Source organism: Sphingomonas sp. GW821-FHT09E03 (genome assembly GCF_059416225.1).
Window position 1 is genome coordinate 1 of sequence record NZ_JBWKOS010000013.1, and the last position, 57,008, is coordinate 57,008.

The following is a 57,008-nucleotide window of genomic DNA, read 5'->3' on the forward strand; positions in this document are numbered from 1 at the left end:
ATCATCTACGTCGGACAGGATTGCGCCGGACACTGGCTGGTCCAGGACAGCAACAAGTGCCTCGAAGGCCGGTTCGTGTCACGAGCCGCGGCGATGAGCTTCGCCCGCGCGGAGCGGCAGATCTACCATGGCTCGGTAATCATCGCGGCAGAACCGCTCGCGCCGCTGGTATCCTTCGCTCCGGTCGCTGCGCATGAGCATGCTTCGAGGCGGGTGGGGCAGGGAGCGGGACGATGAAGACCATCGCCGTTCGCCGGCCACCCACGCCGGCATCGATACGCGGAGCGTCCACCATGGTGCCGGGCGGCAGGCGGGCGCTGCACGATCCCCGCTGGCCGGCGTTGAACCAGGCACTCGTCAATCTCCGGCTGCGGCATCGTCATGCGTTACGCATCGTCGATGCCGATTGTGGGGCGGGATCGTTGCTGCTGCGTGCCTGCAGGCGGGCGCGCGAACTCGGTTTCACGGCCATCGAGGGACGCGGCATCGACGGGTCGCCGGCGCTGATCGGCCAAGCCCGCGCAGCGGCGCTGAAGCTGAGCGATCCAGCAATCGGCGTTGCGTTCGAGCTAGCCGATGCGCAGACCGCGCTGCGCGACGAAGCCGACTTCCCTGCGGACATCGCCTTGTGGTCGGGCGCGCATCGGCCCGCCATCGACGACGCGCTGGCGCGTGCGGCTGCTTTCGTTATCTGCGATCCGGCATGCTCGGGCCAGGGCGCATGAAAAAGCGCGACCTGACATGGCGGGCGGCAGGCGCGGTGCTGAGCCTGGGCGCCTGTGCCGCAGCGATGACGATGGACGGCTCGCCGCTGATCCTCCTGCTCTTCCCGCTGGTGCTGTTCGGGCTGACGCTGATGATCAACGGTAAGCGGGTCGCCGTTGCCTGGCGCGCCGAACGCCGTGGTCACGTCAATACCGCGACAGTGATCCACGCCCAACGCATCCATCGCCATCGCCGCCGTGCCGACGAGGCGGACGCCTGACCCCCGATTGCAGGAAATCATGTCTTACTTTGTTCATCGCAAGGGCATCCTCCATGCCGAAGACGTCCCGCTAACCCGCATCGCCGATGAGGTGGGCACCGCCGTGCACGTCTATTCGGCGGCCGCGTTGCGCGCCTCCGCCAATGCCTTTTCGGGTGCGCTGGCGCGGATCGCCGGCGCCCGGCTGGCGTTCGCCGTCAAGGCAAACCCCAACTGCGCGCTGCTGCGCCTGATCGCCTCTCGCGGCTATGGCGCGGACATCGTGTCCGGCGGCGAGCTGAGTTGCGCCCTCGCCGCCGGGATGAGGCCGCAGGACATCGTGTTTTCGGGAGTGGGCAAGACCGATGCCGAGATGATCCAGGCGCTAGACGCGGGTGTTGGCCAGTTCAACCTCGAGCTGGAAGAGGAGGGCGCCGTGCTTTCGGCGCTGGCAGCGGCACGGGGGCTGCGCGCACCGGCGGTGCTGCGGATCAACCCGGACGTCGACGCCGGTACCCACGCCAAGATCTCGACCGGCGGGCGTGAGAACAAGTTCGGCGTGCCGATCGCCGATGCGGCGGCGATGTATGATCGGCTTGTCCGGCACGAGGGTCTCGACCTGCGCGGTGTCGCGATCCACATCGGCAGTCAGCTGCACGATCTCGGGCCACTGGAGCAGGCGTATCGCCGCATCGGCGACCTCGTTGCCCAGTTACGCAACCGCGGCCACGCCGTCAGCCACGTTGATCTCGGCGGCGGCCTTGGCATTCCCTATGCCGCGGACGAGATCACGCCCTCGCTCGCCGACTATGCGGCGATGGTCGCGCGCGTGACGGGCGGCTGGAACGTTGCGCTCACCTTTGAGCCCGGACGGGTGATCGTTGGCGCCGCGGGCGTGCTGCTCACTCGGGTGATCTGGGTCAAGCCGGGTGCTCGACATCCCTATGTGATCGTCGATGCGGCGATGAACGATTTGGCTCGGCCCGCCATGTATGGTGCCGTCCACCGGTTCGAAGCGGTGGTGCCCGACGGCCGGCGCATGATCGCCAATATCGCCGGACCCGTTTGCGAGACGGGCGATACCTTTGCGCTGGACTGCGAAATCGATCGGGTGGCCCGCGGCGATCTGGCGGTGTTCCACACCACCGGTGCCTATGGAGCATCGATGGCGTCCACCTACAATTGTCGCCCCGTCATCCCGCAGGTGCTGGTTGATGGCGCTCGGTACGATGTGGTGGGTGAACGATTGGAGCCGTTTGCTGATGCTGCTTGATCGTCGAGATCGGGTCTCGCTCAGCCGTGCCTCATGCGGCCAGCAATGCGCAACCGACCTCCCGGATTAGAGCGGCAGCGGCTCGGGATGCGGGTCAAGGAGGCATCTGCTCGTTCACGATCATTAAGGCGTTCGAGCAAGCGAGCCACGCCCGACCGGCCGGTGCGGGACGGATCGAGGCAGGCAGTGGCTCCCGTCAGACACCGCCGGGCTAAGCCTTAGGTGAACAAATGTCCGAGGTTGGTCAGCGGGAAGGCAGGCACAAACGTCCACTCCTGGGTCGACGCCGCTGCAGCATCATTCGACTCCAAGCATCTGACTGACGGTGCCGCTGGTGCCCAGGTGCGTCTGCGACAGGGCGTAGGGCATGCTTCTGATGGGCGTCGCAGGAACATTGCACCCGTAGACGATGGATCGACTGCGCTGCATCAAGGCTGCCCCTCGGCGTGCTCCTTGCCGCGTGTTGCAGGGCCTGAGCAACCTGGCTTTGCCCGCAATCGAAAACAAAGCTGATCCAATACCTCAGTCTGCGGTAGGAGTGCACGAGACGCGGCGTCAGACGAATATCGTAGGCCGTCTCTCCATGGGATGAGCCTTCAACGCCCAACGTGATCCCTAGTTTTTCTTTATTGCCTATCAACTTGATGGGAAATTAGACCTCTAGGTCAATGGTCTGACAAATAAGGGGGATCCATGCCACGAATTCGCTTGCCCGCGGTCGCGGCGCTGCTGCTGACGAGCACATCCGCTTATGCTCAACAGGTTACGTCTTCGCCCCAGCAGGGATCGCCTGAGCAGCCGCAAGCGGAGGCGAACGACGGGAAAGCGGACGACATCGTCATTACAGGTATTCGGCGCAGTCTCGCCGATGCGCTGGCCGCCAAGCGCGATTCGACCCAAGTGCTCGATGCGATCTCGGCGGAGGACGTCGGCAAATTCCCGGACAAAAACGTGGCCGAGGCATTGCAACGGGTGACGGGTGTTCAGCTCAGTCGCACGGGCGGCGAGGGATCAAGTATTACCATCCGCGGTGCGGACGCCTCGCTCAACCGCGTGGAGATCAACGGCCAGACCGCGCTGTCGACCAGCCTGGCGGCAGGCTCTAACGGCAATGGCAGTAACCGCCAGGTCGACTTTCGCGACCTTCCAGCCGAATTCGTGTCGCGGCTCGAGGTGGTCAAATCAGCGACCGCGGACATGACCGAAGGTGGGCTCGGCGGAACGGTACGGGTGATCACCCGACGGCCGTTCGACACCAAGGAAGGTTATCTCGCCGGCTCGGCGCAGGGGATCTACAATCAGCTCGCTGATAAGGTGGACCCGAAGTTTGCGCTGATCGGCAGCAAGCTGTTCGCGCATGACACGCTCGGCATCCTCCTGTCCGGCACTTACGAAGATCGTACGGTCCGCTACGACCAGGCGCGCACCACCGGGTGGCGCCAGGTGGAGACGGTACAGCCCGCCACGCCGGCCGCGCAGAACTGCCTCAGCGGGCGCAACCAGGCACGCTGCGTAGACAATGACAACAGCGGCTTTGGCGACTTCTATCCCGACATCCCGCGCTATCTGACCGCGACCGAGCCGACCAAGCGCTATGCCATCAACAGCATCGTCGAGTGGCGGCCCAGCTCCGATTTCAGGGCGTATTTGGAAGGCACCTACACCAAGAGCAATACGGAGCAGAACGACCAGTATCTGCAGCTCAGCACCACGCAGGCGGTGGCCAACGGCGGCATCGATCCTGCCAGTGTGACCATCGCCGACGAGACCGCGCAGAAGGTCACCTTCATCAACGGCCTTGCGGCACCCGCGGGCATGAGCGTCAATTACCGCAGCGTCCTCGGCACGGTTTCGCGCTACACCATCAATGGCATCGGAGGCGCCGAGTGGCAGGTCGGGCCGGTCAAGCTCTCGGCGCGTGGCACCTATGCCAAGTCGCGCGTGTTCAATGACGAGGTCGACGCCACCGCTGTGGTCTCGGGCAAGGCGGCGCTGCCCTATATCACGATCGACTATGACAACGCCCAGCACGCGCCCAATATCATCCTGCCCTTCGATACTACCTCCACCGCGGGCATCAACCAGCTGTCGGTAGAGTCGCGACCGCGCATGCTTCGCCAGCGTGAGATCGGCGGCAAGTTCGATGCTGAATACCGGCCGGAGACAGACAGCATTCTGACGTCGCTAAAGGCCGGCCTCGAACGCCGTAATCTTTACTCGAGCAGCGACTTCTGGGATTCGGTCTACACTCTCAACGGCGTAACCGGACAGACGACGCGCACCCAATCCGGAGTGACTGGGACGCAGATCGTGAGCACCACGACACCGGCGGCGCTGCTCAGCCAGATCCAATCGCTCGCTGGCAATTACGCCCATCCGACCGACGGCAGCTTTTTCAAGACCGGCGATCTCGGCATCAGCGGCGGGATCGATCGCTGGCTGGGGCTTGGCACCGACTTTGCCGATGCCGTCGGCGTTCCCGATCCTTACGGATCGAACTCTCCGCTCGACACCTACCGCGTCAAGGAGGAGAATCTCGCAGGTTACGTGCAGGCTGCGCTCCACGCTGATGTCGGTGTGGAGCTGTCCGGGGTGATCGGCGCGCGGCTGGTGCATACCCGGACGGTGTCTTCAGGAAGCCAGAGCCTAAACGGCGTGATCTCGCCGGTGACCTTCGTCGGCAGCTACACCACCGTGTTGCCATCTGCCAATCTGCGGGTCGGCGTGATCCCGGAAAAGCTGGTGGTGCGCGCCACCGCGACCGACGTGCTAGCGCGCCCCGCGCCGTCGCAGCAGGCGCCCAATCTCAAGCTCGATTCCGTCGCTTTCACCGGTTCGCGCGGCAATCCCGACCTCAAACCCTATCGCGCCTGGCAATATGATCTCGGTGCCGAATATTACCTCAGCCGCACCGACTATGTGTCCTTGACCGGCTTCCGCAAGGATATCCGTTCGTTCATCGACACCAAAACCCAGCAGGAAACCTACAACGGCATCGACTACACGATCAGCCTGCCGGTCAACGGTACCCAGCACGTCACGATCATGGGCGTTGAGGCCGGCGGCCAGTTCACCTTTGGCTTCCTGCCGGGCCTGTTGCACAACCTCGGCACCACCCTGAACTACACCTATATCCATGACGCCGGGTACGAAGGGCGCGACTATTTCACCGGCGCGAAGCTGCCGTTCCCAGGCGTGTCAAAGAACAGCTACAATGCCTCGGTCTTCTATGATGACGGGCACGTCTCCTTGCGCGGTTCCTATAATTGGCGGAGCGGCTTCCTGATCGCGGCGCAGGACCGCGGCAACAACCCGTCCTATGGTGAAGCGTTCGGCCAGTTCGACGCGTCATCGAGCTACATCCTCAATCGGCACTGGTCGCTGTTCCTGGAGGGGGTCAACCTCACCGATTCCACCCGGATCGAGAATGCCGCGAGTGTCGACCGCCGCAACGTGATCGAGGCCTACGGGCGCCGGGTGTACTTCGGTATCCGGGCCAAGCTGTGATCCAGACCCTGCATCGCCGCGAGCTGTTGGCCGGCTTGGCCGGGACGCTGGTGGCCACGGGCGTCCAGGCCCGGGCCGCACCGCCGCTCCATCGCGATGACTTTCGTCACGGCCTCGGGCAGTGGGTCGTCGAAGCCGAGCAGCCGAGTGAGGTGGTTGCGGCCAACGGCGTGCTAGACATCGTCGCGCCTGCCGGGCTGACGCTCTGGTTTCGGCCGCGGCTGAGCGGGCGGATCGCGATTGACTATGACGTGCAGGCGGTCAGCTGGGGTGGTCGCTTCGACCGGGTGAGCGACGTCAACTGCTTTTGGATGGCGCGCGATCCGGCCACGGCCGACGGTGACGTCCTCGCGCATCCGCGCTCAGGCAGGTTCGAAGACTATGACACGCTCGAGACCTATTATGTCGGCCTCGGCGGCAACACCAACACCACTACCCGGTTCCGGCGCTACGTAGGGCACGCCGGCGACCGCCCGCTGTTGCCGGAAAACGACCGACGCGGGGCCGACGACCTGCTCGTCGCAAATCGCTGGCAGCACCTGCGGCTGACGGCGGCCGGGCGCGCGATCGGCTTTGCCCGGGACGGCCGTGGGCTGTTCGCGTTCGACGATCCCATCCCCTACACCCAAGGCCGCTTCGGCCTCCGGACGACAGCCAGCCACCTGCGGGTGCGCAATTTCGCCGTCCACACGCTTGCCTGAAGACAGGATCAGATGATGACCGCATCCCGCCGGGACGTCCTGCAAACCGCACTCTTAGCGGGCGCCGCCACGCTGGTCCCATACCATGCAAGGGGGCAGCTTCGCTCTAGCAGAGTAGTGAATGCCGCGCGGTGGATCGACGGAGTTTCGCCCGTGCGCGACGAAGGGCAGTCCTTCGGACTGGCCTGGCCGCGCGGCACGATTTCCAACACGCATCGCTTCGGCGGACGCCGTACCGATGGCACCCCGGTCGCCGTTCAGAGCTGGCCGCTCGCCTACTGGCCCGACGGGTCAATCAAATGGAGCGGCCACGCGCTGGCGGCCGGCGCGGCGGCGGGTAGCGACGGCATCGAGATCATCCCTGGCATGCGCGTGCCGGCGACGGCCCAGCTGCGGGTCATCGATGAACCCGCGGCGGTGGCGGTGCGCGTTGGCGAGACGACGTGGCGGGTACCGCGGCGCGGCACGGCGCTGGTGTCGGCGGTGGATCGGGCAGGATCCACGATTGCGGAAAACCTCCAGCTGGTTGCCCGACGCCAGGATGCGGCGAGCAGCGAGGAAGCGGAAACGGTAGCGACCGCCAGCTTCGTCAGCCGGATCGACCAGGTGTCAGTCGAGCAGCGCGGGCCATTGCGCGCGGTGATCAAGATCGACGGCGTCCATACCGATGCCCATCGCGAATGGCTGCCGTTCAGCGTCCGCCTCTATTTCACCGCAGGCAGCGATGCGGTGCGGCTCGTCCACAGCTTCGTCTGGGATGGTGACAGCGATCACGATTTTCTGTCGGGACTGGGGGTGCAGGCGTCCGTTCCGCTGTCTGCGCCGTTGCACGATCGACATGTCCGCTTCGCGACAGAGCATGGCATCTGGGGAGAGGCGGTGCGGCCGCTGACCGGGCTGCGCCGCGATCCGGGCGAGGCGTTCCGTCAGGCACAGGTCGCGGGACAGGCGACGCCGCCTGTCGAGCAGATGGCGCCGGCCTTGCGCCCGCTGCTTGACCGCATTCCCGCCTGGGGTGATTTCCGGCTGTTCCAGCCCGATTCCGACGGCTTCAGAATCACCAAACGGACGCGGCGCGGTCGCGCTCTCATCCAGTCGCTGGAGGGAAGCCGGGCGAGAGGCCTGGCTTATGTCGGCGGTACCGGCGGCGGGGTGGCGATGGGCCTAGCCAATTTCTGGCAGCGCCACCCTGCGCAACTCGACATCGCCGATGCCGCTGGTGAAGCGGCGACGGTCACCGCCTGGCTGTGGGCGCCCGATGCGCCGGCAATGGATATGCGCTCCTACCGCGATACGCTCGGGATGAGCGACTATGCCAAGCAGAACCAGGGCCTCGACGTCACCTATGAGGATTACGAGCCCGGCTGGGATTCCGCTCGGGGGATCGCGCGCACCAGCGAACTCTGGCTGTGGGCGCTTCCCGCGACGCCCGACGAGGCACGGCTGGAGGCGATGGCTGGGCTCGTCTCGCAACCGCCGCGGCTGCTGGCGACGCCTGAGCAGGTCCATCGCGCCGGGGTATTGGGCGATTGGTCGCTGCCGGACCGCGGGACCGCGTTCGCTACCCGGGTGGAGGATCAGAATGATCTGCTGCTCGACCTCTACCATGGCGAGATCGAGCGACGCCGCTGGTACGGTTTCTGGAACCATGGCGACGTGATGCACACCTATGACGCCGATCGTCACGAGTGGCGCTACGACATCGGCGGCTATGCCTGGGATAATTCCGAGCTCTCCACGGACTTGTGGCTGTGGTACAGCTACCTTCGATCGGGGCGCGCCGATCTGTTCCGGATGGCGGAGGCGATGACCCGCCACACCGGTGAGGTCGATGTCTATCACCTTGGCCCATACGCAGGGCTCGGGACCCGGCATGGAGTGCAGCATTGGAGCGACAGTTCCAAGCAGCCCCGGGTCTCCAACGCCGCTTACCGCCGGATCTATTATTATCTCACGGGCGACGAGCGGGTCGGCGATCTGATGCACGCGTTGATCGGGTCGGACGCGACGCTGGCCACGGTCGACATCGGCCGCAAGGTCGAGGCGCGGGCACCGGAGTCGCTGCCTCCTGGAGGCACTGCCGGGATCGTCGGCCAACACGGGCTGCCCAAGGGCCAGATCCAGCTCGGCTTCGGCACCAGCTGGGGAGCGTTGGTGGCGGCCTGGTTCACCGAGTGGGAGCGGACCGGTGACTTTCGCTGGCGCGACCGGATCCTCGCGGGGATGAACAGCATCGCCGCGCTGCCGCGGCAATGGTGGGCGGGGGGCGCCAATTACGAGCTGGCGAGCGGTCGTTTCGTCTCGGGTGGCGAGGCGATCAGTGTCAGCCACCTGAATGCGGTGTTCGGGATCGTGGAGATCATGGCGGAGCTTCTGCCGCTGGTCCACGCGCCCGCTTACGAGCAGGCGTGGCTCGATTATTGTGCCTGGTACAATGCGCCGGCGGCGGCGTGGCAGGCACGCTTCGGCGAAGCACCGCGCGGGCACAATCTGGCGCAGGCGCACAGCAGACTGACCGCCTATGCCGCTGCGCGGCGGCGCGATCCGCAGCTTGGCGCGCGGGCATGGCACGAGTTCCTTGCCGGAGAACTGACGCTGGGCCTTGCCGCTCGCGCTGTGCGCTCCCAAGCGACGGGCGAGACCACTCCCGAGATCGCCGGGTTGTCCACCAACGGCGCCGCGCAATGGGGGCTGGCCGCGATCCAGAACCTCGCCTTGGCCAAGGCTTGGGCGCCTCAGCTGTGAAAGTCGCTGCTCAAGCCTTCGCTTCTCGAGGCAGCGGGCGTTCCGAGCAACATCGCGGACTGATCGATTGTGAGTAGCCGGATCCTTTTTCCGCTCCCGCTGTCGCGCCATTCTCAATCGCCGACGAGAGGTATCGATGCGTAGCCTGATCAAACGAAGCCTGTGCGCACTGGCGCTATCGACGACGATGCTGGCGAGCGCCGCGCAGCCCCGGCAGGTTCCTTCGCCGTCGCCGTCGCCGGCTCCCGCGTCGCGCTCGGCGGCACAGCGCCCAAACATTATCCTGATCCTGTCCGACGACAACAGCGTTCCGCACGACGGTTGCCACCCTAACGCTACTGCCAGGACCTACGGCATCACCCCCAATTTCGAGGCGTTCGCGCGCGAGGGGATGTGCTTCGATCGCGCCTATTCGTCGGCGTCGCAATGCGCGCCGTCGCGCGGGGCGATCTTCGCAGGGCGCAATCCGGTCGACCTGGGAATTACCCGGTTCGCCCAGCCGACGCGGCGGGACGTTCCCTTTTTCAGCGATCTGCTCCGTGCCTCGGGCTATTGGGTCGGGCTCGACGGCCGCAACCATCATCTCGGCGGGCGCGAGGACGACCCGCCGCACGTCAAGAAGCTGCTCGCGGAGACCGGGCAAAGCCGGCTGCAGGACCGGTTCGACTATGTGGACATCTACGGCACCAAGACGATGCCGGCGGCGACGCTCGCCGGCCAGGTCGGCGAGACCCTGGACAAGGTGCCGGCGAACAAGCCGTTCTTCCTCTATTTCGGGTTCAGCACGCCGCACCGCCCGTTCGTCACCCCGCATCAGGACATCGATCCCGCCAAGCTGACGATCCCGCCTGACTGGCCGGACCTGCCGGCGGTGCGGAGCGACTATGCCGACATGCTCGCCGACGTGCGGACGATGGACAGACAGTTCGGAGCGTTGCTTGCCGCGGTGAAGGCGCGCGGCTTGGACAAGAACACCATCATCGTCTTCATGGGCGACAATGGCGAGTCCATGTACCGCGGCAAGGGTACGCTGTACGAGCGTGGCAACCACGTGCCGCTGATCGTGCGCTGGCCGGGGGTGGTCAAACCCGGATCGCGCAACGACGCGCTGGTCAGCAACATTGATCTTGCCGAGACCTTCCTGGAGGCCGCGGGGCTCAAGCCCGACGCCAAGATGACCGGCATCAGTTTCGCGCCGCTGTTGCGCGGTGCATCGGACAATGGGCGCCACTATGTGTTCACCGAGCGCGGCTGGCACCCAGGCGGCCTTACCGTCTCGGAAGGCGTCGACTTCGGCCGGGCGATCACCGGTACCCGTTACAAGCTGATCTACAATGCTCAGCCGGACCAGCCCTATTCGCCGGTCGATCAGGGCGGCCGCTTCCTGGTCCGCAACCCGGCCGATCAGGAACACGGCACGCCCGAGGTGCAACCCGGTCGCTGGGCGAGCGACGAGGCGCGCGCGCTCGGCGCGTGGAAGGCGGTGGTTGTTGCCCACCAGGCCAAGGCGCTGCCGCAAGCGGTGGACCGGCTCTACTTCAAGCGGCCGCGGCCGATCTTCGAGCTCTACGACATCCAGGCGGATCCCTATGAGCTGAAGAACCTCGAAGGGCGGCCAGACTTGAAGGGGGTGGAGACCGAGTTGCGCCAGCAGCTCGACCTGTGGATGGTAAGCAGCGGGGATTATCTGCCGCTCGCCACCGACGCCTATCGCGAAACGCCGGACCCTACCCGCCCGTGACCGGCGGATCCTGCGCTGCGGCGGTGATGGACCGCCGCGCCGTCATCGGTCGCGGCACGCTGCTCGGCGCCGGCCTGTTCGGGCTTTCTGCCGCAGCATCGCCGATCGGCAAGAGCTGGCTATTCGACAATCTGGCAAGGATCGGTTCGCTGCCCGTGACCCTCACGGGCGCACCGGCGCTTGCGGCGAGCCCCTGGGGGCCGGCCGTGGCGTTTGACGGCGTGCGAGACGCTCTGTTCCTGCCCGAGCACCCGCTGGCCGGCGCCGCCACCTTCACCATTGAAGCCTTGTTCCGGCCCGATGGCGGCGCCGCCGCGCAACGCTGGCTGCACCTCGAAGCGGAGAGCCAGCCTCCTGTTCCCCTCGGCACATCGGACACGCGGATGATGTTCGAGCTGCGGATCGTCAATGAGCATTGGTATCTGGATGCCTTCGCCACCGGCCCGGGCTATCGCCGGCCTTTGATGGCGGCGGACAAGCGCTTTCCGCTCGGCCGCTGGTATCATGTCGCGCAAAGCTATGACGGCACCACCTATCGCTCGTTCGTCAACGGCGAGGTGCAGGCGGCGGCGGCCATTGCGTTCCGCCCGCAGGGGCCCGGGCGAACGTCGGTCGGCGTGCGCCTGAACCAGGTGGATTATTTCCACGGCGCCGTGCGACAGGCGGTATTCACCCCGCGCGCGCTGCCACCATCGGCTTTCGTGCTGCCGTGGGGCGAGCACCTGGCACAAGGATCCAGCCGGTAACATGGACGCTGACCTCGGACGAACTGGGCACCAACCCCCATGCTGGGAAACCGACATGGTCGCGCTGCCCGGCGGCACCTTCATCATGGGGTCGGACGCCTTCTACCCGGACGAAGCGCCACGGCGGCGGGCAACAGTGGCGGCATTCGCTATCGATCGCGGACCGGTCACCAATGCCCAGTTCGCCGCCTTCGTCGCGGCGACAGCCTATGTCACCCTGGCCGAGATCGCGCCGAATGCTGACGATTATCCCGGGCTCGATCCGGCCGACGCATTGCCGGGTTCGCTCGTCTTCCACCGCACGGCCACTCCGGTGCCGCTCGACGATCCCTCCCGCTGGTGGCAATTCATCATCGGTGCCGACTGGCGCCATCCACTCGGCCCGGATAGCGACCTTGCCGATCTGGAGGATCACCCTGTGGTCCACATCGCCTGGGCAGATGCCGACGCCTATGCCAGTTGGGCGGGCAAGTCGCTGCCGACCGAAGCCGAATGGGAATTTGCCGCGCGCGGCGGCGCGGACACCGAATATGCCTGGGGCGACGAGTTGGCGCCTGACGGCGCGATGAAGGCGAATTACTGGCAGGGGCTGTTCCCCTTTGCCAACCAGTTGCTTGACGGCTGGGAGCGGACCTCGCCGGTCGGTGCCTATGCACCCAATGGTTTCGGTCTGGCCGACATGATCGGAAACGTCTGGGAGTGGACGAGTGACTCTTACGCCATGCGCTCCACGCAGCAGGTCAGAAGCTGCTGCGGCGGCAGGCCGAATTCACGAGTCGCTACGCTTCGCGGAAGCGCCAGCAGCCCCCAAGATGGCGCTCAGATCGGCCGCAAGGTGATCAAGGGCGGTTCCCATCTGTGTGCGCCTAACTACTGCCAGCGGTATCGACCTGCAGCGCGACAAGCCCAACTGATCGACTCGTCGACCAGCCATATCGGCTTTCGTTGCGTTCGAAGGTCTGCCGGCCCGGCAGGCAACTTTCGACACCGGCTTGCCGCGGTGTCACAGCCACCGCTTTGATCGCGCCTGCTTCCCCGCACGTGCCGTTCCGGAGGAGAGCACGGACCGGGATAGGTCGGTGACCTGGCAAACGCCGACCAGTGAACGGAACTCAGCCGTGCTCCTCTTTCCAAGCTGGAGTCACACGGCAGCCGCCTGGACAACGCTGCCAGCCGGTACATCATCGCGGAGCCGGACGTCGGCGCCGATCCCCTCCTGGCGCAAATTAATAGGCCTAGCGTGCGCGCGGAGGTTCATGTTGCCTAAGCTCTTAGACACTCACTGCAGGGCGAGCTTTGCGCAGGAGTTGATCTAGGGCGAGAGATAGAAATTGCCAGCACGCGAGCGTCAGCGGTTAGGTGAAAAGGGCGCTGGCCTCGATCAACTTCACAGGCTGACTTTGGAGGACGTTATCTGACATACACGCGCTGCGCCTCGATGGCCGTGCTCGGCTGGATTGCTGCCGCGCCGGCGATATTTGCGGCGCGGATATGACCGTTGCGCTGAACCCACTCTACTCGCTCGCCGGCCTTCTGGTTGGCGCGCTGGTAGGCATGACAGGGGTCGGCGGCGGCTCGCTCATGACGCCGCTGCTGGTGCTTGCATTTGGCTTCCATGCGGCCACCGCCGTAGGAACCGATTTGCTCTATGCCTCCGCGACCAAGACGGTCGGTACCGCTGTCCACGGCGCCGGCGGGACGGTCGACTGGAAGGTAGTCCGCCGTCTCGCAATCGGCAGCATGCCCGCCACTGTCGCGACGCTGGTCCTTGTGAATCACTTTGCCAAACGACTGAATGGCCCTCAGCCCTTCATCACCCTTATTCTGGGTGCAGCGCTGATCGCAACCGCGGCAGCGATCGTCTTCCGCGACAGGATCGTCGGTTACTTCGGCCGGGGTATGGCGGCGCGGCCAGAGCGACAGATCGCCGCCATGACGATCACGCTTGGTGTGTTCCTCGGCATGCTCGTCTCGCTTACGTCGGTGGGAGCGGGCGCACTTGGAATGACGGTGCTGCTGATCCTGTATCCGACACTGCCGACTAAACAGCTGGTGGGATCTGACATCGCCCATGCGGTGCCGTTAACACTGATCGCGGGACTCGGGCACTGGCTGTTCGGCTCGATCGACCTAGGTCTGCTCTTCTCGCTGCTAATCGGATCGGTCCCTGGCATCGTTGCTGGCAGTCTCGTTGCCGGCCGGGTGCCGGATCGGGTTTTGCGTCCGATCTTGGCCGGAACGCTGTTTGTGGTTGGTGGCAAGCTCATCGGCGGATCATAAACCCGCTAGGGCAGGCCAATCCCAGATCCATGCAAGATGGTCAGCGTCCTTGGCCGCTTCTGACGTATGACCGCCCGTCCCAAGCCAATCCTTCGCGGCCTGGAACTCAGCCGCACGAGCTTAAAGCTGCCATGCCGGTCAGCGTGATCCAGAAGGACGTCAATAAGATGCGCGCAGCACTCATAGCGCACAGGTGAACAAGTGTCTGAAGTTGGGAAGCGGGGAAGGGGACGTGAATGGCTGACATTGGGTCGGAACGGCTTGTCATCGTGAGCCGGCATCGCAGTCAGCCCACTTTTACGCCCTTCCAAAAGGCTATGCGGCTGCGAATTTCTTCCGCCGCTTGTTTGGGTTCAGGATAATACCAAGCCGCGTCGGGGTTGTCGGCTCCCTCGACATGCAAGCTGTAATAGTGCGCAGTACCCTTCCATGGGCAGATCGTGGTCGTGCTGCTTGGCTGGAGAACCGCGGCGTCAACGCTGTCGGCAGGAAAATAGTGGTTGCCTTCAACGATCACGGTTTCGTCGCTCCTGGCGATCAATGAGCCATTCCAGCGCGCCTCGACCATGTCATGCTCCTCTTGCGATTGCGGTACGTTGAACCTCGGCTGTCTGCCGTCAAGTCGCATCAAGGCGGTGAACCAGCGTTCGCGTCCGGAAGGCGAGGGCGCTTCGAGTGGTCGCGTGAGTCATCGTGAGCTTGTCTTGGGGTAGAAGAGTGAGCGGTGCAGCTAGGGACCTGCGCCGCTCCTCAATTCTAATATAGTAAGTCGGTGATACGGCGGTTCAGGCGCGGTCGAGCTCCGGGACACCGCTCTGCCCGTCGGCATATGCGGCCAGGAAAGCCGGCCGCGTTTGCCACCGACGCCAGAACGCGTCGACATGCTCGAAGCGTTCGTCAAGCGGGGTGGCGTTGACCGGGTACTTAGAAAACGCGATCGCGGTGGCCAATGTAATGTCCGAGAAGGTTGGCTGGTCCCCGCCGAGCAGCCACGCCCGTCCGTCGGAGAGATGCCGGTCGACCAGCGCCGCATGCGCCAGCGCCACCTTACGCGAATGCTCGCCCCATGCGGGGTTGTGCGTCAGCTCCAGCTTGGGACCGAGCCCCTGGTGCAGCACGTGGAAGGCGGTGACGATCGGGTAGAGGATGTGGACCCAGACCCGATTGTCCCACATCTGGTCCAGGCCACGCTCGTGCGCCGTCTCGCCCATGATCTTGCGGCCCTCGAAGCTGTCGTCGAGGTAGCGCGCAATGGCGGACGTCTCGCTGAGGAACGACCCGTCCTCCAGCACCAGCGTCGGCGTTTCGCCCCAAGGGTTCATCTTCAGGTGCCGCCACCCGCGCTGCTCGCCAACGGGCGACATATCGTACACCGTCTCCGCGAACCGGTCGGCGATGCCCTTCTCGTGCATGAAGATGCGCAGTCGCTGCGGGTTGGGAAAGGCGGAGGGAGAGGTGAAGAGCGTCAGCTTATCGGCCATCGGAGATCTCGCTATCGTCAGTCGCGCCACCTGCCTGCCAGATGACAGGTGGCTATCTGCAGCCTAGAACTTGCCGCGTCAACCCCTGCCTGCCATATGGTAGGTGGAGGTAAGACGATGGCAGCTACGACGAAGGAGAATGCGCGGGAGGCGATCCTGCTGGCTGCGCGCGAGGCGGCTATGACGCGCGGCTATGGCGGCATCAACTTTCGCGAGCTTGCGGCGGCGGTCGGCATCAAGGCGGCAAGCATCAACTACTATTTCGCCAATAAGGCCCTGCTCGGCGAGGCGGTGGCGCGTCGCTACTGGGAGGATATCGCCCGCGATCTCGAGGCGATCTCAACCGACGCGAAGGACGCCATGGACGCGTTAAGGCGGTACCCGAACATCTTCCGGACATCGCTGGAACGCGACAACCGATTGTGCCTCAGCAGCTTCATGGCGACGGAGCATGACGAGCTGCCCGAGCCGGTTTTGAAGGAGGTCCAGGCTTTCGCTGACGTCAACGTGGCGTGGCTGAGCAAACAGCTCGCCGCCGCAGCAATCGGATCTCCTGAAAGCGTCGAGGTCAGGGCCCGCGCAATCTACGCGGCCGTGGCCGGCGCGCAGATGATTGCGCGCAGCAGATCCGACGTTGCCATTTTCGATGCGCTGATCGAGAGCTACCGCGTGGCGGGGCCGCTCCCCAGCTAGTTTGTTGTGCTGCGCTACGTGACAAGGCCGGCAGCTGTCGTTCTCGGCCGCTATGTGGAATGGTGCGTGCATCTCGTCTTCACGACTACGCTGACGCCTGTGCGGGCACTGAATGATCACCGGGCAACGCACTTTTTGCGCGATGCTCCGCACGCGCAGTAGGCTCGCGAACAGATGCTGAAGCCATCTGCCAAGCGTTTGGAGGAATGATGCCAATCCCCCTTGAACAAAGACCTCGCTTCCCGCTGATTGAAGCTCCCACACCCATCCAGCGCCTTCCGCGGCTCGAAAAGGCGCTGGGTTGCAGCGATGGCCCGCCCATATACGTCAAGCGCGACGACTTGATGGGCACCGGCGGGGGCGGCAACAAGCTCCGGAAGCTCGAGTTCCTGATTGGCGAGGCGTTCGAACAGGGCTGCGACACCTTCATCACCACGGGCGCCAGACAGTCAAATCACGCACGGCTGAGCGCGGCTGCCGCGGCTCGCGCGGGCCTGACCTGCGAATTGGTGCTAACCGACACCGTCGCGCGGGATGACGAGGCTTATCGGCGCAATGGCAACGTGCTGCTGGACGACCTGTTCGGCGCGACCGTCCATCGCAGGGCAGGTAAGGTCGACCCCTTGGAGGTCGCTCGCGAGCGCGCCGCGCAGCTCTCCGCATCCGGGCGCCGTGCCTATGTCGTGGGCGCAGGCGGTTCGTCGCCGCTTGGCTGTCTCGGCTACGCGGCTTGCGCGCAGGAGATCATCGCGCAGGAGCAGGCGGCCGGGTTGCGGTTTGCCCGCATGGTTGTGCCGAACGGTAGCTCCGGCACTCACGCGGGGCTTGCCGCCGGGCTCAAGGCCCTCCGGGATGAGCCGTCGCGGGTGCAGTCGTTTACAGTCCTTGCTCCCGTAGAAGCGGCGCGAGAGACCACTGCGCGGCTAGCGACCGAGACGCTGGCGTTGCTCGATCCGTGCAGCGCCTTCGGCAGCGGCGAGATCGTTGTCAGGGACGGTCAGCTTGGCGAGGGCTATGGCGTGCCGACCGACGCTATGTTCGAAGCCGTGCGGCTGGTCGCGCGGACAGAAGGGCTGCTGCTCGACCCGGTATATGGCGGGAAGGCGTTTGCAGGCCTGATCGCCGCCACTCGTCGCGGCGAATGGAGCGGCGAGGGGCCCGTGCTGTTCATTATCACCGGCGGCGTTCCGGGCCTGTTCGCCTATGAGCCGGCCTTCCGGCTCGGTGAGGATTAAACAGTGTAGCGGCACGCTCCCCCGAGATGAACGAGCGGCCGGTGTGGGGATCGGCTAGGCACGGGCTGAACGGCCGCGATTGGGTCACGTGGAGGCAATGGCGATTGCTCGAGCCATCTGCCGGTCTCCGCCGGTGGACAGATCAGTCGGTTCGGGCGTGACCACGATTTCCGGCGTCACACCTGCATCCGGTTGCGGTGTGCTCGGCCAGTAGGCGATCAGCGGAAGGTCCACTTCGATGCTGGAACCTGGCAGTGACACGAAGAAGAAGGTACCACCGTTGATGCCGCGCAGATTGCCGCCTGTCTCCTCGCCGACGAGCGTCGCGAGCCGGTGCTGCTTGACTAGGGCGGCGAAGCCGAATGTCGCCGACGCGTTTTTCGGGCCGACGAGCACGGCAACATTGCCGGTGAACGGACGCTTTGCGGGACGGATCAGCGCTGCGCCATGCGCGTCCGCGGTGGCGGTCAGCGTGTAGAAGCCTGCCGCATCCGGTCCGACAGCAGCCGATCCCCAATCGCGGAAGCTTTGGTCCCATGTCTTGAGATAAGGAGAAAGGCGAGCAGGCACGGACCGGTAGCGGGTGTGGCGGGAGTAGCTCGTCGCCGCCACCGGCGTGGTGATCAGCCGCGCGATGATCGCCGTCCCACAGTCGAGACCGCCGGTGTTGTCGCGCAGATCGACCACGAGCCCGGACAGCTTGCGGTCGATCGCCGCGTCGATGCTTTCGTCGATGAAGCCTTGCCAGTCCCAGCGCTCGTGAAAGACCGCCCATGTCGGCATGGTGAGGACGCCGACAGTGCTGCGCACGTTGAAGCGCCAGCAATAGGGCGAGCCGGCGACCGGCCTCCGCAACGCGGCGTCGCGGGCAGCGGCGCTCATCAGCCGGCAGGCGAGCGTGGACGTGCGCCCGTCGGATCGAAGCGTGATCCGGGCGACGGATGTCGAGGCCGGAAAGAGCAACGAGCGTAGCAGATCGAAGCTCGGTTGATCTTCGTCTCCGGGTATCCCGAGGTCGGCGACCTTGCGGCCGTTGTTGCCGCCATCGGTCCGGGCATAGGGCAGCATGCGCTCGAGCATGTCGGACGCCCACACGCCGTCGATCGCGACGATCTCCGTCCCCGGCGTCAACGCGTGTCCGCTGCCGAGATCGGTGGTGACGATCAGGCGACGGTCGATCCACGTGAACGCGAACGGCAGCCGATCAGGTTTGTCGAACAGTGCAGCCGTCAGCGCCGCCGACTGGTTCGCGGGATTGGGGAAGCTATGCCCGCACCTGATGCTGGCGGTGAAGGCGGAGAGAGCGAGGTAGAAGTCGCCCGGCGATCGCGGTGTGCCGGCGAACCGATCAAGGCGGCCGCGCTCCCGCGAGAACGCCGCTGGTGTGAGATACCGGTAGAGACCGGGATGGAGCGACGTGTACGCGTCATACAGGAGCGCGATGTCGCCCCGCATGACCTCGGGCTGGATCATCGTGCCGGACGCTCGCACGCGCGAGGGCAGGAGGGCCGACAAGGCGAGGCCTGACGCCCCCATCAGAACATGGCGACGATCAACGTGCATGGGAGATCTCCGAAGCAAGAACGCCTGCTTCGGTGCGCGCGATCGTCAGTCGCTGCGCTGCGAAACCGGGTGTGCGGCGCCATTTTCATCGATTGAGACGCGGCGATAGGCCGACGGCGTCATGCCGAACCGGTCCTTGAACACGCGGTTGAACGTCGCCTTCGATCCGAACCCGGCGTCGAGCGCAATGGCCAGGATGTCGCCGCTATCGGGCGTACGCAGACGCGCGGCCGCATAATCGAGCCGCATGCCGTTGATTGCATCAGCAAAGCCGAGGCCTAGCCCATCGTTCAGCCCACGCGAGAGATAGGCGGTGTTGGTCCCGAGCTGGCGTGCCAGTCCCGCGAGGTCGAGCTCCGGATCACGCCACCATTCCTGATCCCGCACCTGGTCGAACCACGCGGTCGCGACCGCACGCCAATCGCGCTCGACCGACTCGATAATCGGCTGCGCGCGGGCGTCGGCTTGCCGCCAGCCCTCGATCGCGAGATAGGTGCCGATGATCGCGAGCACGACGTAGAAGCCGAACATGTCGAAGTAGGACAAGGGCGTCACAAACGCGTCCGTCACGACATATGCCGTCCGCGCCACCATGATGACGGCAAACGCGATCAGCACCGCGCGCACCCTGTTGGCGGCTGCGAGCTCGCCACGCCGTCTGATCAGCCATGCGCGATGACGCCGCACCAAGCGATAGCCCGCGACGGCATAGCCGATCATCGACGCCAGCAGCAGTATCGTCAGGATCGGATCGAGCCAGGGCCGCTGCACCACGCGGTCGAACGCACCACGCAGGTCGAGGGGCAGGCAAAACGCCACCGCCTGATAGCCGAACTGCGCGGCCGGTAGTGCGGCGTGCCAGCGCGAGATTGGTCGGGTGACGATTAGCGCGTTAAGGTGCGCGTAGAGCAGCGGCCCCATTGCTAGCGGAACCGCGAACGGCGCAAAGGACAGCCAGGGCCATCGGTCGTAAAAGCCGGCGTAGCCAATCGCGAACGGCGTCAGCATGCCGCACAGCACGATCAGCAATCCGGCAAGATAGCGCTGCGCCGCCCCGGTTCGCCGAGCGATGATGGCAAACGCCAGCACCAGCATCTGCGCCTCGAACAAACCGAGGATGACGGACATGGGACCGATGCTCACAAGGCTATCAGCCTCGATCTCAGACAGAGGTCAACGGCGATGGTCCCCGTCCGCGGCGCTCCATGCGGCAAGGGTCTGAACGAACGGCCGAAGTTGGGCAGTGGAACAAGCAGAAGGAATGTCTGACTCTGGGTCTGAGCGACACACTACGACAGCGTTTTGTCAAACGTCACGGTTGCAACCACGTCAACGCGTCGAACTCGCGTCCGAACCGCACGCGGGCGGCCCGTTCGTAGACCCGCTGACCCCCGGCTCCGTTCGTCAGCACGACCAGTCCGTCGCCGTTGGCGAGGTCAAGAACGACCAGGTTGGCGACGCCGTCATTCGCGCCCCAGTGCCAGGCGAAGCGGCCCGAGCCGGACTGTTCAAGTCCCCACCCCAGGCCCCAGGCCAGACTGCCTTCGACCGTCACGGTCGGCGTGTTCATCGCCGGATAGCTCCGCGCGAAGCGGACGAAGCGGGCATAGTCGGCCGCGGTCGTCCACAGTCCCGCAGCCATGTTCGGGATCATGAAGACGGGCAGGGCCGGCTTGCCGAGCGCCTTTGCCGCCGCAACGCGATCATCCTGGGTCCATGCCTCGACGGATCGCCGGGGGCCGGTGTCCCGGCGCGCCTGGAACTTCGCGGGTCCCTTGTCCGCCATCAGCTCGCCGCCGGCATCATGCGCCCATGCCACCGTAGGTGATTGGCCGGCCGACCAACCGTAACTGCTCCGCGTCATGCCCGCGGGCGTCAGCACCCGGGAACGGACGACCTCCGCCGCCGTCTGCCCGGTGACCACTTCGGCGAGGCGAGCAAGCAGGGTGTAGCCCTCTCCCGAATAGCGGAAGTCGGAGCCGGGCTTGAACCTGCTCACCAGATCGCTGCCAGCCTCCGTCCGCCAGTTCGGCAGGCCACTGGAATGCGACAGCAGGTGCCGGGGCGTCGTGGTCCGGGTGGCGGCATCCGTCGTGAAATCGATGTGCTTGGCCACCGGCTCGTCGAGATCGACGCGGCCGTTGCGGACAAGGTCGTGGATGGCAGCCGCTAGGACCGGCTTTGACAGGGAAGCGGCTTCGAACAGCGTGTCCGGGATCGCCTTCACCTCGCCGGCTTTGGCGTATCCTTCTGCAGAGCTGACGGGCTCCGCTCCGTCGTCGAGCACGGCCCAGCTTGCCCCCGGCACCGAAGCAAGCGCCATCCATGACTGGAATTGCATCGGCGGACGCTTTTGGCTCCTGGCCAGCGCCGGCACGGCGGCACCGCTGGCAGCGCCTGCGGTGCCGATCAGGATCGTTCTCCGTGTCGGGTTCATTCGGGCATCCGCAAGAACGTCATTACGCAACTCATCGCTTGGTGTATTGTGCAGACAGTACGGTGCGTCGTGCTATTTGCAATCGACGTTCGTGCGGATCTGATGAGCGAGGCTGCTCATCCGGCGTACTTCCTCCCCCTCAGCTTCCAAGCTGTCACGACCTGCATGTCTGGGTTCTGATGAACAAATGTCTGCTTCTGAGCACCGGCGGTGTCATCGCGACGTCCGTTATGGGTCCCAGCCGCCAATGACTTGAGCGTCCGCTAACGCCCAAACCCGGACACTCAGGCAGGCGACCGGGGCTACCCTATAACGGCCATCCCTTAAGTGCGATCTTTCCGATTACTGCGTGTCCCACAGGCATCTCGGGGAAGAGCAATGAGGAACAGGTTTCGGAAAGCAGGTGCCCCGGACGGCTCTCGGCACGATCGTCCTGGCAACTGTCCCGCTATGAGTTCCTTTTCAGAAACGTCGTCCGGAGTTACTAAAGCTTTGACCGTATTGCTTCAAAGGTGGTCTAGGTCTGTCGTTAACACTGGGGTTGTAGGTATATGCTGATTGGGTTTGTGCTGCTTGCAACGCAGCTTGTTGCACTGCAAAATACGTCTTTATCTAACTCAACCCAAACGGCCATTGGTGATGAGCACATTTGCATCTTCGTCACTGATGAGGATCGCCCTAGATCAAGCGTCCGCCAGAATGACGAGCTGCCGCTTAGGTATGCTTATCGGCTGAGCCAGGTATTCCGAGCTGCATCGAAACACCAGATGACATCTGCGGACGGGCACCCCTATATTTTGGTCGGCCTAGGGGACGCAACGTGCAGAGAAACATCCGCCGTAAAGGTTATCATTAAGAACGAAGAACGCGGTTACATTCTTCATACAAGCTACACAGCCATTGGACGGGGCAAACTTAAGCGAGGTAGGGTTAAGACGGACTTTAAAGGCTTGAGCTTTATCGCAGGACCAAGCCGGTATGATCAGATGGTAAATAGGTCCATGACAAACGTGGTGCGTTCGATATTCTTGATGCTGGATGAGGAAACACTATGGCGCTAAGTCGTCAAGTCATTGCAGAAGGCCGACTGCCCGCTATCGCCTGTAGTGGCCGCCACCTTTCCGATCGCACTGCCCGTAGCTGCCTTGCTACTAGCTTCCGGTTTGATCGTCACCATCCACGCATAGGCGCGAGCTTTACGGCATCGAATCGCTACTAACGGCCGGCGCCAAATCGCAAGCGGTCAGACCGCTCTATCAGGTCCAAAAACTTCCGAAATCCGATCTTTTTTTCGAAAAGGCGGCAGCCGTCTAATGTCTGCTATCATGGTGTGCCTTACCGAAAGCGGACCGTCCGCAGTCCACCACAACCGGACATTCCCGTTTCACCATCATTTTTGGGAAGCAGGCAGGAGCAGGGCCGACGCCAGCACCTCCACGCTGCGAACATGAATGGATGGCAGCAGGTGGGGAACCGAAAGGGGCCGCCAGTAACCGGATAAGGTTCGAAGTTGTGAACTGCCAGGCCTTCGCCGACCTTGCCCGAGCGTTTTAGTTAGAGGGAATGTTGAAAGCCGTTCCGGCGCCTTCATCTCCCCGTCTCTGCGTGTTGGGCCTGTCCACTGAGCCTTGAGCTGTCCATGCTATCTGGAGCAGTGCCACGGGGAAATCTCACGGCTGGTCGTTGATCATGGCTGCTGCGGTTGCCCACACCCGCAGCATGGTACAACGAGTGCCCTGCGCCCCTACAAGTGTAGATCATTAAATGCCCCACCACCTCGCTAGCAAGCTTGCGGCTGCCGGCCACATATTCCAGCGTGGCGACGCTTGCCTTGAGATGCTTGCACAGAAGCTGCGCGATGTACCTCGGGGTGATTTGATCATGCGCGATGGGAGCCGCCCCGACCATCTGGGCCTTATCCTGGATGGCTGGGCGATCCGCAGCAAGGCTATGTCCGGTGGACGACGGCAAACTTTGGCTGTCCTGCTCCCGGGAGACTTTGCGAATATCAATGTCGCTGCACCCGGCTGTATGGACCATGACGTTATAGCCGTCACGGCCGTTCAGATCGCTGAGATCGAGGGCGCTCAGCTAAGAGCACTGATCTGCAGCTCTCCTGGCATCGGTCTGGCGCTGTGGCGACACGGTGTCATCGATCAGGCCATACAGCGGTCGTGGATCGCAAGTCTGGGCAGGCGAACCGCGATCGAGCGGCTTGCGCATCTCGTTTGCGAGTTGAGGGTCCGGCTGGAGTGGGCTGGAATGAAAGCTGCAGATGGTTTCCCACTGCCATTCACCCAGAATGATCTCGGTCAGGCAATCGGGATGACGGCGGTGCATTTAAACCGCACTTTGCAAAAGCTGCGCGCCGAAAGGTTGATTGAGCTGCGCTCTGGCTTGTTTAAGATCATCGATCCGCCAGCAGTCGAAGCGTTGGCGGGGTTCGACCCGCGGTACCTGGTAGAACCGCTGACCTGGCCGCGGCCTTTCTGACTGGGACCTTGCGATGGCCCGCTGCCGCGAGCATCGATCAGCAGAGACGGCTAGCGTCCGAAAGGCTGTTCATCATCCGCCGGCCTGTCGGTGTCGGTGTCTTTGCGCCAAGCAGCAGTGGTCGTTTACATGTAAGGGAGCCTCGAGGGCAAGGGAGCACACATCTAGGCGCGCTCATCGCGCCGGAGCGAGCGAACGGCCGGAGTGAAGTCTGCGATAGGCGGGCGTGGATGACGGGTCGTGGGTTTCGCTGCCCACGGAAGGCTGCCGGCAGGTGCTATTTTCCGTGCAGGCGATCCAGCGTTGTGCGACGGGCGATAGCCCGGATAAGATCGTCGCAGCCATGCGAACCGACCTCGACCATCTGCCTCAAGCCAAACGGCGCGATCTCGAGCGTGTGCTACAGATCCTGTTTGCGGAATTCGAGGATGCGACAGCAATTGCGACCTCGGACTGGAAGAAGCAGGCCCGCATCCTCAAGGTGATCCTTTACGGCAGCTATGCGCGCGGTGGCTGGATCGACGAGCCACATACCGGCAAGGGTTATCGTTCGGATTTCGACCTTCTGATCATCGTCAATCACGAAAAACTTACCGACTGGATCGAGTTCTGGGTCGCCGCGGATGACCGTCTCAACCGCGAATTCGCGATCACCAAGACGCTACGCACGCCGGTGAATTTCATCGCTCACAATTGCAGGAGGTAAACGAGGGTCTGTCGCAAGGGCGATACTTCTTCATGGACGTCGTTCACGAAGGCATTGCGCTTTATCAGACCGGCGGAACCGAATTCCACGAACCGACGCCGATGACCCCGGTGCAGGCGCTGGCAATGGCGCGAGAATATTTCAACGAGTGGTTTCCCAGTGCGAGCGTGTTTCTAGAAACCGCGGGTGGGCTCATGGAAAAGGAGCGGACCAAAGAAGCAGCGTTCATCATGCATCAAGCGGCTGAACGATTTTACCACTGCCTGTTGCTGGTCTGCACCTTCTATACTCCACATGTACATAATCTTGGATTTCTGCGGACGCAGGCTGAGCGCATCGACGCGCGGTTGATCGACGCCTGGCCGGGGCAGAGCCGGGCTGGCCGTGCCCGCTTCGAGAAGCTGAAGGAGGCCTATGTGAAGGCTCGATATTCAAAGCATTTTCAGATCAACGATGAAGAGCTGGCTTGGCTCGGCGAGCGCGTCGAGGTGCTCCGGCAGGTCGTACAGCTGGTCTGCGATGACCGCATAGCGGCGCTGGAGCAGAGCGCCGCGAGCTGAGGTGGCAGGACGCCTGCTCGCCCCTATGCATCATGCAGTCAGCCGTTCCGCCACGCTCCAGGATTTGAACCCTTGCGCAAACGTCGGTCTCCCGGGTTTGTACCCGGTGCGGCGACCAGGTTCAGCCCCATGGCGAGGCTTCAATCGGCGGCCTTTGTTGGCCAAGCAGCTGGCATGGCTTCGACCATTTTTTCTGCCAGCTTATAAGCTGCGTCCTCGGCTGCCGAGTGACCTGGCTCCGCTGGCACCCAAAGCGCCAGCGACCGCATGACTGCCGCTGGCGTTTTGATCACCGCACCCGATCGATCACCGTGACTGGTATTTGAACGTCCGCTGGCCGCTTTGCCAACAGGAGCGCGAGTAGCCGCTGGTCAGCGCGGGCAACGCCCTCGCTGAGCGAGCCTTCAGGCTTGCCATCCAAGTGGATGAGCTCGCCGGGTACGAGCCTGAAGTGACCGCGGCGCTCCTCGCGGGGCAGGATAACCGCACGTTTGGAGCGGGCGCCGAGCCAGAATCGACAGCCGGTGTAGACGTGGCAAAGATGTTTACGCGGAGCGTAAAGATCGGTGCCGACCAGCCTGACTGCCGCCGGCGTGGTGGCATAGGCAAGGTGGACGACATCGGTCGCGGTCCTCATGGCAGAAACAATCATCTGGCGCTGCCCGTCGGGAGTAAGCAGATCACCGCCGGTGATCACCATGCCTGGCTTCATCCGGGTGCGGCCGAGCAGGAGCTCGGTTACGGCTTCGACATGGGCGCGCATCAGCCGGGTTTCGATGTTCATCGGTGCTGTTCCTTGATTTCCTTCCCCCATCGGGAAGCATCAATTCACTCTCATCTCCCTCACAATCTGATCGCCACAACGCCATCGGCGCCGAGCGCCCGGCCGCCCCCGGGCATGGTCGGGAGGGTACAATAGCCAAGTAGATGGGCGAGGCGGGGCTGACCGGAGCGGATCCAGTTTGCGAGTGCTGCCCAGCGCGCCATCGCTTCGTCGGGATCATAAATCCCGCCCCACACCTGCGTCGCAAGCCAGGTCGAGGCCACGTCCTGTTCCGCGTAGCGCCGCACCCGTTCGAAGTCGTGAGCCCGCGCAAGAGCTGCGACGCTGATCCCGTCGAGTTCCTGCTTGGCAGGGATGCCGAGACCAGCGCACAAATCGACCAGCCGCGGGCGGGTGGCGGCCCCATTGCCGGTCACCACATCGATCAGATCGCAATGATAACCGACCGCGCCTCGCTGACCCGCACGTGTCAGGCTCGGCACCCGTTCACCGCACGCTGCCGCGCGAGCGAGCAGGACCGGAATATCGTGAGCGCGTCCGTTATAGGTGACGAGTTGGTCCGCCTCGGCAAGCCGGGCCTCGACCTCGGCGACGATCCCGCGCTCGCCGCTGTTCACGCGGCTGAACGTCTCGAGCTCGAAGTGATGCTGCCTGTCTGCATCATACGAATGGGTGAGCAACGAGACGCACAGCAACTGGAGCAGCGGCCACGGCAGCAACCCGCTCGTTGGATCGACGCCCGCCAGGTCACATGCCTCGAGGTTTGGCATCGTCTCGATGTCGAGGGTGATGGTCACGGTCATGCCACGCTTCCAATGCGAAAGGAGGTCCGATGGCTTATCCAAAGATCACTGACGATCTTCTGGCCGCGAGCGCTACACAGACTGGCCTCGTAGCCGCCAAAGCCAATGCCATCGAGCCTGCGCGGCCCCATCATCATGAGATGGATGTGGACGGGGTTAGGCGATCCTGCCCGGCCGGGGACATGCAGGGCTGCAACGGTAGCGACATGGAACCGGTCGGTGAGCGCCTGCGCAAAGGAGAAGCCCTCACGCCAGACCAGGTGCAATCGTGCGACATCGGGGAAGTACAGCGTGCTATAGGCGAGCAGGGCAGGTCTGGCGTTCACAGCGACCCGGTCGACCTCGCCGGCAAGCAGGAATGGGTCGATGAAGCGGTCGTCAGCGTCCATCGGCAGTGTGACGCCGACACATTCGGCCGTGATGCCTATAGGGTCTTTGGTCAGGACGGGCTGAAGCTTGGCCGTGACGAACTCGAGCGCGGTGTTGATGCGCCCGGCATGTTCACGTTCCAGTACCCCGTACATGAACGCCTGAGGCTGGTGCGTGGGATCCGGGTTGATCAGCAACCAGCTGTGCGGGTTGGCAGTGACAGGAGCCATTGCAGATCCAGTCTTCGCCATATCAGCGACCTTCCGCACTGGCGATCGCCGCGGCGATGTCTTCCGCAGCCGCAGCACGAGCCGCATCATCGTGGACAATCGTCCGCGATGGATGGCGCCCGGTGAGGCGGGGACCATCCTCAGTCAATGATGCCCACAGCCGGCGGCTGGCACCGGTGAGATATAGTAGCTCTTCGAACCTGGCAGGCCGCATGGCCCATAGGATTTCGACCCCTCCCAGATGCCTGAGGGCGAGATCGACCGTGACGGCGCCGTCTTCCCGCAGACGTACGAACAGCACGTCGGCGTTGCGACGGCTGGCGATGTTGCTGATGGTGTCGCTGCCGAGCATCATCGGCGCGCGCGCGGCGAGCACCAGTAGGTTATGGTCGGGAAAGGCAATCCCGAACGGCAGGCCGGGATCTCGGACCGGAACGGGTGCCTCATCCTTGATGGGGTGGGTGAAGTAGCGCAGCAGCGCCATCAGCGTGGGATCGACAATCTGGGGCAGGGTAAGCAAGGCCGTGTTCCTGGCAGGTGGAACCCGGGACACATGTCCCGGATGATGCCTCTTCGACTTTTTCAATCGTCCTCGAGGCTTCGCCTCATTCTCTGCCTTATTAGCTCGTTCTTCTGACCCGCTGTGCGGGGGCCGCGCGCACCGCGGCGGCAGCATCGTGTCAGGTGACCGCTGACGCTTGTCAGCGAGATCCCAAGAGGATCTGTCCCGCTGTCGGCAGTTCCTCTACCGTCATGTCCGGGTCGGCATGGCTGAGCACTGCCGCGGCGATGTACCAGTTGACCAGTCGCCGCACCGGCCGATCACCGGATGCACATCGCGCCGCGAGCCGCTCCTGGAGCCTGGTGCGTTCAGCGAAAAAGCGAACGGACAGGAACATGCCGTTGCCCGATCGTACGCCGGCCATCGATGCTGCGCGCATCATGAGGATAGGAGCTACCTGGCCTTTTCCGAACAACGATCGCAGTCGCACCTCATAGTCACCGACCCAGAGCGGTGATAGGTCCTGAGGAAGGATCAACGCCTGATCGACAAGGCTGAAGGCGCGTTCGACCAGACCCTCGCCAAGTGCGCGCTCGCTGTAGCGATCGCTGACAAATGTCCGCGATTTGCCAATCCGTTCGGCGATGGCGCGGGTATTGACCGCTTCCCATCCGCCTTTGATCAACAGTTCAGCGGCCGCCGCGAGGCAGGCGGCACGCTGTTCAATCATGACCTCGTCGGCGAGCTTGCGCATCGCCAGCTTCCGCTTGCCGATATCGTCGGCCGCCGCTCGTGCGTCGCGCTCATGATTGACGAAACTCACGCGCGAGATCAGCGAGGCGGCGCTTCAACCGCCGTCGCGCTGTCGCCAGTTGGTTAGTGGTCAAGCCGAGGCGCTGTTGCAGGGCCTCGCCAAAGCATCCGTCGCCAAGCGCTTCCACCAAGGCAAGAAGCTCGGCATCATCGACCAGCGCGGCTGTCACGCGTGCAAGAAGACGCCGGTCATCAGCAGCGGCAATGACGAGGAGGGCAGGGGACAGGCGGTAGTCCGGGGTGAGATCAAGCAGTTCAGGTGGTAACACCACCGGGCGCAGACCGCCTTCCCGCGCCTCGATCTCGCTCGACGCTACGCTGCGCATCGTTCCTGCGATGGTGCGGGCGAATGGCCGGTCGCGGCGGCACCGACGCGTGCCGCGAAGAGTGCGGAGAAACGCATCCTGCTTCAGATCCGCTGCGGGCAAGCCTGAACGCTGGCTCAGATAATGCGCCGACAGCTGAATTCGGGCGTGATCGGTTGGGGTCAGCGCGACGATCTGCTCACGGATCTCATCCACCGTGAGATAATCGGGCTCCTCGGCACCAGCGATGGTGATGGGTGCCTCGAGCATCCGGACGTTCTCCACCTTGAAAGCGGGTGTGTTGGAAGATTCGGACATCCCGCGTCGGAATTGTTCATGACGACCGCTTATTAAGATGAGGTTCCTCGGCGTGGGCTGTTTGCCTGTCGCAGCGGTGATCATCACCGATGACAGCTGTTGCCGTTCACATCACTCTCTTGACGGGCGTGCCCGGCGCGCTGCTTCGTCCCTCGCCAACATCGCGTCACGTTCTTCATCGATGCCGCTGGGGGGCACCTGGTCAAAGCTTGGTTCCTTCGAGCCAGCTTTGTCTCGTGCCGCAGGCTGCCCGTCCGGCTTACGTGGATCATTCGAAGTGGCGCCACGCCGCAGCGCCGCCGCTTGAGCCAGCAAGCCTCCCGTTGGCAACCGCTTTGGCTGGGATGCCAAGTCTTGCCGCGGTTGGGCAGCGGGCGCTACTGAAGCGGAGCCAACGGGTTGCAGCTCGGCAGCCTCGAATATGGCAGGGAGCGGGGAAAGCTCCACCCGCGAGCGGACCTTGTCATCCGGCGCATGCCCTTGGACCGGCTGATGGGCGCCTGACCCGCCCCGCAACTTCTCAAGTGCCGCAAGCCGTGCCGTCACACTGCGGGAGCTTGCCTCCAGTCGGGCCAGCACGTTCTGGATGCGCACTCTGACGGCTGCACTCACGATCGCAGGCGCGAGGGTCTCCTTATCTGCCGCGAGTTCTGCTCCTATTTGCTGGAGTCGGGTGCGACGCTGCGCGCGTAACACGCTGAAGGAGGGCAGGGCATTCTCAGTGCCCAGGCGGGCTGCCGCAGCTTGTAGTGCCGTCAAGGTTAAGAGGCGAGCGTCAGCCAGGGCGGCGCTGGCACTGTCGGCTTTCTCATCCAGATCAGCATCTCTTGCGGCAAGCTCGTGTTGAAACCCATAGCGGACCGCCGCGAGCTGGTCGGCATCCTGAGCTTCGCGCATTCTGGCAAGAGCCGCCCACAAATAGTCGCGCCGGCGGAGCCGTTCGGCCTCTCGCTCTCGGATTATCCGATCGAACTCCTCCAGCATCTTGCCGCTGTGAGCCCGGGTCTGCTGCAAACGGGCAAGCGCATGACCGAGTTGCACCCGCATTTTGGCGCGCACGTCGAACATGCTGGCAACTCCGCGTTCGATACCATTGCGCATGGCACCTACTTGCATGTGCAGCGAATGGACGCGCTGCAGGCGATCCGCTTCATGGGCAAGGCGGCGCAGCAGCCAGGTGGCTTCCTGGCCGCGCTTCGGTGCTGGCGCATCCATGTTGCGGGCCTTGTTGCTCAAGGCCGTGTAGCGTTTGGTGATGCCTGCCGCCCGCAGCGTCTTATTGATGATCGCGACAATCTCCTGACGACGTGCCAGAATGCCCGCAGGCGTGTTGATGTCGCTCTTCTTGCCCGTGGCGAACGACCACTCATAGTCACCGGTCCGTGTCGCAGGGCGGAGCGATGAGATGATATGCACATGGTAATTGCGCTGATCGCCCGTTGGGTCAGGCAGATGAATGCCAGCCGAGTAGGGCAGGCCACGCGTATCTAGCTTCTTGCAGACGCGGCGCACGACCCTGCGCCGCTGTCTGGCAGTCAGTTCGGCAGGTAGCGCAAAGACCTCGCTGATGTAGACGTTGGCGTTAGCGCGGTCGTGGCGTTCGAGCGCTTCAAGGATGCGGAAGAAGGCGGCAAGCTCGTTGCGGTCCTCGGCGATGTTGGACCACCAGCCCGCTTCGCCGCCCTCGAGAGCATCTTCCCTGACGCCATATAGCGCGGCGCGTTCGGCCTCGCCTTCGCGCCAGCGCCGCCCCTTTGTCGAAGCAAAGCCGCGAGCGGTAAACGCGAAATGGATGGCATGAAGTCCGTCGGGACCGCGGGCGTTGGATGTTCCGACCGATCCCGCCGCCATGCCGAACAAGCGATTATACAGCCGCCGCGGTGTGGCCTTGCGTTGCGGACGCCTCGATTTTTCCATCTCCACATGAACCCGTCCGTTCATTCGACGCGCGAGCTCGCGATCCTCCTGAGCACGCCGACGGCGGTACCGCGACGCGGACTCTCGCTCCTCGGCGTCCAGTTCGCGGGCGCGGCGGGTCGCCCGATTGCGAGCACCGCGCGCGTCGGCCAGCGCCTGGGCAATCTCAGGCGATCCGCTCTTCAGCTCGGCAAAACCGCTCTTGATGACTGCTTCCCTTTACCTTTCTTCTGGCAGGAGAGGGGGGTGGGTAGCGCAGGTTTGTCGGCCCGCCCGGCCGAAAAACACTTTATCGCGCACCACCCCCCTCTTGCCTCTCACCTACCTAATTCTTGGTGGTGATCTGAACATCCCTGCTGCGGCTAAGGGTGTGGCGGGGTCGCGGCCTGATGGATGTCGGCCAGACTATGTTGCGTCCATGCTTGACGATGCCTCGCCTTCTCCTTCGCTGGACATGCTGCTGATGAGCCTTGCCGAACTGGAAGGCGCCATCATGTCCAAACAGACTTTCGAGCAGGAAAAGGTCAGCGAGTTGCGGCGGCAGGCAAAGGCAAGGCCGCACCGTCGTGGGCGCGGCCGTGGCGGTGAGATCGACACGCGCAAATACGAGATTGGCGGCGTGGTCGTGCTGCTTACTGGCGAGATAGACGCGACGACCTTTCTTGGCCTGCTCGCACAGAGCGACATGATGCTGCGGTGGATGGGCGAGGCTCGGTTGAAACACGGGCCTTGCTCGTTTGGCGAGCTGGTCGGCGGGATCCTCGGAGATCCGCGCAAAGCTGACTGGTGCCGCCGCTGGGGCGGCGTGATCCAATGGTGGCACCGCAAGGCGCTGTACGACGCCAGCGTCACGAGTTTCGAACGCTCCGGGCGCACAGGGATGCACGAGCGCTGGCGCCGTGACGCAGTCACCGACGATCAGGCGGAGCTGATCGCGACGCTGTGCACCGTTCTTGACGAGCCGATCCCCTCACTCGCGGACAGAGGCTCTGCTTACGAGTGGATCAAGCAACGCGGCGGTAATCCTGGCTACTGGATGCCGCCGCCCCATCCCGACACCTGGAGCGATGACGATGCCGGCGACGATGCCTGAAGATCTTGATGAGCTGTTGGCGTTGGTCGAACAGCAGCGCCGCCAATTCGAGGTTGCGGTAGCCGACACCGAGAAGGAGTTGGCGGCCGGTCGTACTGGCCATGGCGCCTACCTCAAGGCCCAGCTGATCCAAGCGGATTATTGCAAGCTGCTCGATCATGCGCAGGCGCGGGTCGTGGAGGCGTTGGCGCAGCTATGATGGTCGTGTGCAAGAGCGCCTTACCAGATGGTAAGGGGATCGAGGTAGCTGATCGCCTCCTTTCTTTGCGAGGTAAGTCATGGCCGCGCTGAAAAACCTTGTCCGCTACCTGCCAATTAATTTTGTTCGATTGAGCCGCGCGGTTCTAAAGGATCTGCGCAACCCCGATTTCGATATCGACCGATCGATCCAGGCACTCCGAGACCACATCTGGGGCGCCGATCTTCCGACCATCGAGAAGAGCGCCAAGCTGTTCGGCACTCAATCCTGGGATGATCTGCCGATGGCCGTATTGGGTGCACGTGCACTGCCGCTTCCGCTCGATCGGCTACCCGGTTCGTCGGATGAGCTGAAAGCCTTGTGCCGCTGGCTGCTCAGCCGTGGGGATAACGAGTATCTTGTCGATACGTTTCTGGAGGGCTGGGCAGGGACGGAGAGATCGACGGATCCGCTGGACGCCTTCGTGAAGGAGTTCTGGAATGTTCGCGAGGATGCGCCTGCATTCTTTGCAGCGACGCTAGCCGGCGACCATGGGACGGCGCTGCGGCTGATCGTCGACGGGCCGCCGCCCGCTATCGGCGATGCTCGAGCTATCGGTCTGCTTGCGCGCATGATCCTGATCTGGGCCGCCTTCGATTGCCAGGCTACGACGGCGCGAGCGCGGCGCTCGATGACGAAGCCTTTTGGGTGGTTCAGCAAGGTAGCGGGCTCGCGCCTCAGGGCTTCTGTGCCCATCGCGCTATTCCGGCCCGTCGCGAAGGTCCTGCGACGGGTGATCGGAGCGTACAGGTTCGAGGAGGACATGCCGGACCAACAATCCGAGGGTGAAGGTAAGTCAAAGCCAGCTTTCAGGGTGCGGCATGCCTCCGTTGTTGACATCCGAAGCGTGGCGGAACCGGAAAGTGAACGTATCGAGCGAGCGGGGGGAGAGTTCGCGCTGAACGCCGCAATGACTGATATCTCTGCCAGGCTTTCGAACCCGTCGAACCTGTTCCTTCAGCAGGTTCTTCAGGAGAAGACGGATCCCAGTGTCGGCAACCAACAGATCAGCCAAATCTGGTATAATGGCCTTACGCCTGTGCAGATCGTCGGGCTGGTCAGCATGCGGCTCGCGCAGCTCGAGCAACGGCTCGATCCGCTGCTGTTCGAAGCGGTCCTGGCGGCTCGAGCCGGGACGACGTTGCCGACGCTCACGGTGCCTAACTTCAATGGTGAGGATTTGGAGCCCAGCTGGAGGAAGCGGTCCCGCCTGATCGTTCATGCCTTGCGATTGGCCGTGTTGAAGGACCCAGACCTGAACTCGAAGAGCGACCTGCCCAAAGGTGAAGTAGGCTTTCCTACACATGATGGAAAGTTCATCAAGCCGGTTCTCGATTTTCTCCGGCGTGCCGGAAGCGATGGGAAAGCGATGGAAGCAGACGTCGATACTGAGTCGCTGGCAACGCTTCAAGATCTGGACTTAGCCGTCAACCAGCGCTTTGCGAGATAGATCAGCGGGCATAAGCTTCGAACAAGCTGAACAGCTAATCTTAGATCCAATACAGCCAGCAGCTTGCCTGATGCGTTTGGCGAACTGCGAACAGTGTAATCGCGACGAAAGCGCCCGGCTGATTGTCATGGCCGAGATCCCGACGTCAGCAGCCGCGGCATGGACTCGTGACCTCTACACGTCACCGTTGAGCAATTGCAGCTTAGCCGGATCCCGTGAATGCGTGTACGCGTGGGATATAGCAATTGTGGTGGAGAGCAGAATGGCCGCTTCGGAGCGTCAGGGTAATGTAAACGGCCCTTCGTTCATACGGCGAGTGGGACTACTCCTAGTGAGCTCTGCGCCATTGTGCAGACCCACGCTTGTTGTGTAACCGTCTTGACGGTCGATCCGCATTTGCGGGTTCCTACCATCTTCAGTTATCGGTAAGGGCAATGGTCTAGCGATTGCGGCCGCGATCGCACATCCGGCTGGCGGGCTCGATCCGCCAGCAATCTCTTGAGTTGTGCCTGGATGTTTGCGACGGTCCGATGCTGGCTAATCCCACCGCAGCGCTCGCGGGCAAGAAGGAGCCGGATGTCGTTCACGGTGCGGCAGGTGTCTGACCGAACAAGCTGGAAAGTGCGCTCGGTGACGCTGACGAGATTGGGATAGATCATGCCGCGACGTGCTGTAGCGGAGCTGCCAATGGCAAGCGGATCTACACGTGCTGAGGTTCCGCCTCAACCTGGATCAGCACACTTCCGCGCTCCATCGGCATTAAGTGAGGCGACGTTTGCGTTAGGTGACGGCAGTGCCTCTACTGCCGTTCATTTCAGATGCCAGTGAATTCCAGCCTAACGGATCTACAGAGCGTCTACTCGCCAGCGAATAAACGTTGGTGCCCCGCCCAACTGGGGAGAGAGACGGGACACCGAGGCGCTTCCACAGGGGGAGGTGCGCCTCCGCTTGCTCCCTAGCGATCCTAAAACTGCCTGTCACCGGCTCAAGAAAGGAATGCGACCAGCAGAGGAAACGCTCCGCTGGCCCTTTCACCAGCGGAGCGCCGAGGCAGCATCCAGCAGGTGCGCCTCTTTGGTGGCCATAGAGCCAACTGCTGAAACTGGCAGGAGACGCGCTCCACCGATCCGCGCGGGGCTAGCAAGGTGGAGCGTCAGGCCGGGTATGGGGGCGCCGGCCGTCGATCAGCTCGCCGCGGTTCTGGTCAACCAGCGGCCCGGCGCATGACGAAAAGCCGGTCAGGCCAAGAGCCGCGGGCGCGAAGATATGGATGGCTGTCGTAAGCTAAGGACCGGAAAAGGAGTGTCAGAGCGATCGGGCTTGGGCCTCGCCGCTGCGCAGCAGTGAATGTCCGTGGCAGCTAACACGAAGTAGAGGTCAGAGCGTTAGCTCGGCTCAGAATGCTACGAACAGACGGGTAGAAACGCGCGGGGATCGATCGCCTGTGTCGAACCGGTCGCTGCCGATCGGCAGAGCCAGTTCGACGGCACCGTTGAGATGTCCTTTGCCTAAGCGTAGGCCGCCGCCTGACGATACTAACCCGCCGCTGCCCGGGCCATCGGCCAAGTTGCTGACGGTACCGGCATCGATGAACGCATACGCCTGAGCCTGCGACAGGAACCGCCGCGTCACCGCGCGCAGATCGAGTCGAGCTTCGGCCGACCCGGCAATGCCCTCGTCGCCGGTGCGCTCGCTATAATCGTAGGCGCGGCCGAATACGGGACCGCCCAAGCTCATCTCGGCGGTAGCAAGGAGAGGCCGCGAGGCGATCTGCGCCGCGGTCGCGAGTTGGAGCGAGAGGGGGCCGGCGATGGCACGGGTCCAATCCGCCTGCAGGCTTTCCGTGACGAAGCGTGCATCGCCGTCGTCGCGCGACGCGCGCGGATCTCCGGCGCGCGTCGCGCTGAACACCGGCAGCCCGAACGACGTGGTCACCCCGCCGCGGAACGCGCCGCCGCCAAGCTGCGCCACGGTCCGCAAGGTTGCGCTGAGCACGGTCAGGCTGTCGTCGCGAAAGCGGACGCTGCGGATGTCCTGGCGGTTGCGCAGCGTGCTGAGGTCTACGTCAAACCAGACGCTTGCCTCCTTGCTGCGCTGCAAGGGGGCGCTGTAGCCGATTGCGCCGCCGAAGGTTTGGCCGGTAAGATCGAGGTAGGTGAGTTCGGCGCCGGCGCGCGTGGCGCCGAAGAAGGCTGACACCGACAGGCGTTCGCCCGACCGCCCGACGGGCACTCCATATTGGCCGCTGAAGAATTGGAATTCGCGCGGCTGAAAGGGCGTCTGTGATGCCACCAGGCTCAGCTCATCCCCGCTGGTAGCAAGGGACCGCACGCTGACGAGCTCGGTGGAGCGCCACGGGCCGATCTCGTCAGTGCCACGATTGTCGAGCTGAGCGTAGAGGGTGGTCTTGGCAAAGGTGATCGTCACCAGCAGGATCCCAAAGCCATTCTCCCGCGCATAGCGGGCGCTGGCGACGGTAACGCCGGGAAGATCGCCGACCAGCAGCAAGGTACGTTCGAGTTCGGCCTTGGTCACACCGGCGTGGGTGACGAGCTTGGCCAGCAGGCGATCGGCCGCGGGGCTGCTCACCCCCAACGACCGCACCGCATCTACCCGGCCATCGTCGAGCGAAACCACCAACCGGTTTCCGGTCAGCGCCTGCGGCTCGATTGTGGCGGAGGCGAACACCAGCCCCTGCGCCCGCGCCACCCCGGCGACCGCGCCAGCGAGGGCGGAGAGGTCGGCGGGCTGCAGCGCGCGGCCGCGGTAGGGGTGGGTCACGGAGTCGAACAGCGCGGCATGAAGCGCGCTACCGGTGACGACGATCGTCGTTACCGGGTCGGTCGTCGTCGCCTTGATCGGCGCCGGCGTTGCGGGAGCGGTCTGGACGACGGGGCTGGTGGAATCGGGGTGTTGGTTGGGGATTGGCAGGTTGCGGGTGACCAGCGCCGGATCGGCGCGATCGGACCGAACCTGAGCCTGTGCCGTCCCCGCCAAGGCGAGGCCGACAGCCGAACACGTCAACACTCGATACATCAATAGCCCTTTTGCCCTTTCATGCGGGCATTACCGGGCAACAAGTTTAAGATCGGTTGCGTCACGTGCGGTTCGTTCACCATTTCCGTCGATAATCTCGCAACTTGATCTCGTTACCGGATCACCCCTGCTCGGGAGGAGCAACGGGGGAACAGCATGCGTCGTCGTTTGATTGGGATCGTGGTGGCGCTGTGCTCTTCCTCGGCTATGGCACGCGTGCCGGCGTGGAAGATCAGCGAAGCGTCAGGCGCGGTCACGATCATGCGCGGGGGCTTTTCGCGGGTGGCGAGCCGTAACGGGATCGTTGCTCCCGGTGACACGATCCGCACCGGTCCAGGCGGTCGCGCGGTGCTGGTACGCGGCGGCGAGTTTGTGATGGTCGCGCCGGGATCGCAGGTGCGCCTGCCGATCGACGAGCAAAAAGGCGTTATCGCGCAGGTGGTGCAAGACGCGGGTGACGTCCTGTTCATGATCAAGAAGATGGCGACGCCGCACTTCCAGGTTCAGACGCCCTACCTCGCCGCGGTGGTGAAGGGTACCACATTCGGCGTCCACATCTCCCCCGCAGGCGCCACGGTCAACGTGCTGGAAGGTGCCGTCGATGTGGCAACGGTCGATGGCGACGCCCATGAGGTCATCCGCCCCGGCAGCTCTGTCACGGTCGGCGCCGAACGGTTGATGGCGCTGCGCGTGTCGGTGGCGGGCGTGGAACATGTCGTCCGCTCGAAGGCAGATGCCGGGGCTGTGCCCCCATCCGCCATCAAACCGACCGGACCGAGCAGCGCTCCCGGCGCTACGATTGCCACGACCGTGTCGGAGCAGCCGGTATCGCTGGCGATCATCACCGGCGGGCTGGTGAGTGACTATGCCGTGGCACCAGCGCCGGTGCCTGCCAGTTCTGCGGCCGGCCTCGCGGCCGCCGCAATCGGCACGATGATGAGCGGCACCGCGGATGGCGCAGTCGCACTCGCGCGCGAAGGTCAGGAGCAGGCGTCTGCCGCGGTACAGCTGGCCATGGTCAAGGCAGTTGCGGCGCAGGAAGCGGCCGATCTGGCGGCGACCAAGGCTGCTGTCGCCGAGCAGCAACTCGCCGCGCAGAAGGTGGCAGCCGATGAAGCGGCGCGGCAGGCAGCGACCCAGGCCATGACACAGGCGGCGGCTCAGGAAGCGGCGGCCGCAACCGCATCACAGGCGCAGGCGGCAGCCGATGCCGCTGCCCAACAGATTGCCCAGCGCGCTGCCGCCGAAGCCGCGGCGGCGCAGGCGGCGGCAGCGCAAGCTGCGGCAGACATGGCCGCGCAGCAGGCAAGTGCGCTAGCGGCCGCTGCGGCGCAGCGCGATGCTGATCAGGCCGCTGCCGCTGCGGTGGCATCGGCCGCTCAGGCGCAAGCCCAGGCCGCGGCGGCAGCCGCGCAACAGCAGGCTGCAGATCGCGCCGCCTCGGACGTGGCCGCCCAGCAAGCGGCGGCACGGCAGATCGCTGCGACCGAGGTACAAGCCGCTGCGGCGGCGGCAGCCCAAGCCGCAGCGGATCAGGCCGCGGCGCTTCAGGCTCAGGCCAAGTCGGCCGCAGATGCCGCCGCGGCGGCAATGGCCCAGGCTGGCGCTACTGCCGATGCCGGGGTGCAAGCAGCGGCGCAGGCCGCCGCGGAGCAGGCGGCGCAGCAACAGGCGGCGGCTCAGGCGGCTCAGCAGCAAGCGGTCGAACAGGCCAGAGCCGCCGCCGATGCCGGCGCTAGCCTTGCCGCGGCCCAGGCGGCCGCGCAGTCCGCTGCAGCCCAGGCTGCGCAACAGAAGGCGGCGGATGATGCGGCAGCCCAGGCTGCCAAGATCGCGCAAGACGCGGCAGCAGCAAAGGCGCAGCAAGCCGCTGCCGAGGCGGCGTCCCGGGCTGCCGCGCAAGCTGCTGCCGACAAAGCGAACAGCGATGCTGCAGCGGCCGCCAAGGCTTCGGCGGCGCAGACCGCTGCCCAGGCCGCGGCCGAGCAGGCGGCGCGTGATGCTGCCGCTCAAGCGCAAGCCACGGGGCTGGCCGCGCAGTTGCAGGCTATCAAGCAGGCCGCGGCTGATGCTGCAGCGGCTTTGGCGGCTAAGGAAGCGGCCGCTCAAAAGGCCGCCGCCGATGCGGCCGCCCAAGCTGCAGCTGCCTCTGCAAAAGCGGCTGCGGACGCAGCAGCAGCAGCTGCTGCTGCTGCCGACAATGCAGTCAACAAAGGCGGGCAGTCCCTGCCGGATCAAGCGTCCGACATTGCCAAGGCAGCGGTCGGCAAGGGCAAGGCCAAAGGGCCCTGATCCTGCCGGCGGCGGTACCTCGACGCCAGCGTGATAATGCCGGACCTCATGCACCAAGGCCTGGCCGGTGACGATATTTTAGTGGCGGGTCGTCAAGCAGCAGGCTCGACCGGAGTATCGTTTTGTCCTTTGCCGTTTCTCACCGCCGTGCATCCGCCCTGATCCTGGCAGTAGCGCTGCTGCTCGGCGCGCTTGCTTCCCTGAGCGGCATCGCCGAGCACCTCGATCGGATCCTGGATCCCTTGCGCGTGGCCGCATGGGTCAAGCCGCCGAGCGGACGCGTCGTGGTCGTCGACATGGATGCCGACAGCGTCGCCGCGATCAAGAGCTGGCCATGGCCGCGCGATCATTATGCCAGGGTCATTGATCGGCTAAGCGCGGCGGGTGCCGCCTCCATAACTTTCGACGTCGATTTTTCGTCCGCTTCCACCCCGGCCGGCGATCGGACCATGGCCGATGCGCTTGCCCGTACCACAACTCCGATTGCACTGCCGACCTTCGCGCAGCAGGCGCAGTCCGGCGACCGTCGGTCAATTGACGCGCTGCCTTTGCCATTGTTCCGCGATCATGCGGCGCTCGCTTCGGTCAGCATGCAACCGGACAGCGATGGAATTGTGCGACGAGCGCCGTTCGGCACCGTCACCCATGGCGTGCCGCGGCCGTCGGTGTCATCGTTTATGGCCCAACGATCCGGCAGCGCCGACGAATTTTTTCCTATCGATTTCGGCGTCGACCCAGGGCAACTGCGGCGGCTGAGCTTTGTTGCTGTGGAAGCTGGCCGCTTCGCGCCAGCTGCGGTCAACGGCAAGGACGTGGTGATCGGCGCGACCGCGATTGAGATGGGCGACCGTTATGCCGTGCCGCATTGGGGCGTGATCCCCGGTGTGATCATCCAGGCGCTCGCAGCGGAAACGCTTCTGAGCGCCGTCCCCGTCTACGGCAGCACCGTCGTTGTCTTGCTGGTGGCCGCGGCGCTCGCGATCGGCTTACTAGCGTCGCGCGTGAATTCAGTCGCCATCGCCATCGGCATCGCCTCCCCCGTGTTGCTGTTCGGCATGGCCATGGTCGCCCAGCTCGCGTTCCACCGCATCTACCCCGTGGCGGCCGGCCTGGTGATGCTCGCCGTCGTCAGCGTTGCCCGGATTGGACACAACCTCATCGTACGATTCGATCGCCAGCGCAGCATCGACGAGGAGACCGGGCTGGCCAATCGGCACGCCATGGTTCGTGATGCCGCGCAGCGGCCGGCGGCGCCAATCGCGGTGGTGCTGGTGAACAACTTCAACACGGTGGTGACTCTGCTGGGCACTCCGGCCGGGCACGATCTGATGCTGAGGCTCGCTGAACGCCTGGCGCGGGTTGGGACGGGCGCGGTGTACCGGCTCGACGACCGGCTGCTCGCCTTGGAATTAATCGCCGCGCCGGCTGATCTGCCGGCGGCGATCGCCCGGGTGCAACACCTGCTTGCCCGACCCGTCGAGATCTGTGGTCGTCCTATGGACGCTGCGGTCCATGTTGGAGTGTCGAGCGCCGCGGACGACATATCGGTGCGGCTCGCGGCTGCCACCCACGCTGCCGGGCAGGCGCTCGGACGGCGGACATTCTGGCAGCACAGCGACGTGGACGTGGAGGCGCTCGAGCTGCGTCTCGTGCTGATGGGCGAACTTGATCACGCGATTGGCAGCGGCCAGATCGAGGTTCACTACCAGCCGAAGCTAGCGCTGGCAGACAATCGGATCACTAGTGTCGAGGCGTTGGTCCGCTGGCACCACCCCGACCGTGGCATGGTACGCCCGGACCTCTTCATCCCGCTTGCCGAGGAAGCCGATCGGATCGGGCCATTGACGCTGTTCGTGCTCGGCCGGGTCATCGACGACCTCGCCGGCTGGCGGCGGGCCGGCATTGAGCTGTGCGCGGCGGTGAACCTTTCCGCCATGCTGATCGCCGAGCCGACCTTCCAGGCGGCGGTCAGCGAGATGCTGGACGGCAATCAGGTGCAGGCAGACAGGCTGATCTTCGAGGTTACCGAATCAGCCACCCTGGCCAACCCGGAGCAAGCGGCGCTGCACCTTCGCGGCTTCCGCGATCGCGGGGTCGCCATCTCGATGGACGATTACGGCACCGGCCAATCGACGCTGACCTATCTTCGCCAACTGCCATTGTCCGAGCTGAAGATCGATCGCAGTTTCGTGCAGCATGCCCATCTCAACCGCGCCGACGAGCTGATGGTGCGCTCGACGATCGATCTGGCTCATAACCTTGGGCTAAAGGTCGTTGCAGAGGGAATCGAGGAGGAAGGCTGTCTCAACCTGCTCCGAGAGGCAGGTTGCGACATGGCCCAGGGGTATCTGATCAGTCGGCCCTTGCCCTCAGCGGATTTGCAGCGCTTCCTGATAGAGGAAGCACAAGGTCCACCGCAGCGGCCCGACCACCGCGGCTCATCTTCAGAACCATGCTTGAGCAGCTGACTGTCAGCACGCCACACTAGCTATCATATGGCCCGGGCGGACGACGCTATTTGGAAAGCATGTTCTGCAGAGGGAAAAGATGGCAAACTTCCACGCCAACCCTCTTTAAACCCGCTGCGATCGAAACTGCCGGCGACAAACAACCTTCAAACCCTTACTACCGTCCCTATCCGAGCGCCTTCCAGATTTTAAATCGTACCAATGCGGGTTGATGGAGGTTAATATGCTCTGCTTTGGATCAGGGTTCCGATGGTATGTGTCACGTCCTTATTATCGAAGATGAACCTCTAATCGCGGAGATCATTCGAACTTACCTAGAGATGGAGGGAGCAAGCTCGTTCGACGTAGCCACAAGCCACGCGGCGGCCGTCAGCATGGCAGCGGCTCGGCCGCCGGTAGTCATCACCTCAGATGTGCGGTTAGCAGACGGACGAGGTCCAGATGCCGTTCAAGAGATCCGCAACGTGCATGGTAAGGTGCCAACTATTTTCATAACCGCCCTGCCGGACGAATGCGAGCCGTGCGATCATGCGATCGCGATCCTCCCCAAACCATTCACCTTCGACTCTCTTGCTGGAGCGTTCTCACGTGCCTGGGCTGTGTCTCCGAACGCGTGATCAAAAAGCTCATTTCGCAATTCGACTTGGACGGAAGGCAGCACATCGATCACGACGTCGCTGCCGCCTTAGTTATCCATCCCCGCTGATCGCTGCGGAAGCCATTTGGCGTTTCGATTCAGCGCGCGCATTGGCTGTTCAGCCAGCTCTCGCAAGCCAGCCCGCGTTAAGATCGTGTAATGCTGACGGTCACGGACGACGAGCTTTCGGTCTTGGAGTTCCCGCAACATCCGGTTTACATGGATGGATGTCAGTCCGACAACATCGGCAATCTGCTCCTGTGTCAGCATCATCTCAAACGATCCGTCATGGACTTTCCCAATCAGGTCGAGACGCTCGCTCAGTTCGAGGATAAAGGCTGCAAGACGTGACTGGGCCGATGTCCTACCAAGAGAGGCCAGTCGATCCATCAGAGCAACACGCTCACGTTGCACGCTCAGCAGAAAGTGCGCCGCAAGGCGGGGGTGCTGGCTGAGCATGTCGCCAAAGCGCTCATAGGGTATCTCGGACGCTACCACCGGCGTGATCGCGAAGAGCGTCTCTGCCGTATGAGTTAGGCTCATGCTCGGGGTCCCCATAGCGTCCCCCGGCAGGTGAACCTTCAGGATCTGCCGACTGCCGTTGGCATGGCCGATGGCAGAGCCTGCCCAGCCGTCCACAAGCCTGTAGTAGCTCTCTGAAGGGGCGCCCTCTCGGCTAATGACCGCACCGCGGGGGTAAACCTTCGCCTCCTTTCCAAGCGCATTGATCACGTCCAGTTCGGCTGGTGAAAGATCGCCAAATTCGGTGAGGCGATGAGTGGAGTAAAGAGCAGACATGCAGGCCCTAACGTAGGTTATGCTTCTGATTAGTGCCTGGAGAAAGGTAGCTCAATCGTCTTTGACAGCAGCGTCGGCATGGCGGGGATCGAAGGGTGAATGTGCACGCCTACAAACGGTGATGCGCAAGTCGCCAGAGCACACATTCGTGCTGCAGTTTGATCACTGCTCCTGACGTCATGGATTGAACTTCAGCCTTGTAACGTACGGCAAATTGGGGGCTCAGGGAGGTCCCGAACCTGAGGGGTGTCGTTGCAGCTGCGGGCCGGTAGCTGGATCATGTCGGCGTTGCCCGCACAAGCTACCTAGCCGCTTGAGCTGAGACAAACATTGATCGCATTCAGTCGATCAAGTCGAGCAGTCTCATGCTGGTCCCCGCTAGTAGGCAGCTACGCTTAGCGTCAACAATCAATGCAACACCTGTTCGGGTAGGTAAGTGATGCAGATTGTTAATTGTTGGGGGATATCAGGATAGTCTAGGTCTATTCGCAAGTCCGGATAACGATATGAAGCCGAATCTGTTCTTATTTGCATCCGCTTTAGTTCTTTCAGCATGTGGCGGCGGGTCATCGTCCGACAGCGTTCCGGTTGTGACGGCAACCCCGACGCCCACGCCAACGCCATCACCTGCTCCGACGCCGACTCCTACGCCAACGGCCAGGGCGATTACCTTCAACACGCCATCCGTGACAGCACTGATCGACGCAAGTGGTGCAGCCCAGGTTCTCGCCGCTGTGAGTAGTTCGGCAGCCAACACGTTATCGGTTACCGATCCTGACGCTCCCTTGGCTGCGTCGTTCGAGGATCTGGCCTTGAATGGCAATGAGGCGTTCTCAGTTGCTCGCGCCGACGGCACTTCTCCATACAGTGCGGAGTTCCCCAGCGTCGCCTCAACAGGCGCCACGACCGTCAATTTCTACGGTTCCGATGATGTTACGCCTCGTCCGGTGACCGTACTGAAGTGGCATACGAGCGCTACCGCAGGCTTGTCACAGGAACTCAACGTCATTCAGGCGCAGGCTACCGATAGGCCAACTCCAGTGCTCTCGCCCGCCAACCTACCCCTTCACGCTCGCCTGGTTGAGACAGTTGCTGCGGATCGCCGTGCCTTGCAACTGATTGGGACGCCAACGCCGGCTGGAGGACTGCCTGGACAGAACGGCGTGCAGTATAGCGGGGAAGCCTACGGGACGGTCTTCACAGCGGACAAGAAGCAGCTTCAATTCATCGGCCAAGCTACCATTTACGTTGATGGCGGTGACAGTGACTCCCAAATTCATGGCATCATCAACGTCAACGAATACACAGGTCAGAACAATACGGGCATTCCGGTCGAGATCGATGTCGTCGCCGACATTGTGAACGGTGTCATCAAGACGAGGTCGATCAGGGTCATAGGCGCGGGCGGGATGGTCAGCTTTGGGGAAATATCCGGCGCATTCTATGGCTCGTCGGCCAACGAGCTTGGCTTGGTGCTTTCTGCGAGTGGTGAGCCCGGTAACTTGATCGCGGGGCTCATCGTCAGGCGCCAATAATGTCATACAGCGCGCCGATGTCCGCAGCACGGTCGAGCAGGAAGCTCGCCAGCAAAATGGCCGGGATCACGATCGCCGGAGTGAACGCAAGCAGGTAAGGGCCTGCGACGGTAGGCTGGCCATGCATTCGTTCGCCGATCCGTCTGTTGAGCGGCATGAACATGATTGCTGCGACCACGCTCCACAGGATGGCTCCAGCGAACAGCGCCCAGCCAAACAATCCTGTCACTGCGATCAGGGCCGCGGCGAAGGCGCGCCGTTCAAGTGGCTGCGACCAGGCGAGGGATCACGCCGGCACCTTTTGCCCGACGCTGCCTGCCCGCAGCAGTGCCGACGCATCGCGCGCAATCTGCTCCTCCTCGTGAGGGCGAGCAGATCCTGATGTCGCGTTGTTTAGGCGCGCCTCAACGCGCAAGATTGACAAGAGGCGATCTTTGTCGGCCGGTATGGCCGCTGTTCGTTCGCACGGCCCCGCGCGGTGGCTTGCCAGCCACGAAGGCAGATACTGCCGCGACGTTCTGCCGGAGATGCCCGTCTGGGGAACTGAAAAGAGCTTGGTGGTTTGGCGACGGTGTGCTGCCGGACACAGGCCCGTCCAAGCCGGCGACCTTCTCTAGTCCGGCGATCTTCTCTCCTGGATCCGGCACCTCCTCAAGCTAGCGGATTCGTGCAAACCGGCCATGCTCCTGGCGATAGCGGGCAAATTGGAAACTGCCCTCTGAACAATTCGATCGCGTCAAATCCCTCAGCAGAAGCGGTAATGATGTTGATCGTTCAGCGTCTCGCATTCTAAAGTCGGTTCGATCGTCTTTCACCAGAGGCTGGATGAGATAACCCTGAACGAATGGCTGGAGCTGAGCGGCTGCCCGATTAGTACGACGACCCGCCGATTGTGACGATCACAGCCTCGCTCCCGTTCGGCCGTTCGGGTCACGTCGTCCGTCAATGCGCGCTGCGCCGCCTAGCAGGTTGTGGCCACAGAATTATCATCAAGACCATCGCGCCGGCGATAACCACGGACGCCACGGAGCGACTGAGGTCGAGCCCACCGTGATCGATGGGCTTGTCGAGGAAATCGCCGACCGTCGCGCCGAGCGGGCGGGTGAGGATGAAGGCCATCCAGAACAGGATCGTGCGGGACGTTGCCGTGGTCCGGTAAAGAGTCGCCAGGACCAGCAACGCCCCGCCGAACAAGGCAGCCGCGCCGAGATAGCCGAGCCCGCCGTCGTCCGCGAGCCAGTCGCCCAAAGCGGTACCGAGCGTTTGCGATAGCGTTATTGTGACCCAGTAGAACAGTTCTGACCGCGGCTCGTGCACCGTACCGACCGAGATCGTTCCCGTCGTGGCATGCCAGGAGGCGAGCGATGCGAGCACCAGTGCCAGCAGCAGCATTGATCCGCCGGCATAACCGATGCCGATCGAGCGGGTCGCGAAATCGGCAAGCGTCGTGCCGGCGGTTGTAGATGCGACGATCGTCGCCCAGTAGAGCGTCGGATTGAAGCGGCGCGTATGCACCTGCCAGGCGACTAGCAGCACCAGCAGCGATCCGAAGATGACCGAACCGACTAGATAGCCGAGCCCGAGCGTCATCGTCACCGCATCGCCCGCAGTCTCGCCCAGCGTCGTGGCCAGGATCTTGGTTGCCCAGAAGACCGCCGTGACCTGCGGCACCTTTGCGTAGCGGTGCACTTCGGTCCTCATCGCGGGCTCTCGCATCAGCATCGTCAGAAGCGCATGGCGAGGTTGACGCCCCCGCCGCCCGGAGAGCTCCACGGTGTCAGGCGGACGGTGTCATCGCGGCGCGAGGTGAGCAGCGCGCCGCTGAGCGTGCCAATCGCAGCACCGGCAAGCACATCGTGCACATAATGTTTTGACGCTTCTACCCGCGCCAACCCGACGAAGCTCGCGACGAGAAGCGCGGGGAGGCCGGCCTGCCAACCGTAGCGCTTCTCCAGGCTCGCGGCGGCAGCAAAGGATACTGAGGTGTGGCCAGAGGGGAAGCTACGATCGTCACTGCCGTCGGGTCGGCGTTCGTGGATCAGCTCTTTCAGGACAAAGGTGCCGCCCCCCGCAGCTGCTATGCTGCCACCCGCCTCCAGGTCGCCACGCCAGTCGCCCTGTACCGCAGGAATGCCGAGCGCTGCACCGACGAGCGCGTCGCGGGCGACGCCACTGGCGCGGTCCCAACTGCGTTCGCTCGCATGGGCCGAAACAGGGCATAGCAGCGCCATTGCGCCGAGGGGCAGAAAGGCACGCTTCATGACTGGAGCTCCGGTATTGGGGAACGCTTCTTTGCCGGGCAGCCAATGATCAATGCCGGGTAGCAGGGCAGCGGATCGCCGTGCGTGGAAGAAGCGAACAGCAGTCGCATCGTCGGATCAGGGTGGCCCTCTTCAATAGGGGTAACGCTTAGCTAATCGGCACTGAGGGCAATAATTGTTTATCGCCAACTTGTCGGTGGCGCGTCGGCGCGCGAAGGTCACGGCATGAAGGTGCTACTGCTCGAGGACGACGACGCGACGCGAGAATATGTCGAAGCAGTGTTGCGCGACGCTGGCCATACTGTTGACAGCTGTGCCTCTGGTGACGATGCGGTCGCGCTTGGCGCCCGCGGAGACCATGCGGTGCTGATCCTCGATCGGATGGTACCTGGGCTCGCAGGGCTACCGGCGCTGACCGCGCTACGCGCTGCGGGGGTGCGCACGCCGGCGCTGTTCCTAACGGCGATGAACGGCATCGAGGACAGGGTGGAAGGGCTCGAAGCTGGGGCTGACGATTATCTGGCCAAGCCGTTTGCCGCGAGCGAGCTGCTCGCGCGGATCAACGCGCTGGCCCGGCGCCCGCCGATCGCCGAAGTTGCGACGATCCTCAGCGTGGGCGATCTGGTCGTCGATCGCGTTTGCCGTACCGTCACCCGCGCCGGTCGGCGGATCGACCTGCAGGCGCAGGAGCTAAAGCTGCTCGAATATCTGATGCTTCATGCCGGCGAGGTGGTGACCCGGACAATGCTGCTCGAGAACGTCTGGTCATTTCATTTTGACCCGAAAACCAACGTGATCGAAAGCCACATGAGCCGGTTGCGCGGCAAGGTCGATCGCGGCTTTGGCCGGGAGCTGATCCAGACGGTTCGGGGTGCCGGCTACCGGATCGATGGGAGCTAAGGGGCTGGTACCGGAAGCGCTGCGCAGCGCGGCCTTCCGGTTCGCGCTGCTGCTTGCAGTGATTGTGGCGCTCGGCGCCGCGGCGCTGCTGCTCGCGGTCGAGCGGCAGGTAAGCCATTATGCCGCCGAAGCCAGCAATGGCATGCTCAAGGCGGAATCAACAGTGCTCGCCGGCGAGTATACCGAACTCGGCCTGTCCGGCCTGACCGACGCGATTGCGCGGCATCGCGGCGTCGACGAGGATCCCCCTTATCATTACCTGCTGCGTGACCGCGGGGGACGGCGTCTTGCCGGGGACCTGCCCGCAGCGGCGGCGCGGGTAGGGCCGGGTACGGTGACGATCGCGGAGCGCAGGGCAGGCCTACCGGCGCGCGAGCGGATGACCACGCTCGGGACCCGGCTTCCCGATGGCCTGTTGCTGGTCGTCGCCACTGACAGTTTCGACGTGCAGGATCTGAGGCATCGTCTTGGTCGGTTCACGCTGTGGAGCGGCATCGCCATCGCCTTGTTCGCGCTGCTGGGCGGCTATCTGGTAGGACGGGTGTTTCTGCGCCGTTTGCGCCGGGTCAACCACGCGATCGACCGGATCATCGATGGCGATCGCACCGAGCGCCTGCCGATGATCGGCTTTGGCCCGGAATTCGACGATCTCGCCCGCAACCTCAATCGGATGCTCGAGCGCAACGCCGCAGCGATGGACGCCCTGCGTCAGGTGTCGACGGACATCGCCCACGACCTGCGCACGCCGCTGACCCGGCTCCACCAGCGGCTTGAACAGATGCAGCGGAGCGCGACGGTGGCGCCGAGCGCGGTTGACGAGGCGCTCGTCCAGACCAACGGTCTGCTGGAAACGTTTCAGGCGCTGCTGCGGATCGGTACCGTGGAGGGCGGCGTCGGCCGGCAGCGGTTTGTACGCGTCGACCTGTCCGAGCTGATGGCGCGGATCCACCAAGCCTATCACCCGGTGGTCGAGGATGCCGGTCAGACCCTGATTGCCGACCACGTTCTCGGCATCGCGGTGCTGGGCGACGCAGAACTGCTTGCGCAGCTGTTCACCAATCTGATCGAGAATGCGATCACGCATACCCCCCGGGGCACGCGGATCACTACGCGGCTACGGATGGTCGATGGAGCGCCAGTTGCGGAGGTCGCCGATGATGGATCGGGCATTCCCGCGGCCGAGCGCGACAAGGTGTTCCGCCGTTTCTACCGTCGCGACGCCAGCCGCGGCACGGAGGGCGCCGGCCTCGGCCTAGCGTTGGTGGCGGCAGTGGCATCGCTGCACGACGCGGCTTGCACTATCCCGGAAACATCCATCGGCCTGAGCGTCCGCATCACCTTTCCGACGTTTGTCGCGCCGGCCGCGGCGACAAGCGGCCGGTAGCGCCGTCAGCTCATGACCCGCGCGACTGCGCTCTAGCGAGGTTTCGCACTTCGCCCAATTGCCATAAGACGATGGTCGGCAGCCCGATCGCGACATCCCGGGCGCGCTTGGCGAGTGCTAGCGCTAGTGCCATCTCCACCGGTATGCTAAGCAGCGGCGCGAGCAGCGCATAGCCTGCTTCCTGGACGCCTAGGCCACCTGGCACCGCAAAGGCGACTGACCGCAGCATGAAGATCAGGCTCTCCAGCGCCAGCACCCGAGATAGCGCGAAGCTCGCGCCGATCAGGTGCAGGACGATCCAGGCGCCAGCGGCGCTGGCAACCCAGGCAAGCAGGTTGAGAAGAAAGGCAAACGCGACATGCCGACGATGAGTGTAGATCGTCACCAGCTCAACCTGCAGCGTCGCCAAGGTCGCCACCGAGCCCGGGAGCATGCGCCCGACCAGCGATCCCGCAACGCGGGGGAGCAGATACTGGCCAGCGAGGACCACGCCGATCAGCACGACCAGCGCGGCCCCCGCACCGACGAGGATGGCGCGGGTCGAGCCCGCAGCAGCGCCTGGCAACAGCAGCACCGCCGCGGTGATCCCGAAGGCGGTGAACAGGGCCTGCGCGGCAAGCTCGGTGGTCATGTCGACGATCAGCGACGCGTAGATCCGCGCCGTCGGCAGGTCGGCGCTCGTCAGCGTCCGCGCCCCGACGACGATGCCGCCGATCTGCGACAGCGGCAGCAGATCGGCGACCGCCTCGCGCACCGCCCGTGCCCAGGCGAAGCGCGCCACGCGGGCGGTTGGCCGGCCGGGCGTCGCGGCGGCCCATGCTGCGCCGAGGATGACGAACACGCCGCTCGACCACAGGCAATAGAGCAGGAAACCGCCGACGCCGATCTGGCGGGCGATGGTCGCGACCGTGCCGATCCCGGCCCAGCCGAAGGTCCAGATTGCGACCGCCAAGCCGACCAGGGTCGCCACCAGGATGGCGAGGTTGATGCGGCTCATCGGCCGGGATGCTCCACGAAATCGGCAAAGCGGCCGCGGGTCGTCCCGGCCGTGAGCGCCGCGGCTGCGGGATCGATCAGCGCGGAGAGTTCGTCGCGGTAGCGATAGCTCAAGGCGTGGCCGGGATAGTGATCGTCGGTCGCCGGGTGAAAGTAGATCTCGCTGATCCCGGCGGGGAGGTGAGGCAGCAATCCGCGCAGGCGCGGCGCATTGAACGCGCCGGACCATGCGAGGCCGAACACCTGGTCGGGGACGAGCAGCCCCACCGCCCGCGCGCGCCGGCGGACGAGCGTTGCCCACAGCCTGGCGGGATCGAACCCCGCCGGCGAGGTGGGGTCCACCGCGGCGATCGGCGCGCGCGGCTCGACCGGCGCCCGCAGCGATCGCATTCCGTAGCGCGCGCCGATCATCAGCACCGTCGACAGGATCGTTGGGTGGACGTGAAAATGCTTGTGGGCGTTGACATGGTCGAGCGGCAGACCGGTCGCGGCAAACAGGGCAAATTGCGCGTCGATCTCGGCCGCGAGCTGCCGCCGCGCCGCGGGTGAGGCGAAGATCGTGATCCCGGCGCGGACCATGTCGCGCCGGAACCGGCCGCTGGCGTCGACCAGCGCCGGCACCTGCTCGGGCGGCAGCGCAGGGCGACCCTCGACCAACACCAGGTGCAGGCCGACGCCGAGGCCCGGCAGGTCACGCGCCCGCGCCACCGCATCCGCCGCGGCGTCTCCCGTCACCATCAGGCTGGCGGCGGTGAGGAGGCCATGGCGATGCGCCTGTTCGACGGCGTCGTTGACGGCCACCGCCGCGCCGAAATCGTCGGCGGTGACGATCAGCCGTCGCGCACGCTCCTGGCTCAGGCCGCTACGTCCTTGCGGCGACGCAGGAAGTCGAAGAACTCGACGCCTTCGCGCAGGCGGCGCTTCATCATCTGCCAGTCGGTCAGCATCTCGCGGACGATGTCCCAGATCTTCGACGGGCGGAAGTAGAAGCGCTTGTAGAATTCCTCGACCTTGTCGAAGATCAGCGAGGCCGGCAGATGCGGGTAGGAGAGCTGGGCGATCTGGGTGCCGCCGTCGGTGAGCAGATGGTCGCCGCCGTCGAACCAGTCATTCTCCACCGCCTGCTTGTACAGGAACGTCCCCGGATAAGGCGCCGCCAGCGACACCTGAATGGTGTGCGGATCGATTTCCTTGGCGTAGTTGATCGTCTCCTCGATCGTCTCTTCGGTCTCGCCCGGGAGCCCCAGGATGAAGGTGCCGTGGATGACGATGCCGAGCGCGTGGCAATCCTTGGTGAACTGCCGCGCCACTTCGACGCGCAGGCCCTTCTTGATGTTGTGCAGGATCTGCTGGTTGCCGCTCTCATAGCCGACCAGCAGCAGGCGCAGGCCGTTCTCCTTGAGCACCTTCAGCGTCTTGTACGGCACATTGGCCTTGGCGTTGCACGACCAGGTCACGCCGAGCTTGCCGAGCTCGATCGCGAGTTCCTCGACGCGCGGCAAATTGTCGGTCAGCGTGTCGTCGTCGAAGAAGATTTCCTTGTTCTGCGGGAATGCCTCCATCACGTACTTCACTTCCTCGATCACATGACCGATCGAGCGCGTGCGGTAATTATGACCACCCACCGTCTGCGGCCACAGGCAGAAGGTGCAGCGGCTCTTGCAGCCGCGGCCGGTGTAGAACGACACATAAGGGTGCAGCAGATAGCCGCCGAAATACTTCTCCATCTGCAGGTCGCGCTTGTAGATCGGCGATACGAACGGCAGGCTGTCCATGTCCTCGACGACCTTGCGGTCCTTGTTGTGGATGATCGCGCCATCGTCGTCGCGCCAGCTGATCCCTTCCACTTCGCGCAGCGGCATGCCGTTGGCGACATCGAGGATGGTAAAGTCGAACTCATTGCGCGCGACAAAGTCGATCGCGGTCGAGGTCTCGAGCACCTTGGCTGATTCCACCGCGGCCTTGGCGCCGATGAAGCCGATCTTGATCCGCGGGTTGCGCTGCTTGATCAGCTCGGCGGTATGGACGTCCTGGCGGAAGCTCGGCGTCGAGGTGTGGAGGATCACGAGGTCGCGCGCGTCCATCTCGTGCTTGATATCGTCCCAGCTCTGGTCGTGCGCGGGGGCGTCGATCAGCTTGGAGCCCTCTACCAACGCGGCCGGCTGGGCAAGCCAGGTAGGATACCAGAAGGACTTCACTTCCCGCTTCATTTGGTAGCGGGCACCGGCACCGCCATCATAGCCGTCGAACGACGGGCCTTGCAGGAACAAGGTGCGCATCATGCCAATGTCTCCGAAGCGGCGACAATCCGCCCCCCGTTGATGGTAAGCCGATGCCCACGCCAATCAACCGAGCGGACGAAAAATGTCGCCAGAAATAGTCCGAACGACAGCATGTCGCGGACGGGAATGAGAAGGAAACGGATCGCCGGACGGCCCCCGAGTCGGGCGAGCATCGCCGCGCGGACTCCGACTGCCAGCGCGACCGCGCCCCAAGTACATGGATGGCCACCAAGGATCGCCAGCGCGGCCAGCGCGAACGGCAGCGGGTGGAGGACAACGCTGCCAGCGAACCCGCCGGGATCGATCCCGGCGATGGTTGCGCTCCAGCGCAGCTCGTGCCGGATCAGCGCGGCCAGGCTCGGCTCCGCGCAGGCATGCGTAATCAAGCTACGCGAGACCGCGACCTTGAGACCTAGCGCCCGCACCGCCTCGCCCATCGCATAATCGTCGGCCAGGATATCGCATACGGCGCGAAAGCCGCCGATCTGGGCCAGGGTGGTTGCCCGCATCGCGATGGTCGACCCCATGCACGGTTGGGCTAGGCCGGTGCCGAGGCCGATCAGCGTCGACGGCAGGAAGTGGAGATCAATCCCCATCGCTACCAGCGTCGACCAGATGCCGGCATCGGCTCGACCACGGTATAGGCAAGAGACCGCGCCGATGCCGGGCTGATCGAGCATCGAGACGAGCCTGGCGAGGTAATCCGGTTCCACCGCCATGTCACTGTCGCTGATCACCACGACGTCGTGTCGGGTGTGCTCATGGAGATTGATGAGGTTGCACACCTTGGCGTTGGTGCCATGGGCGCGCGGATCGAGCACCAGGGCAAGATCATGGCTTGGCCATGCCCTGCGCAGCGCCTCAACCACCGCGATTGCCGGATCGTCGCCTCGCTGGACGCCGAACAGACACTGTACCGGCGCGGCATAATCCTGCCGCAGGAAGCCAGTGAGATTGGCGGCGAGCTGCGGCTCCGTTCCGTGCAGCGGCTTGAGGATCGTTACCGGCGGCCAGCTACCCGCGCGCGCCAGACTCGGTGGCGCGGTGCGGAATAGCCAAACCGCCCATGAGAGCAGGGCCGAGCCAGTCAGCGACATCAGCAGAGCAAGATAGCCGAGAGGCAGAAGTCACTCCGTCCTAAGCAGGTCTACAGGATCACGGGCAACTCGCCCGCGCCATGCATCCGGTAGCGTACGTCTGCCACGTCATTGTGACGCCTTGGAGCATCCATCACAGCTGCTTGTACGCCGGACGTTAGTATTAGCAGGACGCCACAGCGCTGGGCCAATTGGGAATTACCAATGTTCAAGGTTCCGCAGTCGCTGTGATGTAGCAGGCTTGCGAGATGTTTTCGGAACGGCGTCGGCGCGTGCAACGGATCAGAGCTTGCTGCGACTGGCACCGGCATCCAGACGAGGGGCAGGACGGTCGGTTCAATCAGTGCCTCAGCGTTCAACACAGCGTTGGTGAATCATGCTGAATGACTATTCGTTGCTTTCAGCGATCTGATTTCCCGACGAAATTCACTGAGTGGTCAGACTCATCTCAGCTGCATTCAGATCGGCAACGGTTTTTGAGCGTGTTGCCCATCGTGCCCGAAGCGAAGATTTATGTGTCAGCCTACCGCTTTCTTGATGATGCTCATTGCGATCAAGCCGGTTCGGGTGGCGTTCACAGACAGTTTCTTAGAATAGCGTGTGAACGGAAGCCGCTCGTCGCTCTGGCGTTGCGAGCAACGTCGCAAGGAGAGCACGATGAATAAAAAGATCAAATTGCTGGCCCTTACAGGCTTAATTGCCACTTCCGCTGTGTTGCCGGATGCAGCATCTGCACAGCGCTACCGGCATCATGATCGGACCTATCACCATCGAGACGGCCGATATCGCCATCGCTGCAGCGGCGGTGATGGTGCAGTTGGCACGATCGCAGGCGCCGGCGGGGGCGCCTTGCTTGGCAATGTACTTGGCGGCGGGACGCTTGGTACCATCGCGGGCGGGGTTGGCGGTGGCCTGCTCGGCCGGCACCTTGATAAGCAAAACACCCGCCATCGGCGAGGGTGCTAACTCGCTTGCAACGTCTGGCCCTCGCCCATTTGTGGGTGAGGGCCAGTCTTTGAGACTCTGCCTGTCAATGAGGTGGCTTTAAAACAGCCGGTGCGTTTGAAGGCATCCAGATTGTGACAGCAGCACGTTCATCTATATCGGCGCCGTGACCAAGCCGATCGTACCAGCTGCCGCCCGATACCTCCGCACCGACGCAATCCGCGGAGGCATGGATCTGTTGATTTTTGCGCACAAGTCGCATCTTAAGCGAGTAGATGTCGCCTTGGGGGCTAAAGGGCTCGGGCGAGCACATCACCGCGTACTGTACGTGGTTTCGCGACAGCCGGGGAGTTCGATTGGAACTATCCTCGGCATACTCGGGATTACTAAACAGTCGCTTAATAGAGTCGTGCGCGAATTAACCCGGAAGGGTTGGTTGGAGGTGCGTACCGGCGAGCGAGATCGCCGCATGAAGTTTCTGTACCTGACCGAGAATGGGGATCAGCTCGAACACGAACTGTTCGAGCAACTACACGCCAACATGGCGCGGGCCTATGCTGCGGCTGGGGAGCCTGCGGTCGCCGGATATTGGACCCTCATGCAGCATCTGATGGACGAGACCGCACACGGCCACTTCAAGGCGTTTCATGAGAAGCCTGCGTCGCTTCTGCCCTGATCGGTGTACCGCATCACACTCGTTGTTGCATCCTCAGCGAAAGCGGATCTGGTGCGAAAATCTAGAAGTGCCCAAACTTTGACCTTTGTGTCCTGGTTCCGAGCTCGACTCGTTTGATCCGTCATGCCTGTATAAGGAGATGGGCAGGATCTGGTTGAACAAAAGGGTGGCGGTGTAGCAGAGGGGTCGGCTACCTCGGTGACGTTTGTTGCTAGAGACAAGCCACGCTGGCTGCTTCTAGTTTCAAGACAGCCGGAGGGCTTATCCGGTGTGCTGAACTTCGTCAGTCGATCAACATGAACAAATGGCCGGAGATGAGCGGTGGGGAGGGCAGCTTGAACGTCCGATTGTGGGTCGTAGTGCATGAAGGGATCCGCGTCCGCCCACCTGGCGCCATTCACTTAACGTGCTGGCGTCCTCATAATCGGACAATCGTTCACGATCGGAAGCCGTTTAGGCATGTCCCTCATCAATCAGTTCGAACTCTCGATACCCTTGATCCAAGCGCCGATGGCGGGCGTTGCCACACCTGCGCTGGCAGCAGCGGTATCCCAGGCGGGAGCCTTGGGGTCGATCGGAGTGGGCGCGACCGACGCCGGCGGCGCACGGGCGATGATCGAGGAGGTGCGCAGCCGCACGACCCGCGCATTCAACGTCAACTTCTTCGTCCACGCTGGCGCAAAAGCCGATAGTTCGCGAGAGGCGCAATGGCTGGATTGGCTTGCCCCACTGTTCGCCGAGTACGGCGCAGAACCGCCGAGGGCGCTCAGGACGATCTACAAGAGCTTCGCAGATGATCCCGACATGGTGGCGGTACTGCTCGACCTCGCGCCGCCAGTGGTCAGCTTCCACTTCGGGTTGCCGTCCGCCGACGTGATCTCGGCGTTGCGGACTCGCGGTATCTACCTCATGGCGACCGCAACCAGCCTCGACGAAGCGCAGGCGATTGAGGCGGCGGGGATCGACGCGGTGGTCGCGCAAGGGATCGAGGCTGGCGGGCATCGGGGTGTCTTCGACCCGACCGCGCCCGACGACGCTCTTGGCGTGTTCGCGCTGACCCGGCTTCTGGTAAGCAAGACGGAACTACCAGTCATTGCAGCCGGTGGGATAATGGATGGCGCTGGCATCGCCGCGGCGCTCGATCTCGGAGCCGCGGCAGCGCAGCTGGGAACTGCATTCGTGGCGTGCCCGGAGTCTGCCGCAGACGAAGCGTACCGGGCGGCTCTTACTGGTGCCGGCGCTTACCATACTGTCCTCACGTCGCTCATCTCTGGTCGGCCCGCGCGTGCGCTGGCCAACCGGTTCACAGCTTTGAGCGAGTCGGTTGGTGAGCGCCGACCGCCCGATTATCCCATTGCCTATGATGCGGGAAAGGCGCTGCATGCGGCTGCCAAGGTCGGGGGAGAATATGGGTTCGGCGCGCAATGGGCAGGTCAAGGTGCGCCGCTATCCCGCGTGATGCCGGCAGCAGCCTTGGTTGGGGCGCTGCGAGAGGAACTCGAAGGGCGCCGGGTTTGAGTTCGGTCGGGCCTTGCGCCATTCCTAGATCAGACTGACCGTGATCCCCACCCGGAGCCGCTTACGCAGGTGGTCCAGCGTACCAAACATGACCATGCGGTCGAGATGAACCAACGGCCGAAGTTGGAAACACGAAAAGGGGTCGCGAATGGCCGCAACTGGGTCAGGTGCAATTCGCCCGGAGTACAAGCCGAACTGTTGGTAGTGGGCACTGGCTGCATTGCTGGATCATGAGC

Annotated in this window: 48 protein-coding genes and 1 pseudogene; 27 read left to right on the forward strand and 22 right to left on the reverse strand. The window is 63.7% G+C overall.

The genetic code is table 11. The annotated features are described in order from the left end of the window. The 11 genes from AC07M8_RS17770 to AC07M8_RS17820 form a co-directional block, all read left to right on the forward strand. Positions 1-237 (forward strand): hypothetical protein (locus tag AC07M8_RS17770; RefSeq protein ID WP_495175564.1); only part of this gene is annotated, 237 nt, incomplete at its 5' end. Beyond that, positions 234-725, forward strand: coding sequence for an SAM-dependent methyltransferase (locus AC07M8_RS17775; RefSeq protein ID WP_495175565.1), 492 nt, complete (start codon positions 234-236; stop codon positions 723-725). The genes AC07M8_RS17770 and AC07M8_RS17775, both read left to right, overlap by 4 nt. Further along, positions 722-985 (forward strand): hypothetical protein, encoded by a 264-nt coding sequence (locus AC07M8_RS17780; RefSeq protein ID WP_495175566.1) that lies wholly within the window; start codon positions 722-724, stop codon positions 983-985. The genes AC07M8_RS17775 and AC07M8_RS17780 overlap by 4 nt, the downstream gene beginning before the upstream one ends. Positions 986-1,004: 19 nt before the next feature. Continuing rightward, the gene (gene lysA / locus AC07M8_RS17785; RefSeq protein ID WP_495175567.1) at positions 1,005-2,237 is read left to right on the forward strand and encodes a diaminopimelate decarboxylase; all 1,233 of its coding nucleotides are present in this window, start codon (positions 1,005-1,007) and stop codon (positions 2,235-2,237) included. Between the two features lie 693 nt (positions 2,238-2,930). Then, on the forward strand, positions 2,931-5,744 hold the full coding sequence (locus AC07M8_RS17790) for a TonB-dependent receptor (protein WP_495175568.1): 2,814 nt from the start codon (positions 2,931-2,933) through the stop codon (positions 5,742-5,744). Beyond that, positions 5,741-6,445 carry a DUF6250 domain-containing protein gene (locus AC07M8_RS17795; RefSeq protein ID WP_495175569.1) on the forward strand — a complete coding sequence of 235 codons (705 nt, stop codon included), beginning with the start codon at positions 5,741-5,743 and terminating at the stop codon, positions 6,443-6,445. The genes AC07M8_RS17790 and AC07M8_RS17795 overlap by 4 nt, the downstream gene beginning before the upstream one ends. A gap of 15 nt (positions 6,446-6,460) precedes the next feature. Beyond that, positions 6,461-9,190 carry an exo-rhamnogalacturonan lyase family protein gene (locus AC07M8_RS17800; RefSeq protein ID WP_495175570.1) on the forward strand — a complete coding sequence of 910 codons (2,730 nt, stop codon included), beginning with the start codon at positions 6,461-6,463 and terminating at the stop codon, positions 9,188-9,190. Positions 9,191-9,326: 136 nt separating this feature from the next. Continuing rightward, positions 9,327-10,931, forward strand: coding sequence for a sulfatase family protein (locus tag AC07M8_RS17805; RefSeq protein WP_495175571.1), 1,605 nt, complete (start codon positions 9,327-9,329; stop codon positions 10,929-10,931). Then, entirely contained in the window at positions 10,928-11,677 is a 750-nt protein-coding gene (locus AC07M8_RS17810) for a LamG-like jellyroll fold domain-containing protein (protein WP_495175572.1), read from the forward strand. The genes AC07M8_RS17805 and AC07M8_RS17810 overlap by 4 nt, the downstream gene beginning before the upstream one ends. Before the next feature lie 55 nt (positions 11,678-11,732). After that, positions 11,733-12,698, forward strand: a complete 966-nt coding sequence (locus AC07M8_RS17815) for a formylglycine-generating enzyme family protein (protein WP_495175573.1) — start codon at positions 11,733-11,735, stop codon at positions 12,696-12,698. Positions 12,699-13,168: 470 nt separating this feature from the next. After that, positions 13,169-13,957 (forward strand): sulfite exporter TauE/SafE family protein, encoded by a 789-nt coding sequence (locus AC07M8_RS17820; RefSeq protein WP_495175574.1) that lies wholly within the window; start codon positions 13,169-13,171, stop codon positions 13,955-13,957. Between the two features lie 286 nt (positions 13,958-14,243). Here AC07M8_RS17820 and AC07M8_RS17825 read toward each other — a convergent pair whose 3' ends face one another. Beyond that, positions 14,244-14,525: a DUF427 domain-containing protein gene (locus AC07M8_RS17825; RefSeq protein ID WP_495175575.1), complete on the reverse strand. Its 282-nt coding sequence runs from the start codon at positions 14,523-14,525 to the stop codon at positions 14,244-14,246. A gap of 217 nt (positions 14,526-14,742) precedes the next feature. Then, positions 14,743-15,438, reverse strand: coding sequence for a glutathione S-transferase family protein (locus AC07M8_RS17830; RefSeq protein WP_495175576.1), 696 nt, complete (start codon positions 15,436-15,438; stop codon positions 14,743-14,745). A gap of 117 nt (positions 15,439-15,555) precedes the next feature. Here AC07M8_RS17830 and AC07M8_RS17835 point away from each other — a divergent pair, with 117 nt between their 5' ends. Both AC07M8_RS17835 and AC07M8_RS17840 read left to right on the forward strand, forming a co-directional pair. After that, positions 15,556-16,131, forward strand: coding sequence for a TetR/AcrR family transcriptional regulator (locus tag AC07M8_RS17835; RefSeq protein WP_495175607.1), 576 nt, complete (start codon positions 15,556-15,558; stop codon positions 16,129-16,131). 209 nt (positions 16,132-16,340) lie between these two features. Beyond that, entirely contained in the window at positions 16,341-17,366 is a 1,026-nt protein-coding gene (locus AC07M8_RS17840; protein ID WP_495175577.1) for a D-cysteine desulfhydrase family protein, read from the forward strand. An 84-nt stretch (positions 17,367-17,450) separates the two neighbouring features. On the opposite strand, the gene AC07M8_RS17845 is transcribed toward AC07M8_RS17840, so the two are convergent. From AC07M8_RS17845 to AC07M8_RS17855, 3 genes are all read right to left on the reverse strand, one after another. After that, positions 17,451-18,929 (reverse strand): S41 family peptidase, encoded by a 1,479-nt coding sequence (locus AC07M8_RS17845; protein ID WP_495175578.1) that lies wholly within the window; start codon positions 18,927-18,929, stop codon positions 17,451-17,453. A gap of 45 nt (positions 18,930-18,974) precedes the next feature. Further along, positions 18,975-20,057 (reverse strand): helix-turn-helix transcriptional regulator, encoded by a 1,083-nt coding sequence (locus AC07M8_RS17850; protein ID WP_495175579.1) that lies wholly within the window; start codon positions 20,055-20,057, stop codon positions 18,975-18,977. 184 nt (positions 20,058-20,241) lie between these two features. Further along, entirely contained in the window at positions 20,242-21,366 is a 1,125-nt protein-coding gene (locus tag AC07M8_RS17855) for a serine hydrolase domain-containing protein (RefSeq protein WP_495175580.1), read from the reverse strand. A gap of 1,836 nt (positions 21,367-23,202) precedes the next feature. Between AC07M8_RS17855 and AC07M8_RS17860 the strand changes: the two genes are divergently transcribed. Both AC07M8_RS17860 and AC07M8_RS17865 read left to right on the forward strand, forming a co-directional pair. Beyond that, a complete protein-coding gene (locus AC07M8_RS17860; protein WP_495175581.1) occupies positions 23,203-23,859 on the forward strand; it encodes a Crp/Fnr family transcriptional regulator in 657 nt (218 codons plus the stop codon). A gap of 343 nt (positions 23,860-24,202) precedes the next feature. Further along, positions 24,203-25,125 (forward strand): annotated as a pseudogene (locus AC07M8_RS17865) (HEPN domain-containing protein). Between the two features lie 289 nt (positions 25,126-25,414). Here the strand turns inward: AC07M8_RS17865 and AC07M8_RS17870 are convergent. The 7 genes from AC07M8_RS17870 to AC07M8_RS17900 form a co-directional block, all read right to left on the reverse strand. Continuing rightward, on the reverse strand, positions 25,415-25,909 hold the full coding sequence (locus AC07M8_RS17870; protein ID WP_495175582.1) for a hypothetical protein: 495 nt from the start codon (positions 25,907-25,909) through the stop codon (positions 25,415-25,417). 59 nt (positions 25,910-25,968) lie between these two features. Continuing rightward, a complete protein-coding gene (locus tag AC07M8_RS17875) occupies positions 25,969-26,712 on the reverse strand; it encodes a ribonuclease H-like domain-containing protein (protein ID WP_495175583.1) in 744 nt (247 codons plus the stop codon). Then, positions 26,709-27,332 (reverse strand): hypothetical protein, encoded by a 624-nt coding sequence (locus AC07M8_RS17880; RefSeq protein WP_495175584.1) that lies wholly within the window; start codon positions 27,330-27,332, stop codon positions 26,709-26,711. Before AC07M8_RS17880 ends, AC07M8_RS17875 begins: the two co-directional genes overlap by 4 nt. 1 nt (position 27,333) lies before the next feature. Then, positions 27,334-27,831 carry a hypothetical protein gene (locus AC07M8_RS17885; protein WP_495175585.1) on the reverse strand — a complete coding sequence of 166 codons (498 nt, stop codon included), beginning with the start codon at positions 27,829-27,831 and terminating at the stop codon, positions 27,334-27,336. Between the two features lie 181 nt (positions 27,832-28,012). Next, positions 28,013-28,636, reverse strand: a complete 624-nt coding sequence (locus AC07M8_RS17890; RefSeq protein ID WP_495175586.1) for a TetR family transcriptional regulator — start codon at positions 28,634-28,636, stop codon at positions 28,013-28,015. Continuing rightward, the gene (locus AC07M8_RS17895) at positions 28,617-29,333 is read right to left on the reverse strand and encodes a hypothetical protein (RefSeq protein ID WP_495175587.1); all 717 of its coding nucleotides are present in this window, start codon (positions 29,331-29,333) and stop codon (positions 28,617-28,619) included. Before AC07M8_RS17895 ends, AC07M8_RS17890 begins: the two co-directional genes overlap by 20 nt. Positions 29,334-29,360: 27 nt before the next feature. Continuing rightward, positions 29,361-31,190 carry a MobA/MobL family protein gene (locus AC07M8_RS17900; protein WP_495175588.1) on the reverse strand — a complete coding sequence of 610 codons (1,830 nt, stop codon included), beginning with the start codon at positions 31,188-31,190 and terminating at the stop codon, positions 29,361-29,363. Positions 31,191-31,584: 394 nt separating this feature from the next. Here AC07M8_RS17900 and AC07M8_RS17905 point away from each other — a divergent pair, with 394 nt between their 5' ends. From AC07M8_RS17905 to AC07M8_RS17915, 3 genes are all read left to right on the forward strand, one after another. Beyond that, entirely contained in the window at positions 31,585-32,259 is a 675-nt protein-coding gene (locus tag AC07M8_RS17905; RefSeq protein ID WP_495175589.1) for a hypothetical protein, read from the forward strand. Further along, entirely contained in the window at positions 32,240-32,458 is a 219-nt protein-coding gene (locus AC07M8_RS17910) for a hypothetical protein (RefSeq protein WP_495175590.1), read from the forward strand. Before AC07M8_RS17905 ends, AC07M8_RS17910 begins: the two co-directional genes overlap by 20 nt. A 79-nt stretch (positions 32,459-32,537) precedes the next feature. Next, positions 32,538-33,947 carry a hypothetical protein gene (locus AC07M8_RS17915; RefSeq protein ID WP_495175591.1) on the forward strand — a complete coding sequence of 470 codons (1,410 nt, stop codon included), beginning with the start codon at positions 32,538-32,540 and terminating at the stop codon, positions 33,945-33,947. A 419-nt stretch (positions 33,948-34,366) separates the two neighbouring features. Here AC07M8_RS17915 and AC07M8_RS17920 read toward each other — a convergent pair whose 3' ends face one another. Next, entirely contained in the window at positions 34,367-34,606 is a 240-nt protein-coding gene (locus AC07M8_RS17920; RefSeq protein ID WP_495175592.1) for a hypothetical protein, read from the reverse strand. A 736-nt stretch (positions 34,607-35,342) separates the two neighbouring features. Next, positions 35,343-36,971 carry a ShlB/FhaC/HecB family hemolysin secretion/activation protein gene (locus AC07M8_RS17925; protein ID WP_495175593.1) on the reverse strand — a complete coding sequence of 543 codons (1,629 nt, stop codon included), beginning with the start codon at positions 36,969-36,971 and terminating at the stop codon, positions 35,343-35,345. 219 nt (positions 36,972-37,190) lie between these two features. On the opposite strand from AC07M8_RS17925, the gene AC07M8_RS17930 reads away from it, so the two are divergent. The 3 genes from AC07M8_RS17930 to AC07M8_RS17940 all read left to right on the forward strand — a co-directional run bounded on the left by AC07M8_RS17930 (position 37,191) and on the right by AC07M8_RS17940 (position 42,360). After that, positions 37,191-39,275 carry a FecR domain-containing protein gene (locus AC07M8_RS17930; protein WP_495175594.1) on the forward strand — a complete coding sequence of 695 codons (2,085 nt, stop codon included), beginning with the start codon at positions 37,191-37,193 and terminating at the stop codon, positions 39,273-39,275. Positions 39,276-39,397: 122 nt separating this feature from the next. After that, complete coding sequence (locus AC07M8_RS17935; RefSeq protein WP_495175595.1) at positions 39,398-41,743, forward strand: putative bifunctional diguanylate cyclase/phosphodiesterase; 2,346 nt, start codon at positions 39,398-39,400, stop codon at positions 41,741-41,743. 254 nt (positions 41,744-41,997) lie between these two features. Further along, entirely contained in the window at positions 41,998-42,360 is a 363-nt protein-coding gene (locus tag AC07M8_RS17940; RefSeq protein ID WP_495175608.1) for a response regulator, read from the forward strand. Between the two features lie 68 nt (positions 42,361-42,428). Here AC07M8_RS17940 and AC07M8_RS17945 read toward each other — a convergent pair whose 3' ends face one another. Beyond that, the gene (locus tag AC07M8_RS17945) at positions 42,429-43,178 is read right to left on the reverse strand and encodes a Crp/Fnr family transcriptional regulator (RefSeq protein WP_495175596.1); all 750 of its coding nucleotides are present in this window, start codon (positions 43,176-43,178) and stop codon (positions 42,429-42,431) included. Positions 43,179-43,684: 506 nt separating this feature from the next. Here AC07M8_RS17945 and AC07M8_RS17950 point away from each other — a divergent pair. Continuing rightward, positions 43,685-44,713, forward strand: a complete 1,029-nt coding sequence (locus AC07M8_RS17950) for a hypothetical protein (protein WP_495175597.1) — start codon at positions 43,685-43,687, stop codon at positions 44,711-44,713. Here the strand turns inward: AC07M8_RS17950 and AC07M8_RS17955 are convergent. The 3 genes from AC07M8_RS17955 to AC07M8_RS17965 all read right to left on the reverse strand — a co-directional run bounded on the left by AC07M8_RS17955 (position 44,700) and on the right by AC07M8_RS17965 (position 46,974). Then, on the reverse strand, positions 44,700-44,876 hold the full coding sequence (locus tag AC07M8_RS17955) for a hypothetical protein (protein ID WP_495175598.1): 177 nt from the start codon (positions 44,874-44,876) through the stop codon (positions 44,700-44,702). The two genes, AC07M8_RS17950 and AC07M8_RS17955, sit on opposite strands and share 14 nt — an antisense overlap. 779 nt (positions 44,877-45,655) lie before the next feature. Next, complete coding sequence (locus AC07M8_RS17960; protein WP_495175609.1) at positions 45,656-46,414, reverse strand: COG4705 family protein; 759 nt, start codon at positions 46,412-46,414, stop codon at positions 45,656-45,658. A 23-nt stretch (positions 46,415-46,437) separates the two neighbouring features. Beyond that, positions 46,438-46,974 (reverse strand): phosphatase PAP2 family protein, encoded by a 537-nt coding sequence (locus AC07M8_RS17965; RefSeq protein WP_495175599.1) that lies wholly within the window; start codon positions 46,972-46,974, stop codon positions 46,438-46,440. Positions 46,975-47,199: 225 nt separating this feature from the next. On the opposite strand from AC07M8_RS17965, the gene AC07M8_RS17970 reads away from it, so the two are divergent. Together AC07M8_RS17970 and AC07M8_RS17975 are read left to right on the forward strand one after the other, a co-directional pair. Continuing rightward, complete coding sequence (locus AC07M8_RS17970) at positions 47,200-47,874, forward strand: winged helix-turn-helix domain-containing protein (RefSeq protein ID WP_495175600.1); 675 nt, start codon at positions 47,200-47,202, stop codon at positions 47,872-47,874. Beyond that, a complete protein-coding gene (locus AC07M8_RS17975; RefSeq protein ID WP_495175601.1) occupies positions 47,846-49,258 on the forward strand; it encodes a sensor histidine kinase in 1,413 nt (470 codons plus the stop codon). Before AC07M8_RS17970 ends, AC07M8_RS17975 begins: the two co-directional genes overlap by 29 nt. Positions 49,259-49,268: 10 nt before the next feature. Here AC07M8_RS17975 and AC07M8_RS17980 read toward each other — a convergent pair whose 3' ends face one another. The 4 genes from AC07M8_RS17980 to hpnI are packed head-to-tail and all read right to left on the reverse strand — an operon-like array spanning position 49,269 to position 53,660. After that, on the reverse strand, positions 49,269-50,255 hold the full coding sequence (locus AC07M8_RS17980; protein ID WP_495175602.1) for a lysylphosphatidylglycerol synthase domain-containing protein: 987 nt from the start codon (positions 50,253-50,255) through the stop codon (positions 49,269-49,271). Then, positions 50,252-51,112 carry a hopanoid biosynthesis-associated protein HpnK gene (gene hpnK / locus AC07M8_RS17985; RefSeq protein ID WP_495175610.1) on the reverse strand — a complete coding sequence of 287 codons (861 nt, stop codon included), beginning with the start codon at positions 51,110-51,112 and terminating at the stop codon, positions 50,252-50,254. Before hpnK ends, AC07M8_RS17980 begins: the two co-directional genes overlap by 4 nt. After that, positions 51,109-52,536, reverse strand: coding sequence for a hopanoid biosynthesis associated radical SAM protein HpnJ (hpnJ, locus tag AC07M8_RS17990; RefSeq protein ID WP_495175603.1), 1,428 nt, complete (start codon positions 52,534-52,536; stop codon positions 51,109-51,111). The genes hpnK and hpnJ overlap by 4 nt, the downstream gene beginning before the upstream one ends. Further along, entirely contained in the window at positions 52,533-53,660 is a 1,128-nt protein-coding gene (hpnI, locus tag AC07M8_RS17995; protein WP_495175611.1) for a bacteriohopanetetrol glucosamine biosynthesis glycosyltransferase HpnI, read from the reverse strand. The genes hpnJ and hpnI overlap by 4 nt, the downstream gene beginning before the upstream one ends. A gap of 630 nt (positions 53,661-54,290) precedes the next feature. Here hpnI and AC07M8_RS18000 point away from each other — a divergent pair. The 3 genes from AC07M8_RS18000 (at position 54,291) to AC07M8_RS18010 (ending at position 56,772) form a co-directional block, all read left to right on the forward strand. Continuing rightward, the gene (locus tag AC07M8_RS18000) at positions 54,291-54,599 is read left to right on the forward strand and encodes a hypothetical protein (RefSeq protein ID WP_495175604.1); all 309 of its coding nucleotides are present in this window, start codon (positions 54,291-54,293) and stop codon (positions 54,597-54,599) included. Positions 54,600-54,744: 145 nt separating this feature from the next. Next, positions 54,745-55,254 (forward strand): MarR family winged helix-turn-helix transcriptional regulator, encoded by a 510-nt coding sequence (locus AC07M8_RS18005; protein ID WP_495175605.1) that lies wholly within the window; start codon positions 54,745-54,747, stop codon positions 55,252-55,254. Positions 55,255-55,713: 459 nt separating this feature from the next. Beyond that, positions 55,714-56,772 carry an NAD(P)H-dependent flavin oxidoreductase gene (locus tag AC07M8_RS18010; RefSeq protein ID WP_495175606.1) on the forward strand — a complete coding sequence of 353 codons (1,059 nt, stop codon included), beginning with the start codon at positions 55,714-55,716 and terminating at the stop codon, positions 56,770-56,772. Positions 56,773-57,008 lie beyond the last annotated feature (236 nt).

What these genes read in the sequence shown, in the direction of transcription:
- AC07M8_RS17775 (WP_495175565.1), top strand. Translation starts at nt 234, where the DNA reads ATGAAGACCATCGCCGTTCGCCGGCCACCCACGCCGGCATCGATACGC.
- AC07M8_RS17780 (WP_495175566.1), top strand. Translation starts at nt 722, where the DNA reads ATGAAAAAGCGCGACCTGACATGGCGGGCGGCAGGCGCGGTGCTGAGC.
- lysA (WP_495175567.1), top strand. Translation starts at nt 1,005, where the DNA reads ATGTCTTACTTTGTTCATCGCAAGGGCATCCTCCATGCCGAAGACGTC.
- AC07M8_RS17790 (WP_495175568.1), top strand. Translation starts at nt 2,931, where the DNA reads ATGCCACGAATTCGCTTGCCCGCGGTCGCGGCGCTGCTGCTGACGAGC.
- AC07M8_RS17800 (WP_495175570.1), top strand. Translation starts at nt 6,461, where the DNA reads ATGACCGCATCCCGCCGGGACGTCCTGCAAACCGCACTCTTAGCGGGC.
- AC07M8_RS17805 (WP_495175571.1), top strand. Translation starts at nt 9,327, where the DNA reads ATGCGTAGCCTGATCAAACGAAGCCTGTGCGCACTGGCGCTATCGACG.
- AC07M8_RS17815 (WP_495175573.1), top strand. Translation starts at nt 11,733, where the DNA reads ATGGTCGCGCTGCCCGGCGGCACCTTCATCATGGGGTCGGACGCCTTC.
- AC07M8_RS17820 (WP_495175574.1), top strand. Translation starts at nt 13,169, where the DNA reads ATGACCGTTGCGCTGAACCCACTCTACTCGCTCGCCGGCCTTCTGGTT.
- AC07M8_RS17825 (WP_495175575.1), bottom strand. Translation starts at nt 14,525, where the DNA reads ATGGTCGAGGCGCGCTGGAATGGCTCATTGATCGCCAGGAGCGACGAA.
- AC07M8_RS17830 (WP_495175576.1), bottom strand. Translation starts at nt 15,438, where the DNA reads ATGGCCGATAAGCTGACGCTCTTCACCTCTCCCTCCGCCTTTCCCAAC.
- AC07M8_RS17835 (WP_495175607.1), top strand. Translation starts at nt 15,556, where the DNA reads ATGGCAGCTACGACGAAGGAGAATGCGCGGGAGGCGATCCTGCTGGCT.
- AC07M8_RS17840 (WP_495175577.1), top strand. Translation starts at nt 16,341, where the DNA reads ATGCCAATCCCCCTTGAACAAAGACCTCGCTTCCCGCTGATTGAAGCT.
- AC07M8_RS17845 (WP_495175578.1), bottom strand. Translation starts at nt 18,929, where the DNA reads ATGCACGTTGATCGTCGCCATGTTCTGATGGGGGCGTCAGGCCTCGCC.
- AC07M8_RS17850 (WP_495175579.1), bottom strand. Translation starts at nt 20,057, where the DNA reads ATGTCCGTCATCCTCGGTTTGTTCGAGGCGCAGATGCTGGTGCTGGCG.
- AC07M8_RS17855 (WP_495175580.1), bottom strand. Translation starts at nt 21,366, where the DNA reads ATGAACCCGACACGGAGAACGATCCTGATCGGCACCGCAGGCGCTGCC.
- AC07M8_RS17860 (WP_495175581.1), top strand. Translation starts at nt 23,203, where the DNA reads ATGCTTGCACAGAAGCTGCGCGATGTACCTCGGGGTGATTTGATCATG.
- AC07M8_RS17870 (WP_495175582.1), bottom strand. Translation starts at nt 25,909, where the DNA reads ATGAACATCGAAACCCGGCTGATGCGCGCCCATGTCGAAGCCGTAACC.
- AC07M8_RS17875 (WP_495175583.1), bottom strand. Translation starts at nt 26,712, where the DNA reads ATGACCGTGACCATCACCCTCGACATCGAGACGATGCCAAACCTCGAG.
- AC07M8_RS17880 (WP_495175584.1), bottom strand. Translation starts at nt 27,332, where the DNA reads ATGGCGAAGACTGGATCTGCAATGGCTCCTGTCACTGCCAACCCGCAC.
- AC07M8_RS17895 (WP_495175587.1), bottom strand. Translation starts at nt 29,333, where the DNA reads ATGATCACCGCTGCGACAGGCAAACAGCCCACGCCGAGGAACCTCATC.
- AC07M8_RS17900 (WP_495175588.1), bottom strand. Translation starts at nt 31,190, where the DNA reads ATGAACGGACGGGTTCATGTGGAGATGGAAAAATCGAGGCGTCCGCAA.
- AC07M8_RS17905 (WP_495175589.1), top strand. Translation starts at nt 31,585, where the DNA reads ATGCTTGACGATGCCTCGCCTTCTCCTTCGCTGGACATGCTGCTGATG.
- AC07M8_RS17910 (WP_495175590.1), top strand. Translation starts at nt 32,240, where the DNA reads ATGCCGGCGACGATGCCTGAAGATCTTGATGAGCTGTTGGCGTTGGTC.
- AC07M8_RS17915 (WP_495175591.1), top strand. Translation starts at nt 32,538, where the DNA reads ATGGCCGCGCTGAAAAACCTTGTCCGCTACCTGCCAATTAATTTTGTT.
- AC07M8_RS17920 (WP_495175592.1), bottom strand. Translation starts at nt 34,606, where the DNA reads ATGATCTATCCCAATCTCGTCAGCGTCACCGAGCGCACTTTCCAGCTT.
- AC07M8_RS17930 (WP_495175594.1), top strand. Translation starts at nt 37,191, where the DNA reads ATGGCACGCGTGCCGGCGTGGAAGATCAGCGAAGCGTCAGGCGCGGTC.
- AC07M8_RS17940 (WP_495175608.1), top strand. Translation starts at nt 41,998, where the DNA reads ATGTGTCACGTCCTTATTATCGAAGATGAACCTCTAATCGCGGAGATC.
- AC07M8_RS17945 (WP_495175596.1), bottom strand. Translation starts at nt 43,178, where the DNA reads ATGTCTGCTCTTTACTCCACTCATCGCCTCACCGAATTTGGCGATCTT.
- AC07M8_RS17950 (WP_495175597.1), top strand. Translation starts at nt 43,685, where the DNA reads ATGAAGCCGAATCTGTTCTTATTTGCATCCGCTTTAGTTCTTTCAGCA.
- AC07M8_RS17955 (WP_495175598.1), bottom strand. Translation starts at nt 44,876, where the DNA reads ATGTTCATGCCGCTCAACAGACGGATCGGCGAACGAATGCATGGCCAG.
- AC07M8_RS17960 (WP_495175609.1), bottom strand. Translation starts at nt 46,414, where the DNA reads ATGAGGACCGAAGTGCACCGCTACGCAAAGGTGCCGCAGGTCACGGCG.
- AC07M8_RS17965 (WP_495175599.1), bottom strand. Translation starts at nt 46,974, where the DNA reads ATGAAGCGTGCCTTTCTGCCCCTCGGCGCAATGGCGCTGCTATGCCCT.
- AC07M8_RS17970 (WP_495175600.1), top strand. Translation starts at nt 47,200, where the DNA reads ATGAAGGTGCTACTGCTCGAGGACGACGACGCGACGCGAGAATATGTC.
- AC07M8_RS17980 (WP_495175602.1), bottom strand. Translation starts at nt 50,255, where the DNA reads ATGAGCCGCATCAACCTCGCCATCCTGGTGGCGACCCTGGTCGGCTTG.
- hpnJ (WP_495175603.1), bottom strand. Translation starts at nt 52,536, where the DNA reads ATGATGCGCACCTTGTTCCTGCAAGGCCCGTCGTTCGACGGCTATGAT.
- AC07M8_RS18000 (WP_495175604.1), top strand. Translation starts at nt 54,291, where the DNA reads ATGAATAAAAAGATCAAATTGCTGGCCCTTACAGGCTTAATTGCCACT.
- AC07M8_RS18010 (WP_495175606.1), top strand. Translation starts at nt 55,714, where the DNA reads ATGTCCCTCATCAATCAGTTCGAACTCTCGATACCCTTGATCCAAGCG.